Origin of the sequence: Allofournierella massiliensis (genome assembly GCF_964241245.1) — a bacterium.
GTDB lineage: Bacteria > Bacillota > Clostridia > Oscillospirales > Ruminococcaceae > Allofournierella > Allofournierella massiliensis.
On the sequence record NZ_CAXSWZ010000005.1, the window covers coordinates 55,808 to 113,478 of the forward strand.

Annotated in this window: 45 protein-coding genes, 2 tRNA genes and 1 other RNA gene (1 of these 48 cut by a window edge); 12 read left to right on the forward strand and 36 right to left on the reverse strand. The window is 60.0% G+C overall.

Features of this window, described 5'->3' with window-relative positions:
• Window positions 1–94 precede the first annotated feature (94 nt).
• From ACESYO_RS04190 to gdhA, 4 genes are all read right to left on the reverse strand, one after another.
• Complete coding sequence (locus ACESYO_RS04190; protein ID WP_373209409.1) at window positions 95–1,918, reverse strand: peptidoglycan DD-metalloendopeptidase family protein; 1,824 nt, start codon at window positions 1,916–1,918, stop codon at window positions 95–97.
• Window positions 1,919–2,057: 139 nt separating this feature from the next.
• Window positions 2,058–3,854 (reverse strand): peptidoglycan DD-metalloendopeptidase family protein, encoded by a 1,797-nt coding sequence (locus ACESYO_RS04195; protein ID WP_373209410.1) that lies wholly within the window; start codon window positions 3,852–3,854, stop codon window positions 2,058–2,060.
• A gap of 197 nt (window positions 3,855–4,051) precedes the next feature.
• On the reverse strand, window positions 4,052–4,912 hold the full coding sequence (locus ACESYO_RS04200; protein ID WP_058967151.1) for an RluA family pseudouridine synthase: 861 nt from the start codon (window positions 4,910–4,912) through the stop codon (window positions 4,052–4,054).
• Between the two features lie 117 nt (window positions 4,913–5,029).
• Complete coding sequence (gdhA, locus tag ACESYO_RS04205; protein WP_058967152.1) at window positions 5,030–6,379, reverse strand: NADP-specific glutamate dehydrogenase; 1,350 nt, start codon at window positions 6,377–6,379, stop codon at window positions 5,030–5,032.
• Window positions 6,380–6,679: 300 nt separating this feature from the next.
• Here gdhA and rnpB point away from each other — a divergent pair.
• Window positions 6,680–7,017, forward strand: an RNA gene (gene rnpB, locus ACESYO_RS04210) — RNase P RNA component class A.
• A gap of 51 nt (window positions 7,018–7,068) precedes the next feature.
• Here rnpB and ACESYO_RS04215 read toward each other — a convergent pair.
• From ACESYO_RS04215 to ACESYO_RS04250, 8 genes are all read right to left on the reverse strand, one after another.
• Complete coding sequence (locus ACESYO_RS04215) at window positions 7,069–7,320, reverse strand: pro-sigmaK processing inhibitor BofA family protein (RefSeq protein ID WP_058967153.1); 252 nt, start codon at window positions 7,318–7,320, stop codon at window positions 7,069–7,071.
• A complete protein-coding gene (locus ACESYO_RS04220) occupies window positions 7,320–7,604 on the reverse strand; it encodes a DUF2508 family protein (RefSeq protein WP_058967154.1) in 285 nt (94 codons plus the stop codon). Before ACESYO_RS04220 ends, ACESYO_RS04215 begins: the two co-directional genes overlap by 1 nt.
• A gap of 141 nt (window positions 7,605–7,745) precedes the next feature.
• Window positions 7,746–8,429, reverse strand: a complete 684-nt coding sequence (locus ACESYO_RS04225) for a cyclic nucleotide-binding domain-containing protein (RefSeq protein WP_346672523.1) — start codon at window positions 8,427–8,429, stop codon at window positions 7,746–7,748.
• A gap of 4 nt (window positions 8,430–8,433) precedes the next feature.
• Window positions 8,434–9,609 (reverse strand): MFS transporter, encoded by a 1,176-nt coding sequence (locus ACESYO_RS04230; RefSeq protein ID WP_373209411.1) that lies wholly within the window; start codon window positions 9,607–9,609, stop codon window positions 8,434–8,436.
• A 141-nt stretch (window positions 9,610–9,750) separates the two neighbouring features.
• Window positions 9,751–11,847 carry a ribonuclease R gene (gene rnr, locus ACESYO_RS04235; protein WP_276869839.1) on the reverse strand — a complete coding sequence of 699 codons (2,097 nt, stop codon included), beginning with the start codon at window positions 11,845–11,847 and terminating at the stop codon, window positions 9,751–9,753.
• Between the two features lie 92 nt (window positions 11,848–11,939).
• Window positions 11,940–12,191 (reverse strand): preprotein translocase subunit SecG, encoded by a 252-nt coding sequence (secG, locus tag ACESYO_RS04240; RefSeq protein ID WP_058967158.1) that lies wholly within the window; start codon window positions 12,189–12,191, stop codon window positions 11,940–11,942.
• A 158-nt stretch (window positions 12,192–12,349) separates the two neighbouring features.
• Complete coding sequence (locus ACESYO_RS04245) at window positions 12,350–14,599, reverse strand: DNA gyrase subunit A (RefSeq protein ID WP_373209412.1); 2,250 nt, start codon at window positions 14,597–14,599, stop codon at window positions 12,350–12,352.
• Window positions 14,600–14,617: 18 nt separating this feature from the next.
• On the reverse strand, window positions 14,618–16,594 hold the full coding sequence (locus ACESYO_RS04250; protein ID WP_373209413.1) for a DNA gyrase/topoisomerase IV subunit B: 1,977 nt from the start codon (window positions 16,592–16,594) through the stop codon (window positions 14,618–14,620).
• A gap of 313 nt (window positions 16,595–16,907) precedes the next feature.
• On the opposite strand from ACESYO_RS04250, the gene ACESYO_RS04255 reads away from it, so the two are divergent.
• A complete protein-coding gene (locus ACESYO_RS04255; RefSeq protein ID WP_373209414.1) occupies window positions 16,908–17,612 on the forward strand; it encodes a hypothetical protein in 705 nt (234 codons plus the stop codon).
• 87 nt (window positions 17,613–17,699) lie between these two features.
• Here the strand turns inward: ACESYO_RS04255 and ACESYO_RS04260 are convergent, their stop codons facing one another.
• From ACESYO_RS04260 to ACESYO_RS04295, 8 genes are all read right to left on the reverse strand, one after another.
• Window positions 17,700–18,695: a hypothetical protein gene (locus ACESYO_RS04260; protein WP_373209415.1), complete on the reverse strand. Its 996-nt coding sequence runs from the start codon at window positions 18,693–18,695 to the stop codon at window positions 17,700–17,702.
• Between the two features lie 21 nt (window positions 18,696–18,716).
• Window positions 18,717–20,885 carry an ATP-dependent zinc metalloprotease FtsH gene (ftsH, locus tag ACESYO_RS04265; protein ID WP_373209416.1) on the reverse strand — a complete coding sequence of 723 codons (2,169 nt, stop codon included), beginning with the start codon at window positions 20,883–20,885 and terminating at the stop codon, window positions 18,717–18,719.
• A 62-nt stretch (window positions 20,886–20,947) separates the two neighbouring features.
• Window positions 20,948–21,493, reverse strand: a complete 546-nt coding sequence (gene hpt / locus ACESYO_RS04270) for a hypoxanthine phosphoribosyltransferase (protein ID WP_058967164.1) — start codon at window positions 21,491–21,493, stop codon at window positions 20,948–20,950.
• 7 nt (window positions 21,494–21,500) lie between these two features.
• Window positions 21,501–22,886 (reverse strand): tRNA lysidine(34) synthetase TilS, encoded by a 1,386-nt coding sequence (gene tilS / locus ACESYO_RS04275; RefSeq protein ID WP_373209417.1) that lies wholly within the window; start codon window positions 22,884–22,886, stop codon window positions 21,501–21,503.
• Window positions 22,876–24,273, reverse strand: coding sequence for a replicative DNA helicase (dnaB, locus tag ACESYO_RS04280; protein ID WP_373209418.1), 1,398 nt, complete (start codon window positions 24,271–24,273; stop codon window positions 22,876–22,878). Before dnaB ends, tilS begins: the two co-directional genes overlap by 11 nt.
• Before the next feature lie 165 nt (window positions 24,274–24,438).
• Window positions 24,439–24,882, reverse strand: coding sequence for a 50S ribosomal protein L9 (rplI, locus tag ACESYO_RS04285; RefSeq protein WP_058967166.1), 444 nt, complete (start codon window positions 24,880–24,882; stop codon window positions 24,439–24,441).
• A gap of 73 nt (window positions 24,883–24,955) precedes the next feature.
• Window positions 24,956–26,941, reverse strand: coding sequence for a DHH family phosphoesterase (locus ACESYO_RS04290; RefSeq protein WP_373209419.1), 1,986 nt, complete (start codon window positions 26,939–26,941; stop codon window positions 24,956–24,958).
• A gap of 28 nt (window positions 26,942–26,969) precedes the next feature.
• The gene (locus ACESYO_RS04295) at window positions 26,970–28,802 is read right to left on the reverse strand and encodes a ribonuclease J (RefSeq protein ID WP_373209420.1); all 1,833 of its coding nucleotides are present in this window, start codon (window positions 28,800–28,802) and stop codon (window positions 26,970–26,972) included.
• Window positions 28,803–29,323: 521 nt separating this feature from the next.
• Here ACESYO_RS04295 and rnhA point away from each other — a divergent pair.
• Both rnhA and mnmA read left to right on the forward strand, forming a co-directional pair.
• Window positions 29,324–29,773 carry a ribonuclease HI gene (gene rnhA / locus ACESYO_RS04300; RefSeq protein ID WP_373209421.1) on the forward strand — a complete coding sequence of 150 codons (450 nt, stop codon included), beginning with the start codon at window positions 29,324–29,326 and terminating at the stop codon, window positions 29,771–29,773.
• Window positions 29,774–29,805: 32 nt separating this feature from the next.
• On the forward strand, window positions 29,806–30,876 hold the full coding sequence (gene mnmA, locus ACESYO_RS04305; protein ID WP_373209422.1) for a tRNA 2-thiouridine(34) synthase MnmA: 1,071 nt from the start codon (window positions 29,806–29,808) through the stop codon (window positions 30,874–30,876).
• 81 nt (window positions 30,877–30,957) lie between these two features.
• Here mnmA and coaD read toward each other — a convergent pair whose 3' ends face one another.
• The 16 genes from coaD to ACESYO_RS04385 form a co-directional block, all read right to left on the reverse strand.
• Window positions 30,958–31,473, reverse strand: a complete 516-nt coding sequence (gene coaD, locus ACESYO_RS04310) for a pantetheine-phosphate adenylyltransferase (protein WP_058967170.1) — start codon at window positions 31,471–31,473, stop codon at window positions 30,958–30,960.
• 139 nt (window positions 31,474–31,612) lie between these two features.
• Window positions 31,613–32,896: a diaminopimelate decarboxylase gene (locus ACESYO_RS04315; protein ID WP_058967171.1), complete on the reverse strand. Its 1,284-nt coding sequence runs from the start codon at window positions 32,894–32,896 to the stop codon at window positions 31,613–31,615.
• Between the two features lie 157 nt (window positions 32,897–33,053).
• Window positions 33,054–33,129 (reverse strand) — tRNA-Thr (locus tag ACESYO_RS04320).
• Between the two features lie 4 nt (window positions 33,130–33,133).
• A tRNA-Asp gene (locus ACESYO_RS04325) sits at window positions 33,134–33,210 on the reverse strand.
• Between the two features lie 167 nt (window positions 33,211–33,377).
• On the reverse strand, window positions 33,378–35,294 hold the full coding sequence (locus tag ACESYO_RS04330; RefSeq protein WP_373211206.1) for a DUF4910 domain-containing protein: 1,917 nt from the start codon (window positions 35,292–35,294) through the stop codon (window positions 33,378–33,380).
• Window positions 35,295–35,492: 198 nt separating this feature from the next.
• On the reverse strand, window positions 35,493–37,181 hold the full coding sequence (locus ACESYO_RS04335; protein WP_058967173.1) for an AlwI family type II restriction endonuclease: 1,689 nt from the start codon (window positions 37,179–37,181) through the stop codon (window positions 35,493–35,495).
• A 14-nt stretch (window positions 37,182–37,195) separates the two neighbouring features.
• Window positions 37,196–38,044 carry a DNA adenine methylase gene (locus ACESYO_RS04340; protein WP_058967174.1) on the reverse strand — a complete coding sequence of 283 codons (849 nt, stop codon included), beginning with the start codon at window positions 38,042–38,044 and terminating at the stop codon, window positions 37,196–37,198.
• Between the two features lie 202 nt (window positions 38,045–38,246).
• The gene (locus tag ACESYO_RS04345) at window positions 38,247–39,263 is read right to left on the reverse strand and encodes a glycosyltransferase family 2 protein (protein WP_058967175.1); all 1,017 of its coding nucleotides are present in this window, start codon (window positions 39,261–39,263) and stop codon (window positions 38,247–38,249) included.
• Between the two features lie 264 nt (window positions 39,264–39,527).
• Window positions 39,528–42,110: an FAD-dependent oxidoreductase gene (locus ACESYO_RS04350; RefSeq protein ID WP_058967176.1), complete on the reverse strand. Its 2,583-nt coding sequence runs from the start codon at window positions 42,108–42,110 to the stop codon at window positions 39,528–39,530.
• Window positions 42,111–42,146: 36 nt separating this feature from the next.
• The gene (locus ACESYO_RS04355; RefSeq protein ID WP_058967177.1) at window positions 42,147–42,554 is read right to left on the reverse strand and encodes a NifB/NifX family molybdenum-iron cluster-binding protein; all 408 of its coding nucleotides are present in this window, start codon (window positions 42,552–42,554) and stop codon (window positions 42,147–42,149) included.
• Window positions 42,555–42,731: 177 nt separating this feature from the next.
• A complete protein-coding gene (locus tag ACESYO_RS04360) occupies window positions 42,732–43,490 on the reverse strand; it encodes an ABC transporter ATP-binding protein (RefSeq protein WP_058967178.1) in 759 nt (252 codons plus the stop codon).
• Window positions 43,483–44,490, reverse strand: coding sequence for a FecCD family ABC transporter permease (locus ACESYO_RS04365; protein ID WP_346672561.1), 1,008 nt, complete (start codon window positions 44,488–44,490; stop codon window positions 43,483–43,485). The genes ACESYO_RS04360 and ACESYO_RS04365 overlap by 8 nt, the downstream gene beginning before the upstream one ends.
• Window positions 44,471–45,493: an ABC transporter substrate-binding protein gene (locus ACESYO_RS04370; RefSeq protein ID WP_058967179.1), complete on the reverse strand. Its 1,023-nt coding sequence runs from the start codon at window positions 45,491–45,493 to the stop codon at window positions 44,471–44,473. Before ACESYO_RS04370 ends, ACESYO_RS04365 begins: the two co-directional genes overlap by 20 nt.
• A 29-nt stretch (window positions 45,494–45,522) precedes the next feature.
• Window positions 45,523–47,892 carry a homocysteine S-methyltransferase family protein gene (locus ACESYO_RS04375; RefSeq protein WP_276869851.1) on the reverse strand — a complete coding sequence of 790 codons (2,370 nt, stop codon included), beginning with the start codon at window positions 47,890–47,892 and terminating at the stop codon, window positions 45,523–45,525.
• The gene (locus ACESYO_RS04380; protein ID WP_132587387.1) at window positions 47,882–48,541 is read right to left on the reverse strand and encodes a methionine synthase; all 660 of its coding nucleotides are present in this window, start codon (window positions 48,539–48,541) and stop codon (window positions 47,882–47,884) included. Before ACESYO_RS04380 ends, ACESYO_RS04375 begins: the two co-directional genes overlap by 11 nt.
• Complete coding sequence (locus ACESYO_RS04385; RefSeq protein ID WP_058967181.1) at window positions 48,538–49,416, reverse strand: methylenetetrahydrofolate reductase; 879 nt, start codon at window positions 49,414–49,416, stop codon at window positions 48,538–48,540. Before ACESYO_RS04385 ends, ACESYO_RS04380 begins: the two co-directional genes overlap by 4 nt.
• Window positions 49,417–49,902: 486 nt before the next feature.
• Here ACESYO_RS04385 and ACESYO_RS04390 point away from each other — a divergent pair, with 486 nt between their 5' ends.
• The 8 genes from ACESYO_RS04390 to cydC all read left to right on the forward strand — a co-directional run.
• Window positions 49,903–50,583: a hypothetical protein gene (locus tag ACESYO_RS04390; RefSeq protein ID WP_058967182.1), complete on the forward strand. Its 681-nt coding sequence runs from the start codon at window positions 49,903–49,905 to the stop codon at window positions 50,581–50,583.
• A complete protein-coding gene (locus tag ACESYO_RS04395) occupies window positions 50,573–51,496 on the forward strand; it encodes a DHHW family protein (protein WP_058967183.1) in 924 nt (307 codons plus the stop codon). Before ACESYO_RS04390 ends, ACESYO_RS04395 begins: the two co-directional genes overlap by 11 nt.
• A gap of 135 nt (window positions 51,497–51,631) precedes the next feature.
• Window positions 51,632–52,006, forward strand: coding sequence for a metal-dependent transcriptional regulator (locus ACESYO_RS04400; protein ID WP_058967184.1), 375 nt, complete (start codon window positions 51,632–51,634; stop codon window positions 52,004–52,006).
• A gap of 79 nt (window positions 52,007–52,085) precedes the next feature.
• Window positions 52,086–52,631, forward strand: a complete 546-nt coding sequence (locus tag ACESYO_RS04405; RefSeq protein ID WP_058967185.1) for a TIGR01440 family protein — start codon at window positions 52,086–52,088, stop codon at window positions 52,629–52,631.
• A gap of 14 nt (window positions 52,632–52,645) precedes the next feature.
• Window positions 52,646–53,371 carry a YggS family pyridoxal phosphate-dependent enzyme gene (locus tag ACESYO_RS04410; RefSeq protein WP_058967186.1) on the forward strand — a complete coding sequence of 242 codons (726 nt, stop codon included), beginning with the start codon at window positions 52,646–52,648 and terminating at the stop codon, window positions 53,369–53,371.
• A 334-nt stretch (window positions 53,372–53,705) separates the two neighbouring features.
• Window positions 53,706–54,575: a YitT family protein gene (locus ACESYO_RS04415; protein ID WP_058967187.1), complete on the forward strand. Its 870-nt coding sequence runs from the start codon at window positions 53,706–53,708 to the stop codon at window positions 54,573–54,575.
• 229 nt (window positions 54,576–54,804) lie between these two features.
• Window positions 54,805–56,547: an ABC transporter ATP-binding protein/permease gene (locus tag ACESYO_RS04420; RefSeq protein ID WP_373209425.1), complete on the forward strand. Its 1,743-nt coding sequence runs from the start codon at window positions 54,805–54,807 to the stop codon at window positions 56,545–56,547.
• Window positions 56,544–57,671, forward strand: the 5' portion of a protein-coding gene (gene cydC / locus ACESYO_RS04425) for a thiol reductant ABC exporter subunit CydC (RefSeq protein WP_058967189.1). Its footprint extends 531 nt past the window's final position; the window shows 1,128 of its 1,659 coding nt (coding positions 1–1,128); its start codon is at window positions 56,544–56,546; its stop codon lies beyond the right edge, outside the window. Before ACESYO_RS04420 ends, cydC begins: the two co-directional genes overlap by 4 nt.

Consider the following 57,671-nt stretch of genomic DNA (forward strand, 5'->3'; position numbering starts at 1 on the left):
TTTCCAGGCACTGCCCGGGAAAGTCCGAGGTTTATCATAGCAGTTTTTTCGGCTTAGCGCAAGCCTTTTTGCGGGTTTTCAACCGGTTTTCCACTTATTTGTAGGGGAACCACTCGCGGGCGGAGCGGCGCACACCGTTCACATACACCTCGAAGTGGCAGTGGTTACCGGTGGAGTTGCCGGTGGAACCCACGTAAGCGATCACATCACCCTGACTTACCGCCTGGCCCACATGTACGTTCAGCCGGCTGGCATGCGCGTACAGAGTCTGGTAGCCGTTGCCGTGGTTGATGATTACATAGTTACCGTAGCTGTAATGATAGCCGGCCGTGGTAACCACGCCGCTGTCTGCCGCATAGATGGGGGTACCATAGGGGGCACAGATATCCGCGCCCTTGTGGTAACTGCTCATCCAGCGGCTCACATAGCTGTATCCAGGCACAGGCCACATCAGCGTACCGCTGCCGGTGCTGGCCAGGTCACCGTTGGCCAGCTTCTTGCCCTTGGCAATGATCTTGGTCACCGGCTCCTGCACCACCACCCGGTCGATGATGGTGGTTTCGCTGGGCGTGGAGGAATCGCCATAGAACACCTGCTGCTGGGTTACTTCGGCCAGACCTTCTGCACCCTCCTGCACGATTTTGGTGGTGCCGAAGGCCAGATTCTCGTCCTCCTGCTCCTCCGTGCTGTACGGAATGGTCTCCTGATAGGTGCTCACCAGTGTGCGCTTTACCTGCAGATAGGGCATCGCCTGGCTGATGGTCAGCTGACCGCCCACCGGGAAACCGGAGCTGGAATTGAAGTCCAGATTCGGATTCTGGGCCTGCAGCTCGTCCACGCTGATGCCGAAGCTGCCTGCAACAGTCCAGGGGGTATCACCCGACTGGATGGTATAATACACAGCCCCCTGCTCTTCGCCGTGGAACTTGTCGATGATCTCGCTCACCGGTACGATGGTATCGGTGAAATAGAGGCTGTTTTCCAGCCGGATGTCCTTGGTGAACTCCACAGTCAGATTCGGATTATCCGGATCCTCATAGGGTGCAATCATGCTGTCCAGATCCTGCTGCAGCACATCCCCTTCCGTGATCACTGCAATCAGCTCGTCGTTCACATAGACACCGGTGGCATTCTGGATCTCATCGCTGGAGCTTTCCAGAATGGCTGCCGCCATCTGGTTTTCGTCCATCACGTCTTCGCCCACCGCAATCTGGTAGGAAGGCTCCACCGTCCAGCCTTCCCGATCCGTGCCCGCGTAGTTGATACGCTGGGCCACCTCATCCTTGGCGGAGTCGAACACCTGCTCGGTCTGCACATAGCCCACCACGCTGCCGTTCACTTCCACCGCCAGAACATAGTTGTATTCCAGCACGGTATGTACCGTATAGCCGAACACCGCCAGCGCCGCCACCGGCAGCACGTATGCCACCGCACGGCCCAGAAGCGGGAAATATTTGTGTACGCCGGAGGCAAAATACCGCAGGCCCTCCTTGGCCGCATGGGCCGTGCCTGCCTGTTTTTCCTCCTGCACCCGGGCGCGGATATTCTTTGCGCCGTTTGCCATGCGGGTGAACGGCGCCGTAAGATCCTGCGCACCGGTTTTCAGCGCACTCTTCACATGGCCTGCCACCTGGTTCCAGATCCAGGTAACCCGTTCGCCCAACTGCCGGATACAGTTCCACACAAAGCGGATCAGACGCCGGGCAGTATATTCGCCCCAAAAGCCTACGTTATATAAAAACTGCCCCAGCACTGCTGTTTCCGGGTGCCGTTTGGCCCGCTCAATCCAGGGGCCAGCCTTTTGCAGAATTTTCTGTTTGATCGCTTCCCATCTGCCCGGGCCTTTTCCGGGAGAGGGGGAGCCGGTCTGCTGCTCTTGTTGGTTATTCTTTTCTTCCGTTTCCGGGGTCTTTTCCAAAATCGCCAGCCTGACCGCCCTCCTTCCTTGCTTTTATACATCCCTCATTATAGCGCGAAAGGGGTCAATTGGGCAAGGATTTGGCAGTTTTTTTCACACTCCTTTCAAATCCGGTGGAAAATTCTGCACAAATAATCCATCATTTGTTTGGGAAATAATCCCGCGGCTGCTGGCGTGTGCCGTTCCGCTTAATCTCGAAATGGCAATGATATCCAAAGGAATTTCCGGTATTGCCCACATAGGCAATTACCTGCCCCTGGGTCACGGTCTGCCCGGCCCGCACCGCAAGCCGGGTGGCATGAGCATACAGGGTTTCATACCCATTTCCATGGCTGATGACTACATAGTTACCATAGCTGGGATGATACCCGGCAATTTTCACCAGTCCCCCGGCTGCAGCCAGAATGTCGGTACCTGCCGCTGCACGGATATCCACGCCGCCGTGAATCTGTCCGCTGGAGCCGATCATCCACCGGCTGATGCCCCGATAGCCGGGCACCGGCCAGATCAGGGTGCTGCCGTCGGGAAGATAGGCAATGTTTTCCGCTGGGACGTACTGCCCCATGGCCACGATGCGGTTCACCGGCTCCTGCACCACAACCCGGTCGATGATCGAGGTCTCGCTGGGGGTATCGGAGTCACCGTAAAACACCTGCTGCTGCGTCACCTCGGCAAGGCCTTCTGCCCCTTCCTGTACCACCTGCACCGTACCCATGGGCAGGGTGGGGTCCTGCTGCTCCTCCGTGCTGTACGGAATGGTCTCCTGATAAGTACTCGCCAGCGTGCGTTTCACCTGCAGATAAGGCATCGCCTGGCTGATGGTCAGCTGGGCGCCCACCGGGAAGCCGGAGCTGGAGGAAAAATCCCGTTCCGGGTTCTGGGCCTGCAGCTCGTCCACGCTGATGCCAAAGCTGCCAGCCACAGTCCAGGGGGTATCGCCCGACTGGATGGTGTAGTAGACCGCTCCCTGTTCCTCACCGTGCAGCTTTTCGATGACCTTGTCCACCGGCACAATGGTGCTGGTGAAATAGATGCTGTCCTCACAGCGCACGTCCTTATTGAACTCCACCGTCAGGTTCGGATTGTCCGGTTCCTTGTAAGGCGCGGTCATACTGTCCAGCTCTTCCCGCAAACGATCGCCGTCGGCGGTCACCGCCACCAGCTCGTCGTTCACATACAGACCGGTGGCGTTCTGAATCTCATCGCTGGAGCTTTCCAGAATGGCTGCTGCCATCTGGTTTTCGTCCATCACGTTCTCGCCCACCGCAATCTGGTAGGAGGGCTCCACCGTCCAGCCTTCCCCGGTCGCTCCCGCGTAGTTGATACGCTGGGCCACCTCATCTTTGGCGGAATCGAACACCTGCTCGGTCTGCACATAGCCCACCACGCTGCCGTTCACTTCCACCGCCAGAACATAGTTGTATTCCAGCACGGTATGTACCGTATAGCCGAACACCGCCAGCGCCGCCAGAGGCAGCACGTATGCCACCGCACGGCCCAGAAGCGGGAAATATTTGTGTACGCCGGAGGCGAAATACCGCAGGCCCTCCCTGGCCGCGTGGGCCGTGCCTGCCTGCTTTTCCTCCTGCACCCGGGCACGGATATTCTTTGCGCCGTTTGCCATGCGGGTGAAGGGCGCCGTCAAATCCTGAACGCCGCTCTTCAATATATTCTTTGTCAGGCCCGCTGCACGGGCCCAGATCCAGACAATGTGCCGTGCAAGAAAGCAGCCTCCGTTCCAGATTTCCCGCACCAGCCGCCGGGCAGTGTATTCCCCCCAGAATCCCATGTCGTAGAGAAACTGCCCCAGTACCGCCGCAGCACGGCTGTGGCGCAGACGCTTCCACAAGCGCATCACTTCCGCCCGCACCGCAAGCCAGCGATTTCCGCCGTTTTTCTGCCCGTTCGGGGTTTTGTTTTCCACGCATTGTGCCATAAAAAAGCGCCCGCCGCCTTTCTTCTACAAATTGTACAATATCATTATAGACAACTTGTAGAAGAAAAAGCAACCGGCAAATCATCATTTTCACAGGGTTTTCAAATTTTGGCTTTTCTTCGCCCCCGGACATACAAAACGGGGCGATGCCGGCCATCCGGCCACATCGTCCCATTCCTTTTCTTTTGTAGACGCACTCATTCCATCAGGCGCTGCATATCCGGCGGAAGCGGGCTTTCCACTACCACCGTCTTTTGAGTACCCGGTTCGGTGAATTCCATCCGGGCGCAGTGCAGCGCCTGGCGACCAATGCGCTGCCGGCTGCCGCCATACAGCTCATCCCCGGCCAGCGGGCAGCCGATATGAGAAAAATGTACTCGCAGCTGGTGGGTGCGGCCGGTAAGCGGTACCGCCGCCACCAGGCACAGGCCGTTTTTCTCGGCCTCCACCGTATAGCGGGTATGGCTGGGCTTGCCCTCCGGGGAGACCCGGCGCAGGATGATGCTGCCCGGCGCCCGGTCAATGGGGGCGTCGATCTGCCCCTCCTTTCGATCGGGGCAACCTTCCAGCACCGCCCGGTACACCTTGCTCACCCCTTTGGCCAACAGCGGGGCGGCATAGGCATTCTTGGCGCAGAGCACAAGACCGGAGGTATCCTTGTCAATGCGGTTCACCGGCCGGAACACGCCCTGCTGCCCCCGCTGCCGCAAAAGGCCCATATAAGCGTTGGCCAGCGTGCCATCCGCATAATTCAAAGTGGGATGCACCGCCATGCCCGCGGGCTTTTCCAGCACCATCACATGCTGGCTCTCGTATGCAATGGTCAGCGGAATATCCTGCGGCTCCACAGTGGTGGGCTTTTCCGGCGGCAGCACAAAGGTGACCATCTGCCCGGCGTGCACCGTATCGCAGGTGCGGGCGGGGCCATCCTCCACCCAGAAGCCGCCGGTCTCGTTTTTCACCGCCTTGATCAGCGTGGCAGACACCCCGCTGGCCCGCAGAAAATCCCGCAGGCAGCCGCCCTCAAACCGGGGCGGCACAATAAAGCTCAATTCCATGGGATCGTTTCCCTCTTTCGTTGGTTTTGCTGTTGTACTGGCATTATAGCATTTTCCGCTGCATGTGGGCAAACAAAAAGGGGTACCCGAACGGGTACCCCAAAGAAATGCGGTAAATCAGTAGGCAATGCCCTGAGCGATCATACTGTCGGCCACCTTGATGAAGCCGGCCACGTTGGCGCCCACCATCAGGTTGCCGGGGGCGTCGCAGGCCACAGAAGCATCGTAGGCAGCGTGGAAGATGCCCTTCATGATGTTCTTCAGGCGCTCGTCCACCTCTTCGAAGGTCCAGGACAGGCGCAGGCTGTTCTGGCTCATCTCCAGGCCGCTGGTGGCAACGCCGCCGGCGTTGGCCGCCTTGGCCGGGCCATACAGCACGTTGTTGGCCAGGAAGATCTCGATGGCTTCGGGGGTGCTGGGCATGTTGGCGCCTTCGCACACCACGGTGCAGCCGTTGGCAACCAGAGCCTTGGCGCTCTCGCCGTCCAGCTCATTCTGGGTGGCGCAGGGCAGAGCGATATCGCAGGGGATGGTCCAGATGCCCTTGCAGCCCTCGGTGAAGGTAGCGCTCTCCTTGGCGTTGGCGTACTCCACAATACGGGCGCGGCGAACCTCCTTGATGTCCTTCATCAGATCCAGGTCAATGCCGTTGGGATCGTATACATAGCCGGTGGAATCGCTCATGGCAACCACCTTGGCGCCCAGCTCGGTAGCCTTCTGGCAGGCGTAGATGGCAACATTGCCGCTGCCGCTGATCACAACGGTCTTGCCGGCGAAGCTGTCGGAACGCATGCACTGCAGGGCTTCCTGAGTGAAGTAGCACAGGCCGTAGCCGGTGGCTTCGGTACGGGCCAGGCTGCCGCCCCAGTTCAGGCCCTTGCCGGTGAGCACACCGGTGAACTCGTTGCGCAGGCGCTTGTACTGGCCGTACAGGTAGCCGATCTCACGGCCGCCCACGCCGATATCACCGGCGGGAACGTCGGTGAACTGACCGATGTGCTTGCTCAGCTCGGTCATGAAGCTCTGGCAGAAGCGCATGATCTCGGCATCGCTCTTGCCCTTGGGGTCAAAGTCGGAACCGCCCTTGCCGCCACCCATGGGCAGGCCGGTCAGGCTGTTCTTGAATGTCTGCTCGAAGCCCAGGAACTTGATGACCGAAGCGTTCACACTGGGATGCAGGCGCAGGCCGCCCTTGTAGGGGCCGATGGCGCTGTTGAACTGAACGCGGAAGCCACGGTTCACCCGAATCTTGCCGGCATCGTCCACCCAGGATACACGGAACTGGATAAAACGCTCAGGCTCGACCAGGCGCTCCAGCACACCGTTTTTCTCGTATTCCGGGTGCTTTTCCACCAGAGTCTGCAGGCTTTCCAGAACCTCGCGCACGGCCTGCAGGAACTCAGGCTCATTGGGGTTACGGGCTTCCACCTGTGCATATACACGGGCCAGGTAATCGTTTTTGAACATAACGTACTTCCCCTTTCAAACGATCATCATTATTCGCAACGAATCGAAATCTATTGCCTGAAGCAATCAGGGTAAAATCCCTGCTCCATTGCTACGCATTTTATTATAAAACCGTATTAAAGTGTTTGCAAGAAAAAACTTTTCCCACCCAGGCAGTTTTTTCAGGCCGTAGCGCCAATACTTTTTGTGCATTTTAACAAATTGTTTTGGCGAATCAGTCATACTTTTCCCAAAAGGGGACGGTTTTCCGATCAGACTTGCACGCAGGGGCCATTGTATGCTACAATATGGAACGGAAAACGAGTGGAACATACGGCAGCGGGGCGGCATTGCGTTCGTTCTGAGGAAAGTCCGGGCTTCACAGGGGAATGGTAACTGCTAACGGCAGCCGGGGGTGACCCCAGGGATAGTGCAACAGAAAGAAACCGCCGCTTTTTGCGGTAAGGATGGAAAGGCGAGGTAAGAGCTCACCAGCGCACTGGCGACTTTGCGGCTATGTAAACCCTACCAGAAGCAACACCCGTATGGGGCATACAGCGCTCCCCGCGCGCCCCGGAGGTGGCATGAACCCTGCGGCAACGCAGGGTCTAGACAGATTGTCGTTTAATACAGAACCCGGCTTACGGTCCGGTCGTTTTCTATCAAAAAGGGCGTGTTTCCTCAAACGGGAAACACGCCCTTTTTGATGTTCAAAGCCCCAGAAGCAGGTCCAGCAGAAGCAGCGTAATTACCCCCGGTGCGCCCAGCACCACCGCCATGAAGCTGGTGGCCCAGTTCAGCGCCAGGCTCACGCCGGTGAGGGGGGCCAGCAGATTCACCGCCCCCAGCGCGCCCATTCCGGTAAGCGCCGCGCTGAACGCCATACGCACCGGCTTGCGGCTGCGCCCGGCCGCAAGGCCCACCGCAACCAGCAGCACCGCCGCCCCCAGGGCCAGCCCCATCACAGGATGGCCCGCAGCCCCTGGGCCCGGGCCTTGCGCTGGTAATAGCGATAGCGGCTTTGAATGGCCTGATACTCATAGATCAGAGCATCGATCAGCTCCGGTTCGGTTTCCAGATCAAAGCACATCTGGTTCTGGCGCATCTGAAGCAGGCAGCGGCGCAGCTGTTCCTCCAAAGGCACCACCTGGCACGCCTCCCGATCCAGCCGCTCCTGCCGGTCCTCGCTCAGGGCGCGGGCTACCCGCTGCAATGCGGGCGGCCGCTTGGCGGCAGCTTCCATCATTGGCGATCCACTCCCTTCGAATCCTTCCTGTTTATGGATATGCTTCCAGTATGGCCCGGTATACACGCCCTGATTCCGTTTTCATACAAAAAAAGAACTGCCACACCATTTGCCTTTGACGGCAAAGCATGCGGCAGTTTTTTATTCTTTGGTGCGGGGAACGCTCCATTCCCCTTCCTCCTGCTCCCGGCCCAGCGCCAGCGGCTGCAAAATGCGGTAGCCGCCGCTGGTCTTTTCCAGAATGCCCCGGGCACACAACTCGTTCATGGTGCGCAGCAGGTGGCGGTAGCTCACCCCCAGATATTCGGCGGTCTCGGTCAGCCGGCCGCGGAACACCCCGTCCCGCTGGCTGTGGGCAATGTAGGCCCGCAGCCTTGCTTCCAGCGGGGCCAGAATGTTGAAGGTGTCGTTCACCGCGTTGCGGGCCACGATCTGGGCCAGCATGTGAGCCACCCGGTTCATGAACAAAATGTTTGCCCGCAGGCTTTCCGCATATTTTTTCATGGGCAACGCCACACAGCGCACCGTGCAATCCGCCTGCAGGCTGGTGGTGGCGGCTTCGCCGGTCATCAGCTCCACCTCGCCCACCAGCGTTCCCGGGCCATTGTAGCAGAACAGCAGGGTTTTGTCCGCCGGGGTGACGGCGCACACCTTCACCCGGCCCTCCACCACAAACAGCAGCTCCTCCATGGGGCAGCCCTGACGGCACAGAAAATCTCCCCGCCGGTACTGACGCAGGCGGGCGTCGGGATAATCCCGGCGTTCCAGCCCGAACTGCTCCAGCTGCTCCCAGTATTGCTCCAGTCGATCCGTTCTGTTTTCCATTTCTTTATCCCTTCTCTTTTTCGGCGGCAGGAAGCGATACGCCGGGTCTGCAGCTGGTCACAGCCGAACCAACCGCACAGACAAGGCCGAGCATACCGGCCACCCGGAACACATCCGCCGGGCTCTCGCCCACAAAACCGGCCAGAAAACCGGTGATGTAGGGGGACGCGAAATACCCCACGTTCACCACCGTGAGCACCATTGCGGTGACCGCGGCCAACCGGCGGGGCCCTGCACAGCGGGAAAAGCCCAGCATCAGGTTGGGGCTGAACAGACCCATGCCCAAAAACGCACCTGCCACACACAGCACCGCGCCGGGCAGACTGATCCACAAACCGCCTGCCAGATACAGAACCCCCAGAATGCCGAAGGCCCAGGTCATGGTGAAGCGGCCGGTGCGGCGCTCAAACCAGGCAAAGCCGGTGGAGATCAGCCCTGCCAGCACGCAGCCCAGGGCGCTGATCAGACCGGTAAGCGCGGTATCGCCCAGGCCATAGCCCTCCACATACAGGGAAAGATGGGTGTTCACCATAAAAAACAGAGCTGCGAAGGCAAAGCCCTCCACCGCCAGCCGAACCGTTTCGGAAAAGCTGAACCAGTCGCCATCCTGCTGCCGGAGCTGTTCGCTGTGGGACTGGCGCGGCAGGAACAGCACTGCCAGCACCAATGGAATCAGCACTGCCAGAAAGCACAGATACACATTGTACCAGCCACGGCGGGCCAGCATCCCTCCCACCAGTGTGGCGGCCACGCGACCCAGCTGAAGCATGCCGGAAACCAGCCCCATTACCTGGCTGCGCTCCTCGCCCTGGAACCCGTCGTTCACCAGCAGCGGGTACAATGCCGCCTGCATGCCGTAGGCAGCGCCCATAATCACGCTGGCAGCAATCAGCGCGGGCAGGTTTTCCCGCAGCACAAAGCTCGCAAGGCCGGATGCGAAAAACACCGCCAGCGCTGTGATGGAAAGGGTGCGGCGGCTGAACCACCGTTCCAGCCAGGGTTCGGCCACAATGCCCGCGATGCCGGTGAGATTGGGCAGTGTGAGCAGCAGAAGCACTTTGTTCTGGGGCTGATCCGGGAAGGCAGCCACCATGCCGGAAACCGCCACCGAGGGAATCATATACAGCAGGTTCACAAAACAGATGGCCGAAATCGCCACCTTCAGAGGGGTATGCTTCATCAACACTTCTCCTTTGTTGGGGATGAGCGGCAGCCGGTCTGCTGCCATACATGTTTCATTTTACCATGACCTGCCCCCTGCCCGGCAAGGACATCCGTCACAGAAAACGGGCGGGCCTGCCTGGTCCGCCCGCGTTTGGGGTTACTCAGTTTCTTCCAGCGAAAAATCCACCCGGCCAAGGGCCACATCCGCCCGGTCCACCCGGACGTGTACCCGGTCGCCCAGGCTCCACTGGCGGCCGCTCACCGGGTCCTTCATGCGCATGGACTCGATCAGCTGGGGCTCGCCCTTGCAGATACTCTCTGCGTGAACCAGACCCTCCACGGTGTTTTCCAGCTCCACATAGATGCCCTGCGGCGCCACACCGCAGACCACGCCCTCGAACACCTCGCCCAGATGGTCGTGCATGTATTCCGCCTTGTAGCAGGCTTCGGTGGAGCGTTCCAGCTGCATAGCCGCCACCTCACAGGTGCTGGACTGGGCGCTGGCCTCCCGGGCGAACCAGGCATAGCGCCGGTTCAGCTCCTCCAGGCTGGTGCCGCCCAGCCAGTCGCTGAGAATGCGATGGATGGCCAGGTCCGGATACCGGCGGATGGGGCTGGTAAAGTGGGCATAGTCCTCCAGCGCCAGGCCGTAATGGCCCTTGGGCTCCGGCTCATAGCAGGCCTTTGCCATGGCGCGCAGCACACCGGTGTGTACCACCGGCTGCAGATCGGTGCCCCGGGTGGAATCCAGCAGAGCAGCCAGCTCCTTCTGGGTGGGCGCTTCGCCGGCGAAATGATCCGGCAGGCCGCAAATCCGCAGCATACCCGCCAGCCGCTCCACCCGCTCCGGGTTCGGAGCCTCGTGCACCCGGTACACAAAGGGCAGCTGATTGCGACGGGCCAGCTGGGCCGCGCACTGGTTGGCCAGCAGCATGAACTCCTCGATCATGCACTCGGTCACCCCGCGGCTGCGCCGCTGGATGCCCACGCAGCGGCCGTCCTCGTCCAGCTGCAGCTTGGCTTCCTCAGTCTCCAACTCGATGCCGCCCCGCTCACTGCGCAGCTTTGCCCGCTGCTCATAGAGCTTTTGCATCAGGGGCAGCTGGGGCCACACCTCGCTGTATTTTTCCGCCAGCTTCGGGGTTTCGTCCCCGGCCAGCAGCTGGTTCAATTCGCTGTAAACGCCCTTGACCCGGCTGCGGATCACGGTCTTTTCAAACCGGAAGTCCCGCAGCTCGCCCGCTTCGGTCAGCTGCATGATGCAGGAAAAGGCCAGCCGGTCCTCACCGGGGTTCAGGCTGCACAGCCCGTTGGAGAGCTGACGGGGCAGCATGGGGATCACACTGTCCGCGTAATAGATGGAGGTTCCCCGGCGCATGGCCTCCTTGTTCAGCTCGCTGCCCGGCTTCACATAGTGGCTCACATCCGCAATGTGCACCCCCAGCTCCCAGCCGTTTTCCACCGCCATCAGCGAGATGGCGTCGTCGATGTCCTTGGTGGAGGCCGCATCGATGGTGAAAATAGGCCAGCTGCGCAGATCGGTGCGCTTTTTCAGGTCCGAGGGCTGGATGCCCTCCAGCTTGCGGGCCTCGGCCTTTACCTTCTCGGGGAAGTGCCGGTCCACACCGGCGGCGTACAGCAGAGCCTTGGCACAGTTCTTTGCCGCCTGAGCGCTGCCGAAACGCAGGGCCACGCCCACCCGGTGATCCTCGTAATCCTCGCCGCGGCTCAGCAGCTCCACCGCCGCCTTGTCGCCGTCCGACGCGCCGCCCGCGGCGCTCTTTTTCACCGCCAGGCGCACAAAGGGGCATTCATCCGGCAGAAAATACAGCCGCTCCTTTTCCCGCACGATGGTGCCCACAAAGTTTTTGCGGGGCTGCACCACCGCCAGAATCTCTCCCTCCCGGGAACCGGGCACCTTGGGCTTGTCAAACAGCTTCACCAGCACCCGGTCGCCGGGCAGTGCACCGCACAGTGCCCGCCCAGGGATAAAGATATCGCCCTTCTGATCGTTTTCCGGCGCGGCAAAGCCGAAGCTGGGCCCCAGCTTCACCAGCACGCACTCCAGCGTACCCTCGGCCTTGGTGTCTCTGGCCAGAAAATACGCGCCGCTCTTCTGGCGGATCTTGCCTTTTTTCTGCAGTTCTTCCACCGTCTGCTGCACCTTTTTGTCGTTGCCCAGCTTGTCCTTCAGCTCCTTGAGCCGCCTGGGCTTTTTCTCCAGTTCCCGCAGGATCTTGGATCGGATGGACATGACATTTCCCTCCCTCTCTGGGCCCCGCACCCCTCGCGCAGGGCCATGTACAGACAAAAAGGGCCCGCACAGTGCGGACCCTCTTTTGCTTGTTAGTTCATGCTCATAACGCTCAGAACGCTGACCGCAATCATGACAACAAAGAAAACGATGCCCACGATCTTGGTGTACTTGGCGAGCTTCACGTCCTTGGCACGGGTACGGCCGGCTTCCATCATGCCGCCCTCGCCGGCGATGGCGCCGGACAGGCCGCGGCCCTTGGACTCCTGGGACAGGGTCAAAAATACGATCACGATGGCGGCCAGAATCAGCACGACACCGCTGATGATCTCGATGATACTCATAGTGTAAACGCTCCTCCGCTTTTTATACGCGCTAATATGCAAGTATGATGATACCACACAGCCCCGCAAAATGCAAGGGCAACGCCGCACAATTCACAGCAAACACCAGGGCATCGCCCGGAATCATGCGGTGCTGCCCAAGGGTTCGGTCCGTTTTTTTACTGACCCAGCTGCAGCTGCTCGGCCACATCCTCTTCCCGCACCAGCGCGCCTGCGGCAGGCAGGCTGCGCACCCGGTAACGGTGGGGGTTGGTCAGCTCCAGTTCACCGGCAGGCTTGACCCACTCGATGTGCTGGTTCTTTTTCAGGGTGATCACCGCCACGCCCGCGGTGTCGCGGGTCTGCTTTTCGGCAATCTGGGTGGTGTGGGACAGCAGCATGCGGCCGCCGCTGGTGCGCACAGCCAGCTCGGTCTCCTCGGGCAGCTGCACCATGCAGGCCAGCTGCTCCTTGTCGCTGTAAGCCTTGAGCAGCTTTTTCCGGTTCTGTTTGGTGGCGTAGCTGTTCATGGCGATCTTGGCAAACTTGCCGTTGGCGTAGGCAAACAGCATGTAGCCGCTGTAATCCAGCGTGACCGCCATATACACCGGCTGCTCGCCCTCGTCCATGCCAAGGCTTGCCGCCACAAATTCGCCCATTACGCTGGCTTTGGTGTCGGCAAAATCTGCCGCCCGGCACTTGTACACCTGCCGCTGGTCGGTGAAGAACAGCAGCCAGGCGTCGTTGCGGGTCTCGATCTGCTGCACCACCTCGTCGCCTTCCTTGAGTTTCTGCTCGCCGCTCATGCGCAGCGACTGGGGCGTGATCTTCTTGAAGTAGCCCTCCCGGGTGAAGAACACGGTAACCGGATAATCCGGCAGGCTCTCCTCCTCGGCGGCAGAATCTGCGGTCTCCACGTCGTACAGAATCGTGCAGCGGCGGGGCTGGCCGTATTTTTTTGCCACCGCGTTCAGCTCTTCGATGATGATCCGTCGGATCTTGGCCTCGGATTTGAGGATCTCCTCCAGGCGGGCAATCTCCGCCTCCAGATCCGCAATCTCCTGGGTGCGCTTGAGGATGTATTCCCGGTTCAGGTGGCGCAGCTTGATCTCCGCCACATATTCCGCCTGGGTCTCGTCGATGCCGAAGCCGATCATCAGGTTGGGCACCACCTCAGCGTCCTCCTCGGTCTCGCGCACGATGCGGATGGCCTTGTCGATGTCCAGCAGGATGGCCTCCAGGCCCTTCAAAAGGTGCAGACGCTTCTGCTTGCCCTGCAGATCGTGGTAGGTGCGGCGGCGCACGCATTCCACCCGAAAGGCCACCCACTCGTTCAGAATCTGCCGTACGCCCAGCACGCGGGGCTGGCCGCCGATGAGCAGGTTAAAGTTGCAGGCAAAGCTGTCCTCCAGCGGAGTGGTGCGGAACAGTTTCTGCATCAGCTTGTCCGGGTCCTGACCACGTTTCAGGTCAATGGTCAGCTTCAGACCGTTCAGATCGGTCTCATCGCGCATGTCGCTGATTTCCTTGATCTTGCCGGTCTTGACCAGCTCGGCGATCTTGTCCATCACCGCCTCCACCGTAGTGGTGGGAGGGATACGGGTGATCTCCAGCATGTTGCCGTCCTTTTCATAACGGTACTGGGCGCGCACCCGCACGCTGCCGCGGCCGGTCTCGTAGATCTTGCGCAGCTCGGCCTCGTTGTAAAGAATCTCACCGCCGCCCACAAAGTCCGGCGCAGGCAGGGTGGTGAGCAGGTCGTGGTCCGGGTGGCGCATCAAAGCCACGGTGGTTTCGCACAGCTCCGCCAGATTGAAGGAACAGATGTTGGAGGCCATGCCCACAGCAATACCCAGCGTATTGTTGGCCAGAATGGTGGGGAAGGTCACCGGCAGCAGGGTCGGCTCGGTGGTGGTGCCGTCGTAATTGGGCACAAAATCCACGGTATCCTTGTCGATGTCCCGGAACAGTTCCTCACACACTGCTTCCAGCTTGGCCTCGGTGTAACGGCTGGCGGCGTAGGCCATGTCCCGGCTGTATGCCTTGCCAAAGTTTCCCTTGGAATCCACAAAAGGCACCAGCAGGCTTTCGTTGCCCCGGCCCATACGCACCATGGTTTCATAAATGGCCGCGTCGCCGTGGGGGTTCAGGTGCATGGTGCTGCCCACGATGTTAGCGCTCTTGGTGCGCGCACCCTTTAAAAGGCCCATGCCGTACATGGTATACAGCAGCTTGCGATGAGCGGGCTTGAAGCCGTCGATCTCCGGCAATGCGCGGGAGACGATCACGCTCATGGCATAGGGCATGTAGTTCTTTTCCAGCGTTTCGGTGATGGGACTCTGAATCACAACGCCCGCGTCCAGAATCTCCACGTTATCGCCCAGCTGAGGCCGGGCAGGGGTGGCTCGTTTGGTCTGTTTTTTTGCCATAACTCTTCTCTCCTCCCCTTACGAAAGATCCAGATCGTCCAGATATTCCACACCGTGCTGGGCAATGTGCTCCTTACGGCCGGCCAGGTTGTCGCCCAGCAGCAGATCGAACACGGCGGCGGTGTGCTCCACATCCTCCGGGTTCACCTTGATCAGACGGCGGCTTTCCGGGTTCATGGTGGTGAGCCACATCATCTCCGGGTCGTTCTCACCAAGGCCCTTGGAACGCTGGATGGTGTACTTCTCCTTGCCGATGCGGGAAAGGATGTTCGCCTTTTCCGGCTCGGTGTAGGCAAAGTAGGTCTTGTTTTTGGTGTTGATCTCGTACAGGGGGCTTTCGGCAATGTACACATAGCCCTCGTTGATCAGGGTGGGAGTGAGCCGGTAGAGCATGGTCAGAATCAGGGTGCGGATCTGGTAACCGTCCACGTCGGCATCGGTACAGATGACCACCTTGTTCCAGCGCAGATTTTCCAGGTTGAAGGTGGCCAGGTCCTTTTTGGCCTTGCCGCCCAACTCCACGCCACAGCCCAGCACCTTGATCAGGTCAGTGATAACATCGGATTTGAAGATGCGGTCATAGTCCGCCTTCAGGCAGTTCAGAATCTTGCCGCGCACCGGCATAATGCCCTGGAACTCGGAGTCTCGGCTGGTCTTGACCGCGCCCATGGCGGAATCACCCTCCACGATGTACAGCTCGCGGCGGCTCACGTCCTTGGTGCGGCAGTCCACGAACTTCTGCACCCGGTTGGCGATGTCGATCTGGCTGGTCATCGTCTTTTTGATGCTCTGACGGGTCTTTTCCGCGTGCTCGCGGCTCTGCTTGTTGATGAGCACCTGCTGGCAGATTTTCTGGGCCTCTTCCGGATTCTCCAGGAAGTAAACCTCCAGATTGTGCTTCAGGAACTCGGTCATGGCCTGGGCCACGAACTTGTTGGTGATGGCCTTCTTGGTCTGGTTCTCATAGCTGGTGCGGGTGGAGAAGGTGCTGGACACATACACCAGGCAGTCCTGTACATCGGCAAAGGTGATCTTGCTTTCGTTCTTCTTGTACAGGCCCTTGGTCTTTAAGAAGTTGTCGATCTGGTTCACGAAGGCGGTACGCACCGCACGATCCGGACTGCCGCCGTGCTCCAGCCAGCTGGAGTTGTGGTAGTATTCCAGCATCTGCACCTTGTTGGAAAAGCAGAAGGCGGCGCTCATCTTCACCCGGTAGTCCGGCTGGTCCTCCCGATCCCGACCAGTGGCAGTGGACTCGCAGTAACGGGTGGGAGTGATGTAGTCCAGACCCACCGTCTCGTTCACATAGTCCTCAATGCCCTTTTCGTAGCGGAATTCGGTGGTCTGCTTTTCCGGTCCGGTCTGATCCACGAAGATCAGGTCAAGACCCGCGTTGACCACCGCCTGCCGCTTCATGGTATCGGTGAAATATTCGGTGGGCACGTTTACATCGGTGAACACCTGAGTGTCCGGCTTCCAGCGGATGACACTGCCGGTGCGGCGGCCCTTAAAGGGCTCCTTGATCATCTCGCCGGCGGGTTCACCCTGCTTGAAATCCAGATGATAGTGGAAGCCGTCCCGGAAAATATCGGCGGTCATCCATTCGCTGGCATACTGGGTGGCACACAGGCCCAGGCCGTTCAGACCCAGAGAATACTCGTAGTTATCCTCACCGGCGGAGTATTTGCCGCCGGCATACATCTCGCAGAACACCAGCTCCCAGTTATAGCGCTGCTCCTTGGGGTTATAGTCCACCGGGATACCCCGGCCAAAGTCCTCCACCTGAATGCTTCCGTCCGCAAAGCGGGTGAGCAGGATCTTTTCGCCGTAGCCTTCGCGGGCCTCGTCGATGGAGTTGGAAAGGATCTCGAAGATGGAATGGGCACAGCCCTCCACGCCGTCCGAGCCAAAGATAACGGCAGGGCGTTTGCGCACCCGATCCGCGCCCTTCAGGCTGGAAATACTGTCGTTGCCATATTCCTGTTTTTTGGCCAACCTGTTCTACCTCCTGTTGGTTTTGGGGGCGCCTGGCCCCCGTAGTCCCCGTCTGTCTGTGCCGGGGGCAGGCCCTCGCGCACCGGGGATTTTCTCACATTCTTGATTGCATACCATATTATTTAACCACGCTCCGGCGGAAAATGTCAAGGAGCGCACCGTGCGCCAAACCGCATTGCCGGGCCTTTTGCGGGCAGGCGGGCGGCGGTTTTCCCGGCCTCTGCCCCTGCCCTTGCGGGAAAAAGGCGGGCATGATATAGTTAGGGCAGAGCATATTTCTCCTTCCATTTTTGCTGTGAAAGGATGTTTTCCCATGACGATCCCCGAATGGATGACCCGCCGCAAAAAGCCTCTTCTCGCCGTCGGCGCTGTGCTGGCTGCGCTGCTGCTGGCCCTTTATTTCCGGGCGCTCTTCCACCCCGGCTACTGGTACGACGGAATCTTTCTGGCCCGGCAACAGGCAGGGGTGTTTTCCGGGCAGGACTATCGAGCCGCCTGTACTTTGCAGATGGAACGGCGCGAAAGCGAGGCTGCACTTTCCTTCACACTGAACGGCGAGACCCGCAACTACCGGATTCTTTTGGGCTCAGATGGCTTTTCCACCCAGATCTACGAAAACGGCACGCTGGCGTTTTCCGGGCAGGCCAGCCCCATGGGGGACTGGCACCTGCTGACCGATGAAGCGGGCAATTTTAACATGGATGATATTGCACAGATTCATGTGGGCCCGCAAGAGCCGCCCCCGGAATTTCCCAGCTACGGTCAGCTCTACACCTGGGCGGTATCGGACCGATGCGACACCTTCGGCTCCCCCATTTTCCTGCTGCCTCTTCTGCTGCTGGCCGCCTGCCTTGCGGTGGACATCCGCTTCCCCAACTTCTTCTTCCTGATGCGCCACGGCCTGGAAGTGGACGGCGGCGAGCCCAGCGACTGGTACCGTGCCGGCCAGAAGTTTGGCCGGGTGGTTCTGGTGCTGGCCATGCTGTACTGCGTGGGAGCCAGCCTGTTCATGCACTGAACCGGTTCCACAGCGAAAGAAAGACCTTCCGCCCTGCGTGTTGCAATGCGGAAGGTCTTTTGTTTTTAAATTGATTCAGCGTGCCGATCAGGCCAGCAGGAAACCGATCAGGGCCACGATGGCGCACAGCACAGCGGTGATGGGTGGGGCCCAGCGGATGATCTTTTCCGCAATCACGTCCCGGGGGTCCATCTCCCCGTCGTAGTCATCGTAATCCTCGTAGTCCTCTTCGTAGCCGCCCTCGTCCTCATAGGCATCCTGTTCGTGGAAGCCCAGGCGGGAGGCGGCGTAGCGGGCATGGCCCCGGTCATCGGCCAGAGTCATATCCGCATCATCCTCCTCATCGGGATGCAGTGGGGGCACATCGTAGCTGGGATCCGGCTGGCTGCGCAGCGGGGGCACCGCCCGGGTGGGCTCCTCCGGGCGAACCGGGGGCACCATGCGGGTGGGCTGTTGGTCTGCCGCGGGCTGCTGGGCGGTCTGCGCCGCCTGCAGCATGCTGGACAGGGTATTCTGCAACAGAATCCGGTCGGAGCCACACTCGCTGCACCACACACCGCTTTCCTCACGGGGATGGAAGGCGCCGCAGGCGCAGTACCAGCCCTGATCCAGCACCTGGGGCACAAACTGCAGCCCCTCCTTGCCGGTGCGCTCGCTCAGCTTTTTGGCCAGATCCTCCGGCAACTTTTTGGGCGCGGGCAGCCGGGTACGCACAAAACCAGTCAGATCCTGCGCGGTACCGTCGGCCATATAGGCCTCGATCAGATCCACTTCCACACTGCCTACCGGAGCCTGGCTGATGTAAACCGCATCATCCGAACCGAACACCTGACCGCCAGCCGCGTTCAGGCCCTGATATTCAAAGCGATCCTGGCAGACTACGGTGCCGGTGCGATCCTTGCACTTGAACTCCACCAGCAGGCCGGTGACCGGCTGGCTGGAAATATTTTTGAAGGACAGACAGACCGCGATGTCGCCGCTCTGGTCGCCCTTCAGCAGCTCCACCTTCACAAACTGGATGGGGCTGCCCTTGGTGTAATAGTTTGCACGGGATTGGGCCAAAAGGTCGAAATTCTCTTCCATAAGAGCGTCACTCCTTTTCTGTTACACAGAGCCTTCGGGCTTGCTGCCCTCGTCCGGCTGTTCCGGCATGGGCTCCACCGGCTCGGCGGTTTCTGCCATTTCCGCGGGCTGAGCGGGCTCTGCAGCCTGTGCGGGCTCAGCGGGCTGGGCAGGTTCAGCAGGCACTGCGGGCTGGGCGGGCTGCTCTGCCTCCGGCAGGGTGCCGCCCTCCATCAGGGTCTTGAACTCCTCGCCGGACAGCTTCTCCCGCTTGATCAGCTCGGCGGCCACCACATGCAGCTTATCCATGTTGTCGCTGAGGATGCGGCGGGCTCGTTCATACGCTTCGTCCACAATGTCGCGGATTTCGCTGTCGATCTCGGCGGCGATGGAATCGGAATAGCCTTTGCCCTGGCTGAAATCACGGCCCAGGAAGGTTTCCTCCGGGTCGGAACCGTAGACCACAGGGCCCAGCCGCTCGGAGAAGCCGTAGCGGGTGACCATGCTGCGGGCGGTCTGGGTGGCGCGCTCCAGGTCGTTGGAAGCACCAGTGGAGATATCCTCCAGCACCAGACTCTCGGCCACACGGCCGCCCAGCAGGCTCACAATGCGCTCCTGCATGGCGGTCTTGGTCACATAGCTGGCGTCCTTATCGGGCAGGTACATGGTGTAACCGCCCGCCTGGCCGCGGGGAATGATGCTGATCTGATGCACCGGGTCGTTGGTGGGGCAGAACCAGCTGGTGATGGCATGGCCCGCCTCGTGGTATGCGGTGAGCTTTTTCTCTTTTTCGGTAACCACACGGCTCTTCTTCTCGGGGCCGGCCACCACCTTGATGGAGGCTTCCTCGATTTCCTTCTCCGTGATGGCCTTTTTGCCCCGGCGTGCGGCCAGCAGCGCGGCCTCGTTCACCAGGTTCTCCAGATCCGCACCGGCGAAACCGGCAGTGGACTGGGCAATGGTTTTCAGGTTCACATCGGGAGCCAGCGGCTTTTTGCGGGTGTGAACCTTCAGGATTTCCTCACGGCCCTTCACGTCCGGCAGGCCCACATAGACCTGACGGTCGAACCGGCCGGGGCGCAGCAGTGCGTGGTCCAGAATGTCGGCACGGTTGGTGGCCGCGATTACGATCACGCCCTCGTTTGCGCCGAAGCCGTCCATCTCCACCAGCATCTGGTTCAGGGTCTGTTCGCGTTCATCGTGACCGCCGCCCAGACCGGTGCCGCGCTGGCGGCCCACCGCGTCGATCTCATCGATGAAGATGATACTGGGCGCGGTCTTTTTCGCCTTGTCGAACAGATCACGCACACGGGAAGCACCCACGCCCACATACATCTCCACGAAATCGGAACCGGAGATGGAGTAGAAGGGCACGCCCGCCTCACCGGCGCAGGCACGGGCCAGCAGGGTTTTACCGGTACCCGGAGGGCCCACCAGCAGCACGCCGTGGGGGATGCGGGCACCCAGACTGTTGAACTGACTGGGATTCTTGAGGAACTGCACAATCTCTTCCAGCTCGGCCTTTTCCTCGTCCGCGCCGGCCACATCGGCAAAGGTGGTCTTACGCTTGTCATCGTTCTGGTCCTTCACCTTGGCGCGGCCCACATTCATGATGTTGCCGCCCTGGTTGCCCTTGAACATCACATAGAAAATGAAGATCATGCTGCCCACCATGACCACCATCATCATGATGTCCCACACGGGCACGCTGCTCTTCACAGGGGTGTAATCCTGATACATGGGTGCATCGGGATGGGCCTCATTGTAGGCCTGAACGTAAGGCTGCACCTCTTCATAAAAGATGCTGAAATAGGGCACGCGGTATTCCACCTGCCAGATGCCCTCACCGCTGGGCAGCTGATCCACAGTTTCCTTGGCATCGGTGGTGCTCTGGCTCTGGCTGCGGATCAGATCAAACATACCGCCCTGGGTCAGCTGGCCTCGGCCTGCAGGCTGCTTGCCGGTATCCACCGCGTTAGAAGGCAGCTCCACGTTGCCCTCCACCAGCGCCAGCTTGATGTCGCCGGTGTTCAGGTCCATCTCGAAACCGACCACCTGCTGGGACTGGAAGTAGCTGAGCACCCGGGAGTAGCTCATGGTAGTGGTGGAGGTGTTCATCAGGCTCCACAGATTCAGGGCCAACACGCTCAGCGCCAGCAGCACGACGATGATCATGCCGTTGAATTTTGGTTTACGCTGCAAAGACTTCATCTCCTATTCCGCACGGGGGCCCGGCCGCGTTTCGGCCGTTGCTTCGCGCCCCCGTGCGCATGTTATTTGGTGTATACTTCGGGCTTCAGAATGCCCACATAGGGCAGGTTGCGGTACTGCTCGTCGTAGTCCAGGCCATAGCCCACCACGAACTCGTCCGGCACCTCGTAGCCCACATAGTCCGCCTGCAGATCCACCTTGCGGCGGCTGGGCTTATCCAGCAGGGTGGCAATACGGATGCTGGCAGGGTTGCGGCCCTGCAGGAGCCCCTTCAGATAACTCAGGGTCATGCCGGAATCCAGAATGTCCTCCACAATCAGGATATCCTTGCCGGACAGATCCTGATCCAGATCCTTCACGATCTTCACCACGCCGCTGGTCTTTACGCCGCTGCCATAGGAGGAAACCACCATAAAGTCGATGGCGCAGGGCAGATCGATGCAGCGCATCAGGTCGGCCAGATAGACCACGGCGCCCTTCAGCACGGTGACCAGCAGCAGGTTCTTGCCCTGATAATCTTTGGTGATCTGGGCGCCCATCTCGGCGCACTTGGCTTTCAGCTGTTCTTCGGTGAGTAATACCTGCAGGATATCGTTGCTCTGACTCATTGTTTGTTCACTGCTCCTTGTTGGTTGGTTCCAACGGACGGATCACCAGGATACGGCTGGTGGCAGCTGTGGGGGCATACCCCTGGGCCACACCACCGCCCCACAGCCAGATCACCTGGCTGCCCTGGGCCAGAAGGGGCGCCAGCGCACGCTGTACGCCGGGAATTCCCGCCTCGTTGAAGTATTTTTTCAGGCTCTTGCTACCGCTGCGCCCCGCCGGATGGAACCGGTCGCCCGGCTGGCGGGTACGCAGAGACAAACTACTCCTTATTCTATCATAATCCACACAATTGGTTAAGCCCTTTTTCCGGCCCGCGGCAAATTTTTTGATTTGTTCACATTCTTCGCCCTCGGCCAGCTCCAGCCGCAGCCGATAGCCGCCGGGCAGGCGGTATTCCCCCGGCCTGGCGAGTCGGGGCGGATCCGGCTGCTCTTCGGTGCTCTGTGCCCAGCGCAGAACGCCGGCACACCGCTCGATCCGCACACCGCCAGCCAGCTGAGCCGCCCGGCTGCGGCCTTCGAGCAGAGCCTCCAGCTTGGGCAGATCCGCCTGACGCAGCGGGGCTTTTTCTTCCACCAGACAGCGCAGCGCCTCGGCCCGAAGCACCGGGTCCGCCTCCAGCAGGATCTTTGCGCTCCAGCCGTCGCCGCAGCGGGCCGTTTGCAGCAAGTGTTCCCCCTCACGGCGAAAATATTGCAGCCAGCCCTGAGCTCTGCTGCAATATTCCCCCAGTGCCCGCTGGGCTTCCGGGTTGATCTGCTCCAGCTGGGGCAGCACCTGATGGCGAATTCGATTGCGGGAATACGCACTGTCTGCGTTGGTCTCGTCCAGCACAAAGGGAGTGCCGGTGGCCCGGCAATAATCCTCGGTTGCATTTCGTGGCAGCTCCAGCAGCGGCCGGATATAGGGCTCCCGCACCGGCGGAATACCCGCCGCGCCAGCCAGCCCGGTTCCCCGGGCCAGCCGGAACAGTAGCGTTTCCGCCTGGTCGGTAAGGGTGTGGGCGGTGGCGATCTTCACCGCCGGATCTTTTTTTGCCAGCTGCTCAAAAAACGCATAGCGCAGCTGCCTTGCCCACTCCTCGCTGCGTCGTTCGGTCTGCCGGCCGGCATGATGGCAATGCAGCAACACGCCTTCTTTTGTACAAAATTCAGCCACAAAGGTCTCGTCGTTCTCTGCCGCGTCCCGCAGGCCGTGATTCACATGGGCCGCTTCCAATGTGATGCCCAGCTCCCGGCCCCGGCGCAGAAAAAAGCGCAGCAGGGCCATGGAATCCGCCCCGCCGGACACCGCCGCGATCACCCGGTCGCCGGGCTGAAGCATGTTCCGGCTGCGGATGCTCTCCAGCACCTGCTCCTCAAAGGCGGCGGCGCTCATCGGCTCATCCCGCATGGTTGTAATCCACGTTCACGAAACGGGTGTGTGCGCCATCCCAGCCCAGATCCACCTTGCCGGTCTCACCGTGACGGTTCTTGGCAATGATGCACTCGGCGGTGCTGGAATCGCTCTCCTCCAGGCTTTCGCCGCTCATGGAGGTGTAGTAGCCCTCGCGGTACAAAAACAGTACAATGTCGGCGTCCTGCTCGATGGAACCGGAGTCACGCAGGTCGGACAGCTGGGGCCGGTGGTCGGACCGGCCGCTGCTCTTTTCCGCCGCACGGGACAGCTGAGACAAAGCGATGACCGGCACATTCAGCTCCTTGGCCATGATTTTCAGATTTCGGGTAATATCACTGATTTCCTGCACACGGTTTTCGGTGCGCTTGCCGCTGGTCATCAGCTGTAAGTAGTCGATAACCACCAGTCCGATGGGGGTCTTTTCCGGGTCCTGATTGATCTTGCGGATCTTGGCCTTCACCTCCGGAATGGTGATGCCGGAGGTATCGTCCATGAAGATGGGCACATCGTGCAGCACGTCCATGGCGTGGGCCAGATCGTCCCAGTCGTTGCCGCTGAGCGCACCGGAACGGAAGGAGTGGCTGTCCACGCCGGCCTCGGCGGAGAGGATACGGTTGGTCAGCTGCTCCTTGCTCATTTCCAGGCTGAAGATGGCCACAGGGATATGGCTCTTTTTGGCCACGTTGGTGGCGATGTTCAGCGCAAAGCTGGTCTTGCCCATACCGGGGCGGGCGGCCAGAATGATCAGGTCGGACCGGCCCAGACCGGTGAGGATGGAATCCAGATAGGTAAAGCCGGTGGGAATACCGGCGTATTTGTCCTTGTTGGGGCCCGCGATCTTCTGCAGGGTGGCCATGGTCTCCAGAAACGCGTCGGACAGCTTGGTCAGCTCCTCCCGCTTCTGGTTGGAGCGGATGTCGGTCAGTCGCTGCTCCACACTCTCCAGCAGTATATCCGCGTCCGGCTGGGCGCTGGACTGCTTGAGGATGTTCTGGGCCAGCTGCATCACCTGACGGGTGAGGTATTTCTCCTCCACAATGCGGGCGTAGGCGCCGAAGTTGCTGATGGAGGGCACCACCTCGCCCAGACGGGCAATGTAGACCTTGGCGGCCTCCATGCTCTCGAACACGCCGGTGGAGGCCACCGCGTCGATCAGGGTCACCGCGTCCAGCTGCTCGGTGCCGGAATACAGCTCCACCATCTGGCTGAAGATCTCGGCGTTCTGGCGGGAATAGAACATTTCCGGCTTGAGGGTATTGATCAGCGCGGGCATCACCCGTTCGCTGTCCAGCAGAGCGGCGCCCAGCACCGACTGCTCCGCTTCCATATTATACGGCTCGGCCAGATTCATGCTGTCCAGTTCAAAATTTGTATCCTGCATCAGGCATCGTTCCCTTTCGCTACGGTTGGTTTTTCAGTCAGCGTCGCTCCACATGGAATGGAGTGCATCCTGCTTTGCTGTTTTCAGCAAGCAGCGCCCAGCGGGCGCGGCCTTCGGGGCCATTCTTCCCCATGACCGCCCCACTGGGCGCAGCGGTTCCGCTTTTTACTGCTCCTCAACCTTCACCTTGAAGGTGCTGGTCACGCCGGGGTGCAGCTTCACAGTGGCGTTGGTGGTGCCGAACTCCTTGATGTCCCGCTCCAGTTCCACCTTGCGCTTGTCGATCTCGGTGCCCACCATCTGGCTCAGGTGCTGGGCCACCTCCTTGGAGGTGATCTTGCCGAACAGGCGGCCGCCGTTGCCCTTGCTCTTGATCACAACGGTCTTGTCCTTGATGGTGGCGGCCAGCTGCTGGGCAGCAGCCAGGGCCTCGGCAGCATGATGCTCCTTGGCTTCGTTCTTGGTGCGCACCAGATTCAGTGCGGTGGCGTCCGCCTCGGCGGCCAGGCCGCGAGGGAACAGGAAGTTGCGGGCGTAGCCGTCCGACACTTCGTGGATTTCATCCTTTTTGCCGATGTTCTTCACATCCTGCTTCAGAATAACCTTCATTGGTATCTCTCTCCTTATGTGCGCGGCACCCGCTTGCAGGCGCCGCGTATTTTGGCCGGCCGCGGGGCCGGGTTTATCGTTTCTTGCCGGAGCGCCCCTCTTCCTCGGCCTGCTCCTGCCGGTAGCGGGCAATGGCCTGACGGATGCGCTTTTCGGCTTCGTCGATGGTGGTATCCTTCATCTGGGCACCGGCCATGGTCAGATGACCGCCGCCGCCCAGCTGCTCCATGATGACCTGCACGTTCACGGCGCCCATGCTGCGGGCGGAGATGTTTACCCCATTGCCCTGCTGCACGGCCACAAAGCTGGCTCCCACCCCCTGGATGGTGAGCAGATCGTTGGCCGCCTGAGGCACCGCAACCGCCATGTCCGGCGGAAGCTCGCCGGATACCGACACCGCACAGCCCATATAAATATCGGCGTTTTCCACCAGATTGGACTTGGCGGTGTATTCCTGCAGGCTGGAGTTAAACAGCAGCTTCACCCGCTCGGTCATGGCGCCCATACGGCGCAGATAAGCCGCCGCCTCAAAGGTGCGCACGCCGGTGTGAATGCCGAAGTTGCGGGTATCCAGCATGATGCCGGCCAGCAGCGCCTCGGCTTCCAGCGCGGTGGGGCGGGCATTTTCCGCCTCCACATACTGCAAAAGCTCGCTCACCAGCTCACAGGTGGAGGAAGCATAGGGCTCGTGGAAGAACAGCACCGCGTTGTCGATGTGTCCCACGGCCTTGCGGTGGTGGTCGATCACCGCCACCTGGCGGCATTTGCGATACACATCGCCGCTTTCCAGCAGGCCCTTGATGTGGGTGTCCACCACCAGCAGCAGGGTATTGTCGGTCATGCCGTCCAGCGCCACTTCCGGCGAGATGAAGTCCTCGCCCAGGCCCGCGGCCTGGAATTCGTCCAGCACGCTCTGGGCCAGTGTGGCATCCCGCCGCACCACGATGGCAGCCGGCGCGTCCAGCGCCTTGCAGATGCGCAGCACGCCGACGGCCGCGCCCACGCAGTCCAGATCGCTCATCCGGTGACCCATGATGAGCACACTGTCCGCCTGACGGATCAGGTCGCACAGGGCCTTGGCCACGATGCGGCTCTTTACCCGACTGCGCTTTTCCACACTGCGGGACACACCGCCGTAGAAGGCAAAGCCCTCGGGGGTTTTCACTGCCGCCTGATCGCCGCCCCGGCCAAGGGCCATGTCCAGCGACTGGCGGGCCATCTCCTCGCACTGGCGCAGGGTGTCGCCGCCCCGGCCTACGCCAATGGACAGCGTCACGTTCACTTCGCCTTCCAGCGCACGGATCTTATCCAGCACATCGAACTTAGCCGCCACCATTTCCTTCATGTGGCGCTCCTCCACCACCGCTATGTAGCGGGCGTTGCTCACCCGCTGCAAAAAGCCGGTGGTGCGGCCGATGTAGTTCTCCAGCACCCGGTTGATGCCTTCCAGCACCCGGGCCTTTTCCGAGTCCTTCAGCTCGGCCAGCTGTTCGGCGTAGGCGTCTATCTCGATGATCATATAGGCCGGGCGGGTGGCGTCGTATTCCGCCGCCCGCTGGCGCAGGTCGGTCTCGTCCACCAGATACAGCACCGTGAGTGCCTCGCGCCCGGAGGTGACCGACGCAAAAATATTGTATTTGCGGCCCTCGTGCTCCAGCACCTGGCCGGCGGGCTCGCTGCACTGGTGCAGATCCAGCCCGCAGAGCACCTTGCCCACCGGAGCAAGCAGACGATCCTCGTCTGCCAGAATGCGCTGGCGGAAGGCACTGTTGTACCACACAAGAGTCTTGCCGCTGAGCAGGGCCACCGGCAGCGCCGTGGCGCCCAGACTCAGCTGTACCTGGCTGTTTTCAAAGCTCTCGCACTGCAGCGCCCGGGCAAGACCCCGGCGCAGCCGCCCTGCAAGGAAAAACAGCACCAGAACCAGAACGGCCAGCAGCGGGATCAGCACCCACAGCAGCCGGGGTTCCAGCAGGCCCACCAGAACGGTGAGCAGCGTGCTCAAAACCAGAAGCCCGGCGGTGTAGACCTCCAGTGTGAAACGTGGTTTCAGATCCATGGCCCAACAGCCTCCTTTGCGTTTGGGGTCAGACCTCCATGAGGATGGGCAGGATCATGGGGCTGCGCTTGGTCTTGCGGTAGATATAAGAAGACAGTGTCTCCCGCACGCGGGTCTTTACGCTGTTCCAGTCGCGCACATTTTCTGCGGCGCACCGCTCGAAGCACTGGCTCACCAGCCGGCGGGCTTCGTCCATCAGCTGCTCGCTCTCGCGCACATACACAAAGCCGCGGGAAACCAGATCCGGCCCGGCCATTACCTGACCGGTGCGGGAGTTGACCGTGGCCACCACGATGACCAGACCGTCCTCGGACAGATGACGGCGGTCCCGCAGAACCACGTTGCCCACGTCGCCCACGCCCAGACCGTCCACCATTACGGCGCCGGCAGGCACCGGCTCACCGGTGGAAAGGCTGTCGGCCGAGAGGATGATGTCCTGCCCGATCTCGGCGATGTGGATGTTCTTGGGGGGAATGCCCAGCTTTTCGGCGGTGATTGCATGCTTTTTCAGCTGCTTGTACTCGCCGTGCACCGGCAGGAAGTATTTGGGCGCCGCCAGCGTGAGCATCAGCTTCTGCTCCTCCTGGCAGGCGTGGCCGGACACATGCACATCGTACATGGATTCGTAAATAACCTCCGCGCCCAGCAGTAACAGACCGTTCACCACCTTGGTGACCATCTTTTCATTGCCGGGGATGGGGGTGGCGGAGATGATGATGAAGTCGCCGGGGCCCACGCGCACATTCCGGTGGCTGGCGCTGGCCATGCGGGACAAAGCGCTCAGCGGCTCGCCCTGGCTGCCGGTGGTGATCAGCACGATCTGCTCCGGCGGGTACTTGTTGATCTGCTCCAGATCAATGAGCACGCCCTCCGGCGCATGCAGATAGCCCAGCTCCAGCGCCATCTGGGTGTTGTTGGCCATGCTCCGGCCGGACACCGCCACCTTGCGGCCGTTTTCCACCGCCAGATCAATGATCTGCTGTACACGGTAGATGTTGGAAGCAAAGGTTGCAATGATGATGCGCTGTTTGTCCGCCCGGCGGAACAGGTTGGCAAAGCTGTCGGCCACCTTGTGCTCGGTGGCGGTAAAGCCCGGCCGCTCGGCGTTGGTGGAATCGCTCAGCAGGGCCAGCACACCCTTTTTGCCGTATTCCGCAATGGTCACCAGATCGGTGGGCCCGGCGGACAGCGGGGTATAGTCAATCTTGAAGTCGCCGGTCTGAATGATCACGCCCGCCGGGCAGTCGATGGCCAGAGCCACCGCATCCGGGATGGAGTGGTTCACATGGATGGGCTCGATGGTAAAGCAGCCCAGCTTGAACTTGTGGCGGGGATGAATCTCCACCAGCTTGGTGCGGCCCAGCAGATTGTGCTCTTCCAGCTTGTTCTTGATCAGGCCGATGGTCAGCTTGGTGGCATAGATGGGCAGGTTCACCTGCTTGAGCAGGTAGGGCAGCGCGCCGATGTGGTCCTCATGGCCGTGGGTGATTACCACGCCCTTGATCTTATCCTTGTTCTGCACCACATAGGTGAAGTCCGGAATAACCAGGTCGATGCCGAACATGTCGCTGTCCGGAAAAACCAGGCCGCAGTCCACGATGAGCATGTCTCCCTGGCACTCATACAGGGTGATGTTTTTGCCCACTTCACCCAGACCGCCCAGAGGAATAATGTGCACCGGCACAGCCTCTTCCTGCTTATTGTGATTTTTGGCAGCAGGCTTGCGGCCCCGGGAATAGAAGGGGCGGCGGCGCTGAGCAGGCTGCTGCGTGCCGGCATTCTCGGCTTTGGGCGCGGCCGGCTTATGGGCAGCGCGCGGTTTTTTGGGCTCTTTTTCCTTCGTGTTTTTCTGTTGAGTCATAGATCTCCTCCGTAAAATTGCGTACGCCGGAAAAACCCGTTTCCCGTTACGATGCGAAAACGGCCGGGCGCACGATGGTTCAGTTTGAAATGCTTGTGGTGTTGGGCACGACAGGTCCATTTGTTCAATGCGACCGGGCCCCGGACGGATCACGCACACAGAGCGGCGGCGACGGGCCGCTGCTCGGCCAAGGTTGGCAAACTTCTCCAACCTAAAGTTAGTTTTATTATACCCTCTTTGTATGCTTTCTGTCAACAAAGCGGAGCAGGCAGGGCAAAATAATGCGGGCAGGGCTTTTCCGGGGCAATCCCGCACAATTCCAGGTGGTGGAGCGCGCCGGAAGCACCCGCTTTGAAATGTGCGGTGTTGCCCCAAGTATGGTCCGACCAATGCCCTCTTACACTTGCCGCCCGGGAGCAAAACCGGTATAATGGTGCCATTGGGCATTGACCGACTATTGGTTTCCAAACAAAGCCGTGCCCGGAACAGACAGCCCGCCTTCCCGCGGGCAGGAGGACAGCATGAAACAGATTGAAATCTTTACCGACGGTGCCTGCAGCGGTAACCCCGGCCCCGGCGGCTGGGGCGCAGTACTGCGCTATAAACAGTTTGAAAAGGAGCTTTCCGGCGGCGAGGCCGAAACCACCAACAACCGCATGGAGCTCACCGCCTTCATCCGGGCGCTGGAACAGCTGAAGGAGCCCTGTGAAATTACCCTGTGCAGCGATTCCAAATATGTGATTGACGGGCTGGAAAAGGGCTGGGCCAAGGGCTGGCGGGCCCGGGGCTGGAAAAAGAGCGACAAATCCCCCGCCCTCAACCCGGATCTGTGGGGTCGGCTGCTGGAGCTGTGTGAAGGGCATGTGATCCACTATAAATGGATCAAGGGCCATGCCGGTCACCCGGAGAACGAACGCTGCGACCGGCTGGCCGTGGAGCAGAGCAAGAAGTACGGCGGCCGCCAGACCTGACGGCTGCTTCCAACAAAAAGGAGCAACGAATTATGAGCGATCTTTTATTCCCCGGCAACGATTTTTCCACCTTTGAAAAGCAGGACAAGGTGCTGGTGGGCGTATCCGGCGGGGTGGACTCCGCGGTATGCGTGCACATCCTGCGGGAGCAGGGCTTTGCGGTAACCGGTGCGGTGATCCGCTTCTCCCCCGCCCACGACAAGGCGGTGGAGGAAGCCCGGAAGGCGGCCGCCGCTCTGGGCATTCCGCTGGAGGTCATCGAGGCAGGCGAGGAGTTCGAGCGCCAGGTGGTGGAGCCCTTCTGCCAGGCCTACTGCGCCGGACGCACCCCCAACCCCTGCGTGCTGTGCAACCCCACCGTAAAGTTCAAGCTGCTGGCCGCCCGGGCCGACGAGCTGGGCATCCCCTTCATCGCCACCGGCCACTACGCCCGTGTGGAGCAGACCGCCGCCGGCCAGTACCACATCGCCCAGCCCGCCAGCGTGGCCCGGGACCAGAGCTACATGCTCTACCGCCTGGGGCAGGATATTCTGGCCCGGCTGTGCCTGCCGCTGGGAGAGTTTGAGAAGGAGGACATCCGCCAGATTGCCCGCGATCTGGGCCTGCCCTGCGCCGACAGCCCGGACAGCATGGAAATCTGCTTCATTCCGGACGGCGACTACGCCGCCTTCATCCGGGGCCGGGGCCTTGCGGACAAGGCCGGCCGTTTCATCGCGCCGGACGGGCAGGATCTTGGCCCCCACAAGGGCGTAATGCACTACACCCTGGGCCAGCGCAAGGGTCTGGGCCTTGCACTGGGCAAGCCCGCCTTTGTGAAGGCCATTCGGGAGAACGGCGACGTGGAGCTGGGCTGGGCCGGTGAGGAATTCTTCTCCGGCATGACCCTGCGTGACGTATGCTGCGCCGCCGGGGGCGAATTGCCCGCCGGGGATTATCTGGTGAAGATCCGCAGCGCCTCCAAGCCCGTGTCCTGCCATTACGACGGCAAGGGCGCCGTGCGCTTTGAAGAGCCTGCCCGCGCCCCCGCTCCCGGTCAGAGCGCCGTATTCTACGGCGGCGGCCTGGTTCTGGGCGGCGGCTTCATCGACCAGATTCTGGAGTAATCTCCCCAGAGCAGACAACACAAACAAAAAGCAGCCCTCTGCCGGAACACCGTGCAGAGGGCTGCTTTTTTGCGTTTTTGTTTATTTGTTTTCTTCGCTCTTGTCGTTCTTGGGCCCGAGACGGCGGCGAATGTCGTCGATGATCTCCGGGCAGACAAACTCGGAAATATCACCGCCCATGGTGGCCACCTCCCGCACAATGGAGGAGGAAAGATACATGTACTGAATGTCGGTGGTCATGAACATGGTCTCCAGTGTGGGGCAGAGCTTCTTGTTGGTGAGCGCCATCTGGAATTCGTATTCAAAATCGCTCACCGCACGCAGACCCTTGATCAGGGTACAGGCCCCCACATGGGAGGCGTAGTCCGCCAGCAGGCCGCCGAAGAAATCCACCCGCACGTTGGGCAGGTCTTTGGTCACCCGGCGGGCCAGCTCCACCCGCTCGGCGGGGGTAAAGGCGGTGTTGCTCTTGGCGTAGTTCACCAGAATGAGCACGATCACCTCGTCGAACAGGCCCGAAGCCCGGCGGATGATGTCCAGGTGGCCCTTGGTGATGGGATCAAAGCTGCCGGGGCAGATGGCGATGCGTTTTTCCATAAAGCGTTTTTCCTTTCCGCTGTGGGCCGCTGGGCCCACTGTTGGCCATTTTCCCGCCTTGCTGTTCGGCGGGCGCCCTTAAGTATACCCCCGGAAAAGCGGCCTTGTCAATCACATTTTTGCCGCCTTTCTTCTCCCGTCATTCCTGTTCACACAGCTCGCTGAGCTTCTGATAAAAGGGGGTATTGTCCAGTGTGGCGAAGTAATCCATGGGGGTCTCAGCCCGGCGGATCACCTCGTGGCTGCCGTCCTCATGCAGCAGCACCTCGGCGCTGCGCAGCTTGCCGTTGTAGTTGTAGCCCATGGAGAAGCCGTGGGCGCCGGTGTCGTGGATCACCAGCACGTCACCGATGCCGGTCTCAGGCAGGGCCCGGTCGATGGCGAATTTGTCGTTGTTTTCGCACAGACCGCCGGTCACGTCATACACATGGTCGCAGGGCTCGTTTTCCTTGCCCAGCACGGTGATGTGGTGGTACGCACCGTACATGGCCGGACGCATCAGATTGGCGGCGCAGGCATCCAGACCCAGATAGTTTTTCTGGATATGCTTTTCGTGGAGCACAGTGGCCACCAGATGGCCGTAAGGGGCCAGCATGAACCGGCCCAGCTCGGTGAAGATGGACACATCGCCCATGCCGGCGGGCACCAGAATCTCCTCGAACTTTTTGCGCACACCTTCACCGATGGCGGCAATGTCGCTGGCGGGCTCCTCAGGGCGGTAGTCCACACCCACGCCGCCGGATAGATTGATGAATTTGATCTTTGCGCCGGTGGCCTTGTTCAGCCGCACCGCCAGCTGGAACAGGATTTCGGCCAGCGCCGGGTAATAATCATTGCTGGTGGTGTTGCTGGCCAGGAAGGCATGGATGCCGAACTGTTTGGCCCCCTTCTTCATCAGCTTTTCGAAGGCGGAAGCCATCTGCTCTTCAGTCATGCCGTATTTGGCTTCGCCGGGGTTGTCCATAATGTCGTTGCCCATGCTGAACACGCCGCCCGGATTGTAGCGGCAGAACACGGTTTCCGGCACACCGGCCACCCGATCCAGAAATTCCACATGGGTGTAGTCGTCCAGGTTGATGTAAGCACCCATCTGGCAGGCCTTTTTCATGTCCTGCACAGGGGTCACGTTTGAGGAGAACATCACATCCTGACCGGTAAAACCGCAGGCTTCACTGAGCAGCAGCTCGGTGTAGGTGGAGCAGTCCACCCCACAGCCCTCCTCCTGCAGAATCTTTAAAAGCGCCGGGGTGGGCGTGGCCTTCACGGCAAAATATTCCTTATAGCCCTCGTTCCAGGCGAAGGCCGCGTTCAGGCGGCGGGCATTTTCCCGAATGCCTTTTTCGTCGTAGATATGAAAGGGCGTGGGCACGTCCTCAATGATCCTCTGGGCCTGTTCCAGGCTGATGAACGGATGCTTTTGCATGGTGGTCTTTCTCCCTTTCCCACGGGCTGTTCGCCCGGTTTGATTGCGCAGTGTTTATTTTAGCACAGTATAACACAAAAGGGGCCAGCCGCGCAACGACATGTTTTGCAGGCAGCAAAAAAGCCCTTCAAACGAAACGTTTGAAGGGCTTTGACCATGGAGCTGCTAAGCAGATTTGAACTGCTGACCTCATCCTTACCAAGGATGCGCTCTACCGACTGAGCTATAGCAGCAAGATGGCGACCCGGATGGGGCTCGAACCCACGACCTCTAGCGTGACAGGCTAGCGTTCTAACCAACTGAACTACCGGGCCATCTTTTGCGTTGCCTTGTGGCGACTTTTAATATTATACAGACAGTTCCCGCAATTGTCAACCACTTTTTTAAAAATTTTTTCAGGATTTTTTCAGCGGCTTTTTTCGCCCAAAAAACAGCGGCGGACGAGGTCTTTTCCCCGCCCGCCGCATGCCCTTTTGCGCTGTTACTGAACGCGTTCCAGCAGACCGCACCCGGCCAGCAGCCGCTGATACTCCAGCAGCATGGCCCGGTTTCCGCCGCCCAGCTCGGCAATGACCTGATCCGCCACCCGGCCGCAGCTGCGCGCACCGTCGATGTAATAGGCACACAGTGCCTGCTGCATCTCCCTGTCCGGCTCGGCTTCATAACGGCGGTCGTACTCCCGCACCAGAGTCAGCTTGTCCGGCTCATCCAGCATCCGCTTTTCCAGCGATTCCAGCGGGTCGCCAAAGAGGCGGCGGTACACCGGCCCCTCCTCGGCCCACTGCATCCGACCGGGCAGCAGGGCGTTCAGCCTTGCCAGCGGCTTTTCCGGATCCAGCCCCGCCTGCTGGCACAGCCGCCGGGCTGCCTCGGTGTAAAACTCCTTCAGCGCGCCCAGCTGGGCCGCCAGCTGTTTCGGGTCGCCGTGCTCCAGCATGGCCCGCCGGGTGATCCCCTCCATCCGGGCCATGAGCCGGGTGCACTGGTGGTTCAGAATCAGCCGGGCATCCCGCTTTTGCAGGTTGCACAACGTATAGGCATACACCGCCGCCAGCACGGTGGAAAACTTGAGCACGTTCATGTCCATTCGCTCGATGGTATCGGCGCTGGTGTGGTAGTATTTGTCCGGCCACTGGCCCAGCATGATGCTGGGGATGCCCACCTGCGGATCGCTCAGGATAAAGTGGTCGCTGCCCAGCCCGAAGGGCACCGCGTCGGTGCGCACGTTCTGCAGCAGCAGATCCTCCCGGCTGTTCACCTCCTGCTTGACCTCCTGCAACAGCAGGGTGGCCAGATCCCCCTCAAAGCCAGGCATGGCAAAGGGCAGGCCGGTCACGGTGATGGGGCCGGTGGTGTCTTCCTGTTTGGCGCCGATCATGTCCAGATTGATGCCCGCGGTATAGAGGGTTTTGTCCCGCCCGTCGTTCAGGTAATTGTAAGTACCGGTGAACTCCGGCACCAGAATCATGCGGATGGTCTTTTGCAGCGGCGGCAGCTGGCCCGCCTCCACGGCCGCGTGGATAGCCGCCATCAGGGTCATGGCCCCGGCCACGCCGGAAGCATTGTCGTTGGCGCTGGCGCAGGGGTGGCACAGATGGGCACACACCAGCACGCTCTCCTCGCTTTCGCCGGGCAGAACCGCTTCCACCACCTCGCTGGTGCCGTTTTCCAGTCTGGCATCCACATAGGCGTTCAGCAAAAGATAAGGACTTTCGCACTCCCCTTTTTCAAAGGCCTGCCGCTTCTGGTGGCACAGCTTTTGCAGCCGCAGCGAGGTGCGGGGCGACACCACAAACCCGAAGGCCTGCCGCTCGCCGGGGGTATGCTCCCACCAGAAGGAGGTGTAGTTCAGCGCATCCAGCAACTCCTCCGGGGTGCGCACATGGGGCGTCTCGTTCAGATAGTCCGACACAATGCCCAGTGCGCCCCGTTTCTGGATGGCCCAGCTGAATTTGTTGATGTGCTGATGGGTAAACAGCACCTTGCCCTCCAGATTCCAGCTCTGGTAAGCGGATTCTTCGCAGCCCTCGGTCATCTCCACCAGCTCCAGCGTTTCATCCCGCCAGTCGCAGGCGCAGCTTTTCTGGATCAGCGAGATGGGCTCCACCGAGTAATCCGCCAGCACAAAGCCCTTCGGCCCGGCAATGCGGCACCAGCCCGCGGTGCAGTTCCATTCCTGGAACAACCGGTAGCTGCCCGCGTAGCCGCCCGCCGGGGCCGGATAATGGAGCACCTGTGCCTGCACGCCCCGGCTGTTCAGCCAGTCGCAGCACCAGTTGGCCGCGGCCCGGAAGCCGCCGCTGGCCTGGATACGGTGGAAGCTGCTCACCTCTTTGACGATCTGATACAGCCCCCGCGTCTGTACCTGCTCCTTCATGATCTTTATGGTATCCTGCATCATCTGCGGCACGCCCCTTTTCGTCGTTTTGCTTCATTATACCACTCCGACGTTCTGATTTCATCCGCTAACGTAAAAAAGCAACCCAGACAATCATACCCTTGCGTTCAACGAGTGGGCATAATTGTCTGGGTTGCTAAAATAAACAAGGCTGTTCTCTGTATCGTTCTGACTGGCTTTCCTGGCGGAACCTCTTTTTTATGATGCCAGCCACAGATCAACACACGCTTGAATACCAGAACGCCAATTGTTTTCATCTGTTGCTTTTTCACACAACATAATGGCGTAATCGAGAAAACGTCGAATATCTTTTGGCTCTGGTTGAGTTTCATAACTGTACGCATTTTCAATAAGGCGCATAAACTGGTCTAATTCCAAGGGGATAATCTTAGACTTCCCACCATACAACGCAATCGAAAGATGGTTTAATCCATAAAAATGCGCTAAAGTTGCTGCGTTGATTGTCGGGGCAATAAAGAGGCAGTAGGTTTCTTTTCCACTTCTCTTTTTCAATTGTCCGTAATGTCGTGCAACAGGCTCTCCCTCAGATTCGTACTGACGTTGCCCGGACTGTAACGTCACTTCTACAGATAAGGCAAAATCATCATAGTCACATTCAATATCCGGCATATTTCCAGCCGCGGTAGACAGCGGTTGCCCTGCATCATCAAAATTAAAGTTGCCTTTGATATTTCCGCCATCAAGCATTGTCATCGCCCGCCATGTGTTATATTCAAGCATTAAGGGGGCGTCATAATATTCATCGGCAATAATTTCATTGAATGTGTCTATAATTTCTGAATATAGAGCATACGACTTTATCTCGGCAACTTGCTTATTGATAACAGCATCTTTGTGCCGCTGAACGATATCATCGCGTAAATCCTTTAGCTCCTCAAGAGTTTTGCCTGCTAGCTCCCTTCTTGTAAAGGAACCAATCCGCATAAGTACATCAACAATATTGGCTTTATTGTCTGTATAGAGAGCAGGCAAATTAGCAGAAAACAGATATCTTTTATAGGCATTCAGGTCATTAACACAAACCGGATCGCGCGGTACTGTCGAAAGAATAAAATCCACTTCAACAATTTTGTCATCAAAAATTGATATGGATCGATTTTTGTGTGAAATAGAGATTAGCCCGGTATATCTCAAATATCGAAAACAGGCATCCGCATAATCTCTCATATTGCTTTTTTGCGTAGCAACAAATTTTTTTAGGCTGGCATCGTGCGTTTCTCTTGTTCTTGTTTTTCCGGCCGCAATCCTGTCTTTGTGTATTTCTAATATTGCTCCTTCCCATATATGATTGACAAAACGCTTATATTGCCCTCTGTTTCGAGATTTTTCCTCTCTGAATTGCAAAACGGAATCTCTTATCGCTTCAAATCTGTGATAGTCTGTCATTTGAACAGCAAATATTTTGAATTCATCAAAAGTGATATATTCCAATTCCCGAACCAGGCGTAAAATTTCCAGATAGGGCCGAATATGAAAAGTTCCTGCAATATTTCTGTTCTCGGAGTGATATGGAGAAGGCAGCTGAAATTTCAATAACTGCCGTAAAAATATCTCCTGTGGGCGTTTTCCATAAATAAAAAAATGCCCTGCTTCAGTTAATGCCACACAGGGATTCAGATCAACAAACCCTAAAGCCTTTGGCGCTCGATTGATTCGATCTCTTGCGCTAAACGCCTTGTCGAAAGGTGATCCTTTTCCTTCAAAGAAATCACTTTGGGCCAATTCGTCCACAAATTTCTCTTGGGTGAATTGATTCCACTGGTTTCCTGAAAACTTTTCAGCTAAAAGTTTTATTTCTGGAATCATCTTGGCAGGTGTCCTAGGCGAAGTAGTAAAGAACAGCAGTTTATTATCAATTCTTGCCACAACGACATCTCCCGTTAATAATTTTTAACAATAATATGCATTTTATCGTTTTTAAACCGATTTTTTATATTAACCGAATAGTTTTTATAATACTCATCAAATATATACTCTCCATATAGCTCTTCCGTTAAGGGCGTTTTTCCTATTACCATCAGAGCACGACACGGCAAATTTCTAAAATCAGCAGCCAAACGCCTATGTTCTGCCTCATCGAAACCGTTCATCATATCGATATTGCCATAATCATTGAACACGCAGTCATACGGCGGATCAAGGAAGATAAAATCATCTGCTGTTGCCATATCGAATATATCATTGTAATCAAGATTAAACAGTTCTGCTCTTTGCAGCAACTCGCTATGCTGTCTCGTTACTAATTTGGTATTTAAATTAGGATAACGGCCAAACGGAACATTGTATTCTCCGCTGTTATTATACCGAATCATACCAGAATATGCCGTTTTGTTAATGAAGAAATATACGGATCCATCTAAAAAGGTATTGTCAGGATGGTTAAACAACTCCCTCATACGATAATATAATGCTTCGTTTGCGTTAGGAACCCTCTCGTCAGGAGTCAGCGCTTTTAATCTCTTGTATTCTGCCTGGTTGACCTCGTATAATTGTTGAAGCGTATCAAGTTGTGTGCGCATAGTTGAATAGTTGTCTCGCAACTGCTGATAAAACGTCATCAACCTGGTATTTGCATCATTGATAATCGAATTATCGGGCTCAAGATAAAAGAAAACAGCTCCACCGCCAAAAAAAGGCTCAATATAGCGGTTAAAATCATTTGGTATATATTGAAGAAAGCGAGGAATTTCCCTCGATTTTCCTCCACGATATTTCAAAACCGGGTTCATCCGTACACCTCGCTTTCTAAAGTTTAAAAAGAAATACTCAAAACAACCCATTTTTATTGTAACACACAAAGTTATCTACTACAACCGTCCATCCAGTTTTTCCACTGGTTCGCTCGCTTTAACAAAACAGGTGCCGGCGTGCCCTGAAAACAACTCCCCCAAAGCATTGCTTCAGGGGAGTTGAACTACGTTTTCAAATGGCTCAGTTGAAGCCGAAGATCTTCTGGCTGATCTTGTAGGCGGTCACCGCAAAAGCACGGCCCACCGGGCTGTTCCAGTTCATGGCCTGCCCCATGATGCCCCGGCGCAGACGATAGTACGCCCAGGGATCGTTCGCCTTGATGTAATCCCACAGCTCCTGCTTTTTGGCCAGATTCTCGGCAGTACCGCTGCGGATCATCAGAATGGAGGAAACCACCGTGATGATTTCCAGATAATTATACAGATACTGGCGCAGGCGGGTGTTCTTGATGCCCTGCAGGCGTACCTGCTTTAACATCAGCTTGTTTACCTTGATCTGCTGATCAATGCGCTTGATCATCACGCTCTCGTTCACGGACTGGTCGTCCCGGCCAATGAAGTAATGGTAGAAATCCACGTTGATGTAGTAGATGCTCTTCACACACTGCATGGGAACATACACAAACAGGTTATCCACATAGAAGGTGTGGCGGGGCAGATCCAGGCCGCTGTCGATCAGCAGCTGGGTGCGATAGATCACCGAGTGCATCAGGATGTACTGGCCCTTGTGGAAGCGGCCCACCTGATCCCAGCCGATCACCTGTTCCTCAGGCAGGGCGTTGGCGTAGCTCATCACCTTTTTATGGCGGGCGCCCACCTTATCGTATACAAAGTTGCTCACCACCAGATCCACTTCCTGGCCACCGTGCACAAAATTACGCAAGGCGCACAGAATCTTGGCATAGGCTTCCTCGTCCACCCAGTCGTCGCTGTCCACAACCTTGAAGTAACGGCCCTGAGCGTTCTTCAGTCCGGCCATTACCGCCGCACCGTGACCGCCGTTCTCCTGATGTACCGCACGCACAATGCCGGGGTACAGCCGTTCGTATTCATCCGCGATGGCGGCGGTATCGTCCTTGGAGCCGTCGTTCACGATCAGGATCTCCACCTCATCGCCGCCGGTGAGCAGAGTATCCACGCAATGGCGCATATAGTTCTGCGAGTTGAAGCAGGGCACTGCGATCGATAACAGTTTCATGTTTCACACACCTTTGTATTGATTTGCCGTCCGCCGCCCGAAAGAAGGGGGGCCGAGCCGGGCCGCAAGCTGATTCTGGTCATAAAATTGACACAATGTTACCTGTATATCATCGCGCGAACGGTGTTCAAAGTCAAGAGAATCCAGCCAATTTATGCGTCTTTTCTCCATTTTTTACAACTTTTACACCAAAACGGCGCACCCCGGAACCGGGATGCGCCGTTTGTTCAGTGTGTGTCGAAAGCGAAAAACTCCCCTGCCCGATCAGCAGGTGGCGCCGCCCTTCATGTGCTTCTGAGCCGCCAGATTTTCCTGCTTGCGGGCCAGAAGCTGGTTGTCCAGCAGCTGGCGCTGCACCTCTTCAAAGCCGATGCGGGCCACGGTGTCGGCAAAGCGCTCGCCGGTGATGCCCTGTTCACGGAACAGCAGAATGGCCTTTTCGATCACATCCAGCACTTCCTGCCGGTCAGTGAACACCTTGTCCAGATAACGGCCCTGAGCCACCTTCTTGCCCCAGCGGCCGCCGATGTAGATGCGGTAACCGTCGATGTGGTCCTCCACCGCCTTGAAGGGGCACTTGCCCACGCAGCGGCCGCAGTGGTTGCAGGCCTCGGGGTCGATGTGAATCTTGCCGTTCTCCATCTTTGCCACGTTGAGGGGGCAGGTTTCCTCGATCTGGCAGACCTTGCAGCCGCGGCACTTGTCCAGCTGAATCTGGGGAATGCGCTGACCGATCACGCCCAGATCGTTCAGATCCGGCTTGACACAGTTGTTGGGGCAGCCGCCCACGGCGATCTTGAACTTGTGGGGCAGCTTGACCTCATGGTAGCCCTTATAGAACCGCTCGTGAATCTCCTGAGACAGATCAAAGGTGTCGATCAGGCCGTACTGGCAGGTGGTACCCTTGCAGGAAACCACCGGGCGCACCTTGCTGCCGGTGCCGCCCATTTCCAGGCCGGCGTTCAGCAGGAACTCCCGCAGGGGCTCGATGTTGGCGAAGGGCACGCCCTGAATCTCCAGCGTCAGGCGGCTGGTCATGGTCACCTCGCCGCTGCCGAACTTCTCGGCGGCCTGAGCCACCACCATCTGCTCGGCGGCGGTGAGCTTGCCGTTGCGGGTGATCACACGGCCGTTGAACTTGTCCGGGGTACGTTTGTCCCACAAAAAGCCCAGAGCCTTCACCCGGGTGACCTCGGCGGGCGATACCTTTGCGCCCACGGTTTCCACCCGCACGTCGTTGAAGAAGGTGGCACCTTCCAGCACCAGTGTGTTGGTATAGCCGTAGCTGCGCAGCCGGTTCTGCATGAAGTAGGCGCGCTTACCCTTGCTGCACACGATCAGCAGTTTGTCGTCCTTATCCAGACCCTCCACCGGGCCGTTCAGAGTTTCCAGCTGCACGAAGGTTGCGCCGTGAACCGCGGGGGCCGGGGCGGCATCCACCACCCGATAGCCCTTGGCCGCGCCCGCCTGATACTCGGCGGGGGTGATGCTGTTGATCTTACCCTCCAGCTTGTTTTCCAGCAGATACACCGCCTGCACAAAGGGATGGATGGCGGTGGAGAAGGGCGGCGCGTAGGCCAGATCCAGATTGTCAAAGTCCTCCAGCGCGGCACCCATGGAGATGCCGGTCACCGCGATGTCCACCATCTTGTCCACCGCGCCGGGGCCCAGCACCTGAATGCCCAGCAGCTTGTGGGTTGCCTTGTCCGCGATGAGCTTGGTGGCAAACCAGGCGGAATCCGGGTAATAATGGGCCTTGTCGTCGCTGACCATCAGGGCGGTGGCCACGTCGTAGCCCGCCTGACGGGCGGCAGCCTCGGTCAGGCCGGTGCGGCCGCAGTTCAGGCCGGGCAGCTTGACCACACCGGTGCCCAGCACGCCGGGGTAACGCTTGTTCTCGCCGGTCAAAGCCAGCGCCAGCGTGCGGCCTTCCATGTTGGCGGAGGAGCCCATGGGCGACCACTGGGCCGCGCCGGTGAGCCGGTTGGTCACCAGAGCGCAGTCGCCGGCGGCGTACACGTCCGGCAGGTTGGTGCGCAGCTGGCCATCCACCGGGATGGTACCCTTGACCATCTCCAGGCCGCTGCCCTCCAGAAATGCGGTGTTGGGTCGGATGCCCGCGCTCACCACCACAACATCGGCAGGCAGGGTGCCCGCTTCGGTTTTCACGGCGGTGACCCGACCATCGCCCAGAATGGCCTGGGCCGCGGTGCCGGTCATCACCCGGATACCGGCGGCCTGCAGCTTCTTGCGGGCAAAGTCCGCCATTTCCGCATCCAGCACGCCGGGCATGATCTGGCCCGCCACGTCGATCACGGTCACACTCAGGCCCTGGGCCAGCAGATTTTCCGCAGCCTCCAGACCAATGAAGCCGCCGCCGATGACCACAGCCTTTTTCGCGGTGTTCTGCTCCAGATAGCCGCGCAGGGCAATGGCGTCGTCCGGGGTGCGCAGCTTGAACACGCCCTGCTGGGCCGCGCCCTCGATGGGCGGAATCACGCTGGATGCACCGGTGGCGATGATCAGAGAATCGTATTCGTAGGTCTCGGTTTCCCCGCTGGTCAGGTTTTTGGCAGTCACGGTTTTGGCCGCCGCGTTCAGGCCCACGGCCTCCCGGCCGGTGAGCACCCTGGCCCCGGTGAGGGCGGTGTACTTCTGCGGGGTGTTCACAATCAGCTCGCCACGGGTTTCGATCAGGCCGCCCACATAGTAGGGCAGGCCGCAGCCCGCATAGGAGATGTCCCGGTCCTTGACCAGAATGGTCACATCCGCGGACTGGTCCTGCCGTTTGATCTTGGCAGCGGCCTTGGTACCGGCGGCAACGCCGCCCAGAATCAATACCTTCATTGCATTTCCTCCTGCTCTCTCAAAACGCCTGACGGATCAGCCGTGGCAGTGACCGCCGCAGCTGTGAGAAGCGCCGTGGCTGCCGCAGTCGTGGCCTTCACCTTCCTCATGGTGGTGATTGCAGGTCACGTCCCCGTTCTGGGGCAGAGTGCCCTGCAGCAGCTGCTCCACCGCCGCATCGGTGCTGCCGGCCGCGCCCGCATACACCGCGATGCCCGCCTGCGCCAGCGCCTGACGTGCGCCGCCGCCGATGCCGCCGCAGATCAGCACCTGCACGCCCTGAGCCTGCAGAAAGCCCGCCAGCGCGCCGTGGCCCTGGCCGTTGGTGTCCACCACCTGGCTGCCGGTAATCTGCTTACCCTCCACCTGATACAGCTTGAACTGCTCGGTGTGGCCGAAATGCTGGAATACATTGCCGTTTTCATAAGTAACTGCGATCTTCATTTTTCTCCAACCTCTTTTACGCAAAGAAACGGTCGTCCGCAGGCAGGCAAGGGCCCCGGTTCGACCGCGCTTTGAAATTTATACTTTTATATTACGCCTTTCGGGGCAGCTTTTGCAACTGACAAAGTCACAAAAGCTGCCCCGAATACGGGCTGCGCCCGCAGCAGGCGCAGAGATTCACTTGTTTGCGGGGGTAAAGTAATATTCCCCCGCTTCGTCCCGGTGGCCGCGCACACCGAACACCCGGTCGATGCGGCCGGAGCGGAACATCTGCTCCGGCGTTTCAAAGGCCACCAGCTGCCCGGCTTCCATCAGGGCGATATGGTGGCTCACCCGCAGCGCCTGCGCCAGATCGTGCAGCACCATCACGATGGTCTTACCCTGCTCGTTCAGCCGCTGCAGCAGGCTCAGGATTTCGAACTGAACCCCCAGGTCCAGATAAGTGGTGGGTTCGTCCAGCAGGATGACCTGTGTGTCCTGCGCCAGTGCCATGGCGATGTAGGCCCGCTGTCGCTCGCCGCCGGAAAGCTCCCGCAGATCCCGACCGCGCCAGTCCTCCACTCCGGCAGCCCGCATGGCCTCGGCCACCTTCTGCCGGTCCTCCGGGCGCATGCGGCGGGAAAGGCCCAGATAGGGAAACCGCCCGTGGGCCACAAGGCTTTCCACCGTGATGGCAGGCACGTCCCGCACCTGGGGCATCAGCGAGGCAAACCGGGCAAACTCCCGTCGGTCGTAATCCCCGGCCGGGCGGCCCGCCGCCAGCACCTGACCGGCGGAAGGGGTCAGCTGCCGTGCCGCCACCCGCAACAGGGTGGTTTTGCCGCAGCCGTTGGGGCCGATCAGGGTGGTGATGCGCCCGGCGGGGATGGTGAGCGACACATCCCGCAGGACCACGCCGCCCTGATAGCCGGCGGTGATATGGTTCAATTCAATCATAGACCCGGCTCCTTTTCTGGCGCAACAGCAAAAACAGAAAAAACGGCCCGCCCAGGAACGACATGAGGATACCCACCGGCAGCTCGAAGGGGGCAAACAGCACCCGACCCAGACTGTCACATCCCAGCACGAAGGCCATGCCCAGCAGTGCCGAAGCTGGCAGCAGAAACCGGTTGCCGCCGCCCACCAGCCGCCGGGCCGCGTGGGGCACCAGCAGGCCCACAAATCCCAACAGACCCGCGAAGCTCACCGCCGCACCCGCCAGCAGGCTGGAGGCCAGAATGCACAGAAAGCGCACAAGGCCCACCCGCATGCCCAGCGAGGAGGCGGTCTCCTCCCCCAGCTGAAGCAGGTCCAGATCCGCCGCCAGAAACAGCGCCAGCACAAAGCCAGCGCCGATGTAGGCGGCTGCCGGCCAAAGCGAGGTGAGCGCCACGCCGGAAAAGCTGCCGGTCATGAAGCCGGTGGCCCCCACCACCTGATCCGGATAGAGCAGGGTGATGGTGTCGATGCCGGCGGAAAGAATGCCGCTCACCGCGATGCCCGCCAACACCAGCGTGACCCGGGAGAGCCCCGCCTTTGCCGCAAGGCCGTAGATGAACAGGGTGGTGAGCAGAGCGCCCAGAAAGGCGGCCGCCGCCATGATTCCCGGCACACCGGGCAGCAGCGTGGCCGCCGCGATGGCAAAAAAACCTGCGCCGGAGTTCACGCCGATCACATTGGGGCTGGCCATGGCGTTGTTCAGCACCCCCTGAATGAGGGCGCCCGCCACCGCCAGCGCAAGGCCCGCCAGCATACAGGCCAGCGTGCGGGGCAGGCGCACATACACGAAGATACGCCAGGTGGTGGAGCCGGTGTCGCCGGTGCAAAGCACCTGCCACAGCTGCCCCAGCGAAAGGGACTGGCTGCCGCTGCACAGGCTGATCACCGCAGCGATCAGCGCCGCAGCCGCCAGCACCAACAATACGGTCAGCTTGCCCTTAGCCGATCTGGCCGGCAAGGTCCGGGTAAAGGATCTTGGCAAGATATGCATAGCTCTCCCCCCAGCGCGCATTGGGCTTGTAGTGGAACAGATCCTTGGGCAGGGTCAGGCAGCGGTCATTCTGCACCGCGGTCAGCTGCTGCCAGGCCGGGTTGTTCTCCACGTTCTGGGCCATGTAGTCCATGGCCTGCTGCTCCGAACCCATGGTGGTGATGAAGATGTAGTCCGGGTCCTCGGCGATGATCTCCTCCAGATTGATGTCCTCCAGAAGGGATTCATGCCGGGCAACCATGTTGTCCGCACCCAGATCCTCCAGCATATAGCCCACCATGTTGTCGGCCCCCTTGGCCTTCACGCCGGTGGAATAGGCACGCAGCAGCAGCACGGTGGGGCTCTCCTCATCCTTCACCAGCTGCCGAATCGAGTCGATCTGTTCTTTGACCGCCAGACCGTTCTGCTCATACAGATCCTGCCGGCCGGTGAACTGGCACAGCTGGGCCAGCATGTCCAGATATTCCTCAAAGGAATCCACCCGGTAATAGGCATGGGTGATGCCCGCCTGAGTGAGGGCCTCGTCCATATCCACCTGGCTGGAGGTGTCCGCATTCATGATCACAAAATCCGGGTCGGCGGCGATGATCTCCTCCAGATTGGGCTCCTTTACGGTGCCGATGATGGCCACCTCCTCGCCCAGATCCATGCCCCGCTCTTCAATGGCATCCTGCGTGGCGCCCACCAGCGTGCCGCCCGCCAGCGTCCAGGTTTCGGCGTAGCTGCCGTAGGTGGCAACCACCCGATCGGTGCTTTCCACCGTGACGGTGTTGCCCACCGCATCGGTGAAGGTGTAAGCCCCTTCGCCCTGACTGGTGCTGCCCGGCTGGGCCTGCTGGGAGACCGCACTTGCTGCCGTGCTGCTGCCGGTGGTACTGCCGTTACTCTGGGCCGTGCCGCAGCCCGCGAGCAGGGCGGCGGAAAGGGCCGCGGCCAGCACAGCCGCGCCGATCTGTCTGCCTGTTTTCATGGTTTGTTCTCCTTTGTACGATCAAAACGTCAGCCAAAAATCTGCCGGGCCACATCCGCCGAACATTTGGCATCCTTCACATAATAATCCGCGCCGATCATCTTTGCGTAATCCGGCGTGAGCACCGCGCCGCCCACCATGATCTTGCAGTCCACGCCCGCTGCACGCAGCGCCTCGATGGTCTGCTGCATGGCGGGCAGGGTGGTGGTCATCAGGGCGCTCAGACCCACCAGCTTTGCACCGTGGCGGCTGGCAGCTTCCACCACCGCTTCCGGCGGCACGTCCCGGCCCAGATCGATCACCCGGTAGCCGTAGTTTTCCAGAATCACCTTCACGATGTTCTTGCCGATGTCGTGGATGTCGCCCTTCACGGTGGCCACCACGATGGGGCCCTTCTTCTCGCCGGAAACGCCCTGCTTTTCGATGGCGGTTTTCACCTCATCGAAGGCAACCTGCGCCGCCGCCGCGCTCTGCAGCAGCTGAGGCAGAAAACAGGTGCCCTTTTCAAAGGCATCGCCCACCTGATCCAGCGCCGGGATCAGCACTCCGTTCACCAGCTCCTGCGGGTCGGTGGTCTCCAGCGCCAGCCGGGCCGCTTCGCCCGCCTGGGCCTTCAGGCCCAGAACCACAGCATCCTTCAGGTCCACCGGCGCACCGGGCTGGGCCGCAGGCTGCACCGGGGCGGCGGTCTGCCCGCCGTAAGCAGCAATATATTCCGCCGCGCCCTCGTCCTGAGCGGTGAACACCCGGAAAGAGCGCACCGCCGCCATCATGGAGGGTTCGTTGGGGTTCATGATAGGCAAGTCCAGTCCGTGGGCCAGCGCCATGCCCAGAAACGCCGTGTTCAGCTGGGGCCGTACCGGCAGACCGAAGGACACATTGGAAACGCCCAAAACGGTTTTCAGGCCCAGCTCTTCTTTCACGGTACGCACCGACCGCAGAGTGTCCCACACATCCTGCTGCTGGGCGCTGGCAGTCAGGGTCAGGCAGTCGATGTACACATCCTCCCTGGGGATGCCCGCCTCCAGCGCCGCATTCAGGATGCGGCGGGCCATCTCCACCCGGTCCTCCGCTTTGGCGGGGATGCCGCTGTCGTTCAGGGTCAGGCCCACCACCGCCGCACCGTACTTTTTGCACAGGGGCAGCACCGCCGCCAGCACCGCGGGCTCGGCGTTCACCGAGTTCACGATGGGCTTGCCGTTGTAAACCCGCAGGCCCGCTTCCAGCACCTCGGGGCGGGTGGAGTCCAGCTGCAGAGGCAGCTCGGTCACGCCCTGAATGGCGGTCACCGCACGGCGCATCATCTCCGCCTCGTCGATCTCGGGCAGGCCCACATTCACGTCCAGAATCTGGGCGCCCGCCTGGGCCTGTTCCACCGCCTGGCCCAGCAGATAGTCCATATCCCCGGCCCGCAGGGCTTCCTTCATCTTCTTTTTGCCGGTGGGGTTGATGCGCTCACCGATTACGGTGCCGGGGCGCACCTTCACCGCCTGCATAGCCGAGCAAACCCAGCTTTCCGGCTGGTAAGCGGCCCGCCGGGGTGCGCAGCCCGCAAAGCATTCCGCCAGTTCCTTTAAATAAGCCGGGCTGGTGCCGCAGCAGCCGCCCACCGCGGCCACACCCAGGCGCTTGTACTGATCCATCTGCTCCCGGAAGTCCGCCGGGTGCAGGTCGTAAAGGCCGGTGGCCGGGTCAGGCAAACCCGCATTGGGCTTTGCGAACACCGGCAGGCGGCAGGCGGCGCAGAGCCGCTCCACCAGAGGCAGGATCTCGGCGGGGCCCAGCGAGCAGTTGATACCCACCGCGTCCGCGCCAAGGCCCTGCGCGGTCACCGCAAAGCTCTCCACCTGACAGCCGGTGAAGGTGCGGCCGGTGGCCTCAAAGGTCATGGAGGCCATCACCGGCAGATCACAGGTCTCCTTCGCGGCCAGGATGCCCGCCTTTACCTCCAGCAGGTCGGTCATGGTCTCAAAGTACACCGCGTCCGCACCGGCGGCGGCGCCCGCCGCCACCACCTCCTTGAACAGGTCGCAGGCCTGCTCGAAGGGCAAGGTGCCCATGGGCTGGAGCATCTCGCCCAGAGGGCCGATGTCCAGCAGGATCTTCGCATCGGTGCCCTCGGCGGCCTTTTTGGCGCACTGCACCGCGGCGGTGACCACCTGGGCCACCGTATAGCCGCAGCCCGCCAGCTTTTTACCGTTGGCGCCGAAGGTGTTGGTGCTGATGAAATTGGAGCCAGCCTCCAGATAGGCTTTGTGGATGCCGGTCACCGCCTCCGGATGGGTCACACTCCACACATCCGGGATCTCGCCGGGCGCAAGGCCCGCCTGCTGCAGCATGGTTCCCATGGCCCCGTCCAGAATCCAGACGCGGCTTTCGTCAAACAGTTTATTGGGCACAGGGTTTGCCCTCCTTTCGTTTCGTACAGGTATCCCGCAGGGCGCAGGTAGCGCAGCCTGCCAGCTTACCCTTCACCGGATGATCCGCCGCGCCGCACAGGGCGGTGATGCTTTTGCCCGGAGTGAGCACACAGCTGGCAGTGGAGCATATCCCCGCCTGACGGCCCGCGTCCAGCCACTGCACAAAGGCCGGCTGCACCGTGATGGGCCAGTCACCGTAGCCGGGAGAAAACCGGCCGGTCAGGTATCGCCCTTCCCGTTCCAGCAGCGCCCGCTGCTCGTTTTCCAGTGCATTCGCCAGCTGCTCCACCAGTGTGCTGGCGGCGGCGTCCAGCACCACGCCGTATGCCATATCGGTGGCCATGGCCCGGCGCAGGGCACCATCCACCCCGGCGCCCAGCGTCACCGCCAGCAGCAGGCCCTCGTCGCAGCCCTGCAGATGGGCGGCAATGTCCCGCCCGGCCAGCAGAGGGGCCAGCCTGTCCGCCGGCAGGCGGCGAACGGCGGCCCGGGGCGCGGCGGTTCGCCACAGCTCGGCGGCGGCTCTGTCCAATAGAGCGTCCACCGCCGGAGGAACCTCCTTGCCCGCGCCGCCCAGATACCGCAGGGCTTCGTCCCGATCCAGCGCCGGGGGCAGCGGCCGGATCACGCCTTTGCCTCCGGCAGCAGATCCCGGATGCCCTCATACACCCGGCGGGCCACCTCGGGATTGTTCATGGCGTAAAGATGCACGCCGTCCGCGCCGCCTTCGATCAGATCCCGCAGCTGCTCAATGGCGTAGTCGATGCCCGCGTCGAACAAAGCGGCCTCGTCGCCGTCGTACCGGCTGATCATCTTGGTGAACCGGGGCGGCAGGCTGGCGCTGCTCAGCGCCACGGTGCGCTGCACCTGCCGGGCGGACACAATGGGCATTACGCCCGCCTGCACCGGGGCCTGAATGCCCGCCTTGCGCACCAGATTCATGAAGCGGTAGTAACGGGCGTTATCAAAGAACAGCTGGGTGACCAGATGCTCCACCCCCGCGTCCAGCTTGTATTTCAGGTTCTCCACGTCCTGACGCAGATTTTCGCTTTCCACATGGCCCTCCGGGTAACAGGCGCCCGCCAGATAGAAGTCGCCCTTGCTCTTTACGAAGGAGGCCAGATCGCTGGCATGGAAAAAGTCCTTGCTGCGGGGAGCGTCGGGGCAGATGTCGCCCCGCAGGGTGAGCACGTTTTCAATGCCCGCTTTCTGCAACGCCTGCACGGTCTCGGCCACCTGTTCGCGGGTGGAGTTGATGCCGGTCAGGTGGGCCAGCGGCTCCACCCCCAGCTCCTGTTTCAGATGCCGGGCAATCTGCACGGTGGAAAGCCCCGCCTTGCCGCCGCCGGCGCCGTAGGTCACGCTGATGTAATCCGGCGAAAGACCGGCCAGCTTTTCCAGCGTGGGATACAGACTTTCGGGCGTGGCCCCGTTCTTCTTGGGCGGAAACACCTCGATGGAAAATACACATTCTTTTTGCCGGAACACCTGCGACAGACGCATAGCTCTAGCCCTCCCCTTCTATTTGCTTTGGTTTGGGCAATACCGCATAATTCCAGGTGGTGGAGCGCGCCGGAAAATTTTTTGTGATATGAATCAAAAAGCGCAGCCAATCCTTGGTGGATTGGCGAGCATTTTTGGAAAATAGCACGGAAAATTTTGGCGCGACACACCGCCTGAGCCGTTAGGCGTGAATTGTGCGGTGTTGCCTTTGTATTACATTAGCAATAACAATTGTTCTATTATAGCATAGATACCGGGCTTGAAAAAGTTTTTTCTTTCTGCCTGCAATAATCCGGCCCGGCTGTGCGTATTCCCTGCAGCAGGCGCAAAAAAACGCCCCCGCCGGGGGATACTAGGCAGTGTGGCGGCCCGGCAGCCTGCATCGGTTCAACACAAGGCAACACCGCGCAATTCCAGATGGTGGAGCGAACCGGAAAATTCCGGCGTAATTGTGCAGTGTTGGCACAAGAAAAAGGAGTTATTTTTATGAAAAAGCTTGCAATCACTCTCACCGCCCTGACTCTGGCCCTGGCGCTGGCCGCCTGCGGTTCCACCGCCGGCAGCTCTTCCAGCACCGCCTCCTCCGGCGCGGCTTCTTCTTCCGCTTCCTCCTCTGCCCAGAGCGGCTCCACCGAGACTGTGGATACCAGCGACCTGACCACCGTGATGGACGCCCTGTTCAACGGCATTGCCGAGGATCAGATGCCCATGCTCATGCCCCAGGAGGACGGCAGCAAATATGCCCCCCTCACCGAGGAAAACTCCGAGCACAACACCGGCGTGGCCATGAGCGCCTATAAAGAGGGGCTCTGCGCTGAAGCCGCCATGAGCGCCCAGGCCCACTCCATCTGCCTGCTGAAGGCAAACAGTGCCGAGGAAGCTGCCAAACTGGCCGAGGACGTGGCCGCGAACGCCAATCCCCGCAAGTGGATCTGTGTGGAGGCCGAGCGCACCGTTGTGGCCTACTCCGGCGACACCGTGCTGCTGGCCATGAGCTACAACGACCTGGCCCAGACCGTTCTGGACAACTTCAAGGCCCAGTGCGGCGAAGAGAATGTGACCGTTGTGAAGGATCAGGCCAGTGCCGACATGGCCATGCCCGAGGGTGGCGACGTGACCTCCGACCCTGTGGCAGCCATGCCTGAGGATGCTTCCGGTGCGCTGTAAACCGGTTGCGGTAAGCTGCGCGGCGGCCGCTCTTGTGCTGGCCGCCGCGCTGGTTTTGTCGCTGAGCACCCCGCGCCGCCAGCCGGACGAAAACGGCATGTATCAGCAGGAGGGCTACTGGGTGCAGTATCTGGGCGAGCGGGATGAAAAGAGCGCTGATTCCTTTGTAAAAAAGGTAAATACCATTCGCGACACTCTTCTCACCGAAGAGAACAAAGTCTACTGCGCCATCATTCCCGATAAATCCCACTACCTGCCGGATGAGGGCTGGCCGGTGCTGGATTTCGACGCCATGGCAAGCCAGGTGCAGGCCGGACTGGACGATTCCATCACCTGGATCGACCTGCGGGACAAACTCACACTGGCGGACTACTACAAAACCGACGCCCACTGGAGGCAGGAAAACCTGCAGCCGGTGGTGGACGCACTGGGCGAAGCCATGGGGTTCTCCCAGGAGCTTTCCGGCTGGGAGCAGCACGCCTTTGACGGCTTCGTGGGCAGCTACGGCAAGTACATCCCCGCCCCGGCCGAGCCGGAAACGCTGGTCTGGCTGACCAGCCCGGCCACCGAGGCCGCCCGGGTGGACAACTTCCAGTACCCGGAGGCCACCGCCGTTTACGACACCTCCAAGCTCAGCGGCGCGGGCAGCTACGATGTATTTTTGAACGGGGCCACCCCGCTGCAGACCATCGAAAACCCAAACGCCGCCACCGACCGGGAGCTGGTGATCTTCCGGGATTCCTTTGCCAGCAGCCTTGCGCCCCTTCTGTGCGAGCAGTACCGCACCATCACCCTGATCGATCTGCGCTACATGGTCAGCGGTCTGGTGCCCCAGTATGTGACCTTTACCAATCAGGATGTGCTGTTTCTGTTCAGCAGCTGGGTGGTAAACGAAAGCGCCATGCTACGCTGAGACAAAAAGCCGCTCTTCCGCCTTCCGGTAATCCGAAGCGGAGGGGCGGCTTTTTGTCTGCCCGGTTTGCAAAAGAGGGTGGATTATGGTAGGATATTTGATAGAGAATTTTCGCCCGGAAAGGAGGCTTTTGCCATGAAGATCATGGAATCCGCCGAGGATTATCTGGAGACGATCCTCGTGCTTCTGCACCGGAAGGGCCACGTGCGCTCCATCGACATCGCCAACGAGATGTCCTACTCCAAACCCAGCGTTTCCACTGCCATGAAAAAGCTGCGGGAAAACGGATACATCCATGTGGATGAGATCGGCCTGATCACCTTGACCGACGAGGGCCGTGCCATTGCCGAGAGTGTATACGAGCGGCATACCCTGCTCAGTCAGGTGCTCATCGATCTGGGCGTACCCGAGGACATTGCCCGTGAGGACGCCTGCCGCCTGGAGCACGATCTGCATCCGGTAAGTTTTGAGCGAATCAAGGAATGCTATCGCCGCCACAAGCAGGCCTGAACACGATTCCAATCCACGGGCAGCCCGATTTCCGGCGGGCTGCCCGCCTTATTTCAAACAGATACGAGGTGTTGTTTGCATGAATTATGATGTGATCCGTGCCCAGAGCGCACAGGCCGTGCGGGAGCTTCTGTCCGCCGCAAAGCTGCGGCCGGGCAGCATTCTGGTGGTAGGCTGCTCCTCCAGCGAAATCGTGGGCAGCCAGATCGGCCACGGCTCCAGCCTGGAAGCCGCGCAGGCTGTGTATGAGGGCATCGCCCCGGTGCTTCGGGAAGCGGGGGTCTTTCTGGCCGCCCAGTGCTGTGAGCATCTGAACCGGGCCCTCATTCTGGAGGAGGAGGCCCTGCCCGTGGGGGCTGAACCGGTGAACGTGATTCCCCAGCCCAAGGCGGGCGGCAGCTTTGCCACCACCTGCTGGCAGCGGTTTGCCCATCCGGTGGCGCTGGAAAGCATCCGGGCGGATGCCGGCATGGATATTGGCGACACCCTGATCGGCATGCACCTGAAGGCGGTTGCGGTTCCGGTGCGGCTGAGCGTACGCCACATTGGTGAGGCCAATCTGGTCTGCGCCCGCACTCGCCCCAAATACATCGGCGGCAGCCGGGCTGCCTACGCGGAAGCGTAAAGGAGGGTGCAAGAATGAACGAACTGCATGAACAGCTTGCTCAGCGCACCGCGCAGGTGCGCTGCCGCATGGACGAGGCCTGCCGTGCCGCCGGGCGTGATCCCGCATCGGTGCAGCTGTGCGCCGCCAGCAAGACTCAGACCTCCGACACGGTGCGCGCCGCCTGGAACATCGGCATTGACGTATTCGGTGAAAACCGGGTACAGGAGCTGGTGGAAAAGCGGGCCGCCGGGGCTTACGGCTCCACCCCGCTACACTTCATCGGCCACCTGCAAACCAACAAGGTACGCCAGGTGGTGGGCGCGGCGGATCTGATTGAATCGGTGGATTCCGAGCACCTGCTGCTGGCGGTACAGAAGGAAGCCGCCCGCCAGAACATCGTGCAGCCGGTGCTGCTGCAGGTAAACATCGGCGGCGAGGCCAGCAAGGGCGGCGTTGCCCCCGACGGGCTGATGGCCCTGTTGGAACAGGCGGATGGAATGGAAAACATTCTGGTCAAGGGCCTGATGTGCATCCCTCCGAAGGAAACCGAGCCCGCCGCCCAGCGCCGATGGTTTGCCGCCATGCGCGCTCTGTTTGATGAGGCTGCGGCCTGCAGCTGGCAGAAAGCCCGGATGGAGATTCTGTCCATGGGCATGAGCGGCGATTTTGAGGCCGCCATTCAGGAGGGCGCCACTCTGGTACGGGTGGGCACCGCCATCTTTGGGCCCCGGGCCTATCCTCTACCCGCCGAACCCTGAGAGCCTTGTTTGCTCCGATTATTCCACCCATTGCCCCGGTTCTTCGGCCGGGGCCTTTTTGCGCCTTTCTTTCGGCTCCAATCTGTCAATATATCACAATAAAGTGGTAGTGCGACGTGCTTTTCTTCCTCCTTTTCCACAAAACCTGCCGATTTTCTGCATCTTTTCACCAAGCTTTTTGCCGTGAATTTGCCCGGGCCGCACACAATTGCCGAACCTTGGCTCAAACCCTTGCAATGCCGCCAGAGCGTTGTATACTTTTATTTATATTGCAAAATCGTTCTGTCCTTTTGACCAAAGGCAACTGGGAGCGATGGGAAAGGCGGTCTTTTGGATGAAACAGTTTAAGCTACCGCGCAGGCTCAGAAACCTGCTGCTGGTGCTGGCAGGCAACGCCCTTTATGCCCTTGCGGTGGACATGTTCGTTCTGCCCTGCGGGCTGATTACCGGCGGCACCACCGGCCTTGCCCTGATCGGCCAGCACTGGCTGGGCATTTCCATCTCCACCTTTGTAATGATCTCCAACGTGATTATGTTCATTCTGGGCGCAGCTGTCATGGGCCGATGGTTCGCCTTCAACACAGCGGTTTCCACCTTCTGCTACCCCATCTTTCTGGAACTGTTCAGCTGGATTCCCGGCATCGGAGACATGACCCGTGACCCCATGCTGGCCACCGTGTTCGCCGGTGTGATGATCGGCGCGGCCATTGGTCTTGTGATCGGCGCAGGCGCTTCCAGCGGCGGTATGGATATCCCCCCCATTGTGGCCAACAAGTTCTGGGGCGTGCCCATCTCGGTGGTCATGTACGGGCTGGACTTCGCCATTCTCATCGGGCAGATGTTCTTCGCGGAAAACCGGGAGCAGATCCTCTACGGCATCCTGCTGGTGCTGCTCTACACCATCGTGCTGGACAAGGTGGTGCTGATGGGCCACTCCAAGATTCAGGTAAAGATCCTCAGCGAAAAGAGCGACGAGATCCGCCAGCTGATCCTGAAGGTGCTGGACCGTGGCTGCACCCTGCTCCACGCCCAGACCGGCTACGCCCGCAACGAGTGGGACATGGTGCTCACCGTGATCACCAACCGGGAGCTGGCAAAGCTGAACCATCTGGTGCAGGAGGTTGATCCCCAGGCCTTCATTATCATCGACTCGGTGAACGAGGTCCACGGCCGCGGCTTCACCCTGCGTAAACAATACAAATAACCATTCTATATGTGATGCGTCTCTTGGGAGACGCATCTTTTTTTGCCTTGTTCACGGTTGGTTTTCGTTTTCTTGCATTTTTTCTCCTGCTATCTTGACATTTTACCCGTGGTGTGGTAAAAAGAATCAGGCGTTTGTTAGTTTACGCTAACCATATGCAGTTTGGACTAACCATTTGCAGTCGTGGCTAACTGCCACATAACCACTATCAGGAGGACACACTGCCTTGATGATCAACAAACGGCTGATCGGGATGGTCAGCGATTCCAAAAAACATATCGCCCGGAATGTGGCATTCCAGTGGGCGGCACTGGCCGCAAACATCGCCATGCTGCTTGCCATCGCCCGGTACCTTTCTCGGCTGTTGGCCGGTCAGCCTGCTTCGCTGGCCGGTACGCTGCTGGTGGCCGCTGCTCTGGCCGCGGTTCGCTTTGTCTGTGCAAGGCAGGCGGCAATCTGCTCCTACCGGGCCAGCCGAAGCGCCAAGCAGTCGCTGCGCCGCACCATTCTGGAAAAACTTCTGCGGCTGGGACCGGGCTATTCCAGCCGGGTTTCCACCTCTGAGGTGGTGCAGGTAACAGTGGAGGGCGCCGAGCAGCTGGAAAGCTATTTCGGCGCGTATCTGCCCCAGTTCTTCTACAGCATGCTTGCCCCGCTGACGTTGTTCTGCGTGCTGGCGCCCATCAGTCTTTCGGCGGCGGTGGTGCTGCTGATCTGCGTGCCGCTGATCCCGGTGTCCATTGCGCTGGTGCAGACCTTTGCCAAAAAGCTGCTGGCCCGCTACTGGGGCCAGTACACCGCATTGGGCGACAGCTTTCTGGAAAACCTGCAGGGCCTGACCACCCTGAAAATTTATCAGGCGGACGAGGAACGCCATCGGCGGATGAACGAGGAGGCCGAGCGCTTCCGGCGCATCACCATGAAGGTGCTCACCATGCAGCTGAACTCCATCACCATCATGGATCTGGTGGCCTACGGCGGCGCGGCACTGGGCATCATTGTGGCCGCACGGCAGTTCGCCGCCGGGCAGATTGGCCTGTTTGGCTGCTTTGCCATCATCATGCTCTCGGCGGATTTCTTTCTGCCCATGCGGCTGCTGGGCTCCTATTTCCACATTGCCATGAACGGCATGGCCGCTTCCGAAAAGATCTTCAAGCTGCTGGATCTGCCGGAGCCGGAAGAAAAGACCGGCGTCATCGACCCGGAAAACTGCACCCTGCGCTGTGAAAACGTGCATTTTGCCTACGATCCCCAGCGCCCCATTCTGAAGGGCGTGGATCTGGAACTGCCCCGCACCGGTCTGGTGGCTCTGGTGGGCGAATCCGGCTGCGGCAAGTCCACACTGGCAGGCCTGCTGGCCGGCCGGTTGGAGGGCTACACCGGCAGCATCACCGTGGGCGACCAGCAGTTGAGCGAGATCCGCTTTGCCAGCCGAATGCAGCAGATCACCACCGTGGGCTTTGCCGCCCGGCTGTTCAAGGGCACCGTGGCAGAGAACCTGCGCATGGCGGCCCCCGATGCCAGCGACGAGGCCCTGTGGCAGGCGCTGGAGCAGGTGAAGCTGGCGGATTTTTTGCGCAGCGAACAGGGGTTGGAGACCCCGGTGGCCGAAAAGGGCGCCAACTTCTCCGGCGGGCAGTGTCAGCGTCTGGCTCTGGCCCGTGCCCTTTTGCACAACAGCCCCATTTATATTCTGGACGAAGCCACCTCCAACATCGACGTGGAGAGCGAGAACCAGATCATGGCGCTGGTGCACCAGCTGGCCGAGACCAGAGCGGTGTTACTCATCTCCCACCGGCTGGCCAACGTGACCGGCGCACAGCGCATCTACGCGCTGGAGGAGGGCCGGGTCGCCGGCTGCGGCACCCATACCCAGCTGCTGACCACCTGCCCCTGCTACCAGCGGCTGTGGAACAGCCAGCAGGCGCTGGAACACTACACCCCCGACACTGAACAGGAGGCTCTTGCATGAAAAAACGTTCCGATCTGGCGGTAATGCTCCGGCTTGTGGGGCTGGTCAAACCGCTGATGGGCTTTATGACCCTTGCCATTGCCATGGGTGTGGCGGGCTTTCTGTGCGCCCAGTTCATTCCCATCTTCGGCGGCCTGGCCATCGTGAAGGCTCTGGGCGGCGCGGGTCTGCCCGCTCTGGGCGTGCTGTTTGCCTGCATGGGTGTGTTTGCGCTGGCCCGCGGCGTGCTGCGCTACGCCGAGCAGGCCTGCAACCACTACATTGCCTTCAAACTGCTGGCCCTCATCCGGGATAAGGTATTCGGCGCGCTGCGCCGCCTGGCCCCCGCCAAGCTGGATGGTCGGGACAAAGGCGACCTGATCGCGGTGATCACCTCGGACATCGAGCTGCTGGAGGTCTTTTACGCCCACACCCTCTCCCCCATCGCCATCGCGGCCATCATGTCGGTGATCATGACGGTGTTCATCGGCAGCTACCACTGGCTGCTGGGCCTTGTCGCCGCGCTGGGCTTTTTCGCCGTGGGCGTGGTGGTGCCGGTGCTGGCTGCCCGTTTTGGTGGCAGCCGGGGTCTGGAGTACCGCACTCAGGCTGGTGCGCTGAGCGCCTTTGTGCTGGACAGCCTGCGCGGTCTGGGTGAGCTGCTGCAATACGACGCGGGCCAGCGCCGTCTGGATGAGCTGGACGAGCGCACCGGCAGTCTGCTGGCCACTGAAAAGAAGATGAAAACCGCGCTGGGCACCGCAACCGCCTGCACCGGTGCGCTGATCTGGCTGTTTTCGCTGGCCATGCTGGCGGCGGGCAGCCTGCTCTACACCAATGGTCTGGTGGGCTTTGACGGGGTGCTGATTCCCCTGATCGCCATCCTCAGCTCCTTCGGGCCGGTGGTGGCGCTGGCCAATCTGGGCAGCACGCTGCAGCAGACCTTCGCCGCCGCCAACCGGGTGCTGGACATTCTGGACGAGGAGCCGGTGGTAGCGGAAAACACCACCGGGCGCACTATCCCCTTCACCGGTGCGGCCTGCGACAATGTGAGCTTCACCTACGAAGCCGAGCCCATTCTGAAAAACGTGAGCCTGACGCTGCCGGAAAACAAAATCATCGGCATCACCGGCCGCAGTGGCAGC

Coding starts and splice junctions, on each gene's coding strand:
- gdhA (WP_058967152.1), bottom strand. CDS start 6,379: ATGTTCAAAAACGATTACCTGGCCCGTGTATATGCACAGGTGGAAGCC.
- dnaB (WP_373209418.1), bottom strand. CDS start 24,273: ATGCAGGATACAAATTTTGAACTGGACAGCATGAATCTGGCCGAGCCG.
- coaD (WP_058967170.1), bottom strand. CDS start 31,473: ATGGAAAAACGCATCGCCATCTGCCCCGGCAGCTTTGATCCCATCACC.
- rplI (WP_058967166.1), bottom strand. CDS start 24,882: ATGAAGGTTATTCTGAAGCAGGATGTGAAGAACATCGGCAAAAAGGAT.
- ACESYO_RS04345 (WP_058967175.1), bottom strand. CDS start 39,263: ATGAAACTGTTATCGATCGCAGTGCCCTGCTTCAACTCGCAGAACTAT.
- ACESYO_RS04410 (WP_058967186.1), top strand. CDS start 52,646: ATGAACGAACTGCATGAACAGCTTGCTCAGCGCACCGCGCAGGTGCGC.
- tilS (WP_373209417.1), bottom strand. CDS start 22,886: ATGCGGGATGAGCCGATGAGCGCCGCCGCCTTTGAGGAGCAGGTGCTG.
- hpt (WP_058967164.1), bottom strand. CDS start 21,493: ATGAGTCAGAGCAACGATATCCTGCAGGTATTACTCACCGAAGAACAG.
- ACESYO_RS04385 (WP_058967181.1), bottom strand. CDS start 49,416: ATGCGTCTGTCGCAGGTGTTCCGGCAAAAAGAATGTGTATTTTCCATC.
- ACESYO_RS04230 (WP_373209411.1), bottom strand. CDS start 9,609: ATGAAGCATACCCCTCTGAAGGTGGCGATTTCGGCCATCTGTTTTGTG.
- ACESYO_RS04215 (WP_058967153.1), bottom strand. CDS start 7,320: ATGGGGCTGGCCCTGGGGGCGGCGGTGCTGCTGGTTGCGGTGGGCCTT.
- rnr (WP_276869839.1), bottom strand. CDS start 11,847: ATGTCCATCCGATCCAAGATCCTGCGGGAACTGGAGAAAAAGCCCAGG.
- ACESYO_RS04390 (WP_058967182.1), top strand. CDS start 49,903: ATGAAAAAGCTTGCAATCACTCTCACCGCCCTGACTCTGGCCCTGGCG.
- ACESYO_RS04220 (WP_058967154.1), bottom strand. CDS start 7,604: ATGATGGAAGCTGCCGCCAAGCGGCCGCCCGCATTGCAGCGGGTAGCC.
- ACESYO_RS04405 (WP_058967185.1), top strand. CDS start 52,086: ATGAATTATGATGTGATCCGTGCCCAGAGCGCACAGGCCGTGCGGGAG.
- ACESYO_RS04260 (WP_373209415.1), bottom strand. CDS start 18,695: ATGGAAGAGAATTTCGACCTTTTGGCCCAATCCCGTGCAAACTATTAC.
- ACESYO_RS04370 (WP_058967179.1), bottom strand. CDS start 45,493: ATGAAAACAGGCAGACAGATCGGCGCGGCTGTGCTGGCCGCGGCCCTT.
- ACESYO_RS04400 (WP_058967184.1), top strand. CDS start 51,632: ATGAAGATCATGGAATCCGCCGAGGATTATCTGGAGACGATCCTCGTG.
- ftsH (WP_373209416.1), bottom strand. CDS start 20,885: ATGAAGTCTTTGCAGCGTAAACCAAAATTCAACGGCATGATCATCGTC.
- ACESYO_RS04195 (WP_373209410.1), bottom strand. CDS start 3,854: ATGGCACAATGCGTGGAAAACAAAACCCCGAACGGGCAGAAAAACGGC.
- ACESYO_RS04355 (WP_058967177.1), bottom strand. CDS start 42,554: ATGAAGATCGCAGTTACTTATGAAAACGGCAATGTATTCCAGCATTTC.
- ACESYO_RS04200 (WP_058967151.1), bottom strand. CDS start 4,912: ATGGAATTGAGCTTTATTGTGCCGCCCCGGTTTGAGGGCGGCTGCCTG.
- ACESYO_RS04290 (WP_373209419.1), bottom strand. CDS start 26,941: ATGGATCTGAAACCACGTTTCACACTGGAGGTCTACACCGCCGGGCTT.
- rnhA (WP_373209421.1), top strand. CDS start 29,324: ATGAAACAGATTGAAATCTTTACCGACGGTGCCTGCAGCGGTAACCCC.
- ACESYO_RS04415 (WP_058967187.1), top strand. CDS start 53,706: ATGAAACAGTTTAAGCTACCGCGCAGGCTCAGAAACCTGCTGCTGGTG.
- ACESYO_RS04245 (WP_373209412.1), bottom strand. CDS start 14,599: ATGGCAAAAAAACAGACCAAACGAGCCACCCCTGCCCGGCCTCAGCTG.
- ACESYO_RS04350 (WP_058967176.1), bottom strand. CDS start 42,110: ATGAAGGTATTGATTCTGGGCGGCGTTGCCGCCGGTACCAAGGCCGCT.
- ACESYO_RS04315 (WP_058967171.1), bottom strand. CDS start 32,896: ATGCAAAAGCATCCGTTCATCAGCCTGGAACAGGCCCAGAGGATCATT.
- ACESYO_RS04330 (WP_373211206.1), bottom strand. CDS start 35,294: ATGCAGGATACCATAAAGATCATGAAGGAGCAGGTACAGACGCGGGGG.
- ACESYO_RS04255 (WP_373209414.1), top strand. CDS start 16,908: ATGACGATCCCCGAATGGATGACCCGCCGCAAAAAGCCTCTTCTCGCC.
- ACESYO_RS04420 (WP_373209425.1), top strand. CDS start 54,805: ATGATCAACAAACGGCTGATCGGGATGGTCAGCGATTCCAAAAAACAT.
- ACESYO_RS04340 (WP_058967174.1), bottom strand. CDS start 38,044: ATGAACCCGGTTTTGAAATATCGTGGAGGAAAATCGAGGGAAATTCCT.
- mnmA (WP_373209422.1), top strand. CDS start 29,806: ATGAGCGATCTTTTATTCCCCGGCAACGATTTTTCCACCTTTGAAAAG.
- secG (WP_058967158.1), bottom strand. CDS start 12,191: ATGAGTATCATCGAGATCATCAGCGGTGTCGTGCTGATTCTGGCCGCC.
- ACESYO_RS04295 (WP_373209420.1), bottom strand. CDS start 28,802: ATGACTCAACAGAAAAACACGAAGGAAAAAGAGCCCAAAAAACCGCGC.
- ACESYO_RS04225 (WP_346672523.1), bottom strand. CDS start 8,429: ATGGAAAACAGAACGGATCGACTGGAGCAATACTGGGAGCAGCTGGAG.
- ACESYO_RS04360 (WP_058967178.1), bottom strand. CDS start 43,490: ATGATTGAATTGAACCATATCACCGCCGGCTATCAGGGCGGCGTGGTC.